Genomic DNA, 57,671 nt, shown 5'->3' with positions numbered 1-57,671 from the left:
GTGGAAAAATCACGTATTTCATAATCTGAAATCTAGTAAGACCTATACTTTTTCCAGCATCTATTTGCGACTTACTTACTGAATCTAAACCTCCTCTAAATGCCTCTGAAAAGTAACCTCCACCTAAAAATCCCAACCCAAATATGGCACACACCTCTGGAGAAACTTTTATACCTAGCTTCGGTAACCCATAATAAATAAAGAATAACTGTATTAACATTGGAGTATTTCTAGATACCTCAGTATAAGCCTTGAACACACCGTTTATTAAAGGAGTTTTGTAGTACTGACTTAGACTAGATAAAAATCCAACTATTAATGCAAGCAAAATTCCCCCCATTCCTAACCTTAGCGTAAGACCTGCCGCCTGAATATAGAGTGGGATATATTCTATAATGATATCTAAGTTTATTTCTCTCACCACCTTTCTATATATTTCTATTATCAAAATGATAATTATAAATACATTATAGAATTATCATTTTGATAATGCAACCTTTTTTTTAAAATATAATAAAATTAACTTATTCATAATTAAATATTTATAGCCAAAAACAAAATAAAGGTGAGCAGAAATCTACTCACCTTTATTTTTATATAAATATATCTTTAATTTTTTAGAATTCAGCATTCTTAGGTGTTCTTGGGAATGGTATTACGTCTCTTATATTAGACATTCCAGTCATGTACATTATTATTCTTTCAAATCCAAGACCAAAACCTGAATGAGTGGCAGTTCCATATTTTCTAAGTTCTAAGTACCACCAATAGTCTTCTTCATTTAGGTTCATTTCTTTTATTCTTTCTAATAATACATCTTCTCTTTCTTCCCTTTGAGATCCACCTACTATTTCTCCTACACCAGGAACTAATAAGTCCATAGCTCTAACAGTTTTTCCATCTTCATTCATTCTCATATAGAATGCCTTTATATCTTTTGGATAATCTGTAACAAATACTGGAGAGTTATATATTTTTTCTGTTATATATCTCTCGTGTTCAGTTTGAAGGTCACATCCCCATTCAACAGGATATTCAAACTCTTGTCCTGATTCAATTAACAATTCTACAGCTTTAGTGTAAGTTATTCTTACAAAATCAGAGTTTACTATTTTGTTTAATCTCTCTAAAAGCCCTTTATCTATAAAATTATTGAAAAATTCCATTTCTTCTGGAGCATTTTCAAGAACGTAGCTTATAACATATTTTATCATATCCTCTGCAAGTTCCATATTATCTTCAAGATCTGCAAACACTATCTCAGGTTCTATCATCCAGAACTCAGAAGCATGTCTTCCTGTATATGAGTTTTCAGCTCTAAATGTTGGCCCAAATGTGTAAACATTTCTAAAAGCAAGAGCCATTATCTCAGCATTTAATTGCCCACTAACTGTTAAATTCGCCTCTTTACCAAAAAAGTCCTGAGAATAATCTATTTTTCCATCTTCTGTTTTTGGAATATTGTTTAAATCCATAGTTGTTAATCTAAACATTTCACCTGCACCTTCACAGTCACTTCCTGTTATTATTGGTGAATGTGCGTATACAAAGTTTCTATCTTGGAAAAATTTATGTATAGCATATGCAGCTATACTTCTTACTCTAAATACAGCTGAAAAAGTATTACTTCTCGGTCTTAAGTGAGCTATAGTTCTTAAATACTCAAGAGTATGTCTTTTCTTTTGAAGTGGATATGAATTATCTGATGTTCCTTCTACTACTATGCTTTTAGCATGTATCTCTACTGGCTGTTTAGCCCCCTCAGTAGATACTAGTTCACCTTCTACTAATATTGACGAACTTATTGGTAATTTACTTATATCCTTAAAATTATCTAATTTTTCATCAAATACTATTTGCATGTTTTTAAAGAAACTTCCATCATTTAACTCTATAAACCCAAAATTTTTAGAACTTCTAGATGTTCTTATCCAACCCGCTACCTTTACTGTCTTTCCTATGTACTCTTCTTTGCTTTTATATAGATCTTTTACTATTATAAATTCTTTTTGCATTTTTTCCTCCTATTATAAATTTATTTTTATATAATAAAAAAAACCCTTCATCCCATATAAAGGGACGAAAGGTTATAACTATCGCGGTACCACCCTAATTGTCAAAAATGACCTCTTAGTAAGCTATGCTTATCAGTCTATAACGGGACCCACCGTCTAAATCTACTAACTAAAAAGCTTTCGGTTAGAAACTCCGAGATGTTCTTCAATATAAATTCCGTATTGAGCTTACACCATCCTCAACTCGCTGCGACTTCTATATATATTTACTCTTCTCTTCATAGTATTTACTATATAAATTATATCCATTATTTAAAAAGATTATACCAACTTATAAAATTTTAGTCAACATTTTATTTAATACATTAAGTCAATTTGGATTGATTATATATACAACTAAACTAATTTTTTTGTTTAAAGTTTTACTTTTTACTCAATAATAATATATAAACACATGTTATATATCCTATATCTACATTATTATAAATAAAATGTACCTAAGGAGGTTTTAAAAGGAGGTTTTAATATGAAATATATACTTATATTTCTCCTTATTCTTTCATTTATAGGCCCTTCTGCTGATAAGGGTGACTCTATTCCCTCTGTTGTGAGAAAGGGGGTATATAATTATATTACATGCTTGGATAGTTCTTTTGACTACCTAGTTGATAATGTACCTGCTATATCAAATCTTGCAGAAGTACCCTACAAAAGAACATACAAAAAAGTTATGAAAGACAGATACTTTACCAAGCATTTAATTTCTCCAAATGAAACTCTGGATGAAATTATTAAAAGTTATAATTCTGATATTGATGACATAGATGACTTTAGAAAAGTTATAGTTAAGGAGAACCCTGGAATAGTATCTGAATCATATGAGATTAAGTCAGGTGAGTATGTCGTAATACCTACCAAATAATCCTATTTATTTTAATTGTTAAATATTTTATTAAATATAAAGGAGCTTTAATCAATATAAAACTATTGACTAAAGCTCCTTTTAAAATATTATTAGAAACCAACATAATGTCAACTTCTGGGCCAAAATAAAGGTATATTTTGTTGTTTTATAACCTAGAATACAGTATTTCCAATGATTACTTACAGTTTGCTTCCATTGTCTACCCACTCTTTAGCATTCTTTACATTTTCTAAAGAAGGAACTGATACATTAGTTATCGGTCTAAGCTTTTCTATATCTGCCCAAGCAGCATTAGTATTTCTGTCTACTGAATCCTTTAAATTTAATCTTCTATTAGACTTACCATTTAAAGCTTTTGATTTTTCCTTATCCAAACTAATCACCTCTCCTTTTTCTTTTGTAATAGTTTTAGCTTTTTTTTTAATTAAATTCATGTTATATAATTTAATATTTTAGCTAATACTATAAATTATCTGCAATTTCTTGAATTGTATTTTTTAAATTTAAAACACTATAACCTTGAAAATTGTTCGGATATATATTGAATTTTTTGTTGCTCCAAGCATTAAATATGTCTTAAGTACTTCGTCAAACAAAGATATCCTAGGTATTTCAGACTCATTAACCAGATACTCCATTATTAGAGCCAAAGCACCTGAAACTATCGAACTACTCACCCCTGTCCCTGTTGCTGTATTGTATGTTGAATTTATATATGTTGAAATTATATTTACTCCAGGGGCTACTATATCCGGTTTTATGCATTTTCTTCATTGCATCCCTTCGACGATCCTATCCATATACTATTTGTCTTGTCGCTATACGCACCTATCTTGAATAATAAGAGGATGTTACGTCTTGCGCTTCAAGTGTAAATGGCTCTTCTATTTCCTCTATTTCAGTATAATTTTTTAACTGTTCTATACTCTCTTTATTAGTAGACACTATTATGGCATAAGCAGGACTCATTATCTCTACTGAGACACTGAGTTCATTTTCTAGTTTCAATATGTCACCTTTGTATTTTACTATTGCCTCTTAACTTATGTTAACACCTCCTGAATTCCATAATTCACCTAATGTATATATGATTAATAAAACTTATGATAACTAATAAAATCTCGTACCCAACTTGTTGAGTACGAGATTTTAGATTAAGACTTTTCTTTAATTTGTTTACTGAGTTTTCCAAGCATATTTTTAGAGAAATTTGATATTTCCTTTGGAACACAGATAGATTCGGCTAGTAAATAATAAATCTCGATTGCCCTTTTATAATCTTTCTTGCCCGTATATGCCCTGAATGCCTCTTCTGATAATTCTTTTGATGCATCATTTATTCTTTTATATCTTCTCTCCAAAATAACCTCTCCTTAAACATATATAAATTTCTAAAATATATGTCTTTAAGGATGATATTATTCTATCTTATATTTATAATATTACTATTTTGTGAGCTACTTCCATTGTATATAGCTACAACATAAACATCTAAGTTTAACTCTCCTTCTGGTATACCTATTGTACATTCATTGCCTTGTATACCCTGTCTATATAAGCTAAAGTTACTTTCTCCTTTTGAGTTGTTTCTCACATAAATATTGTAGGTACAATTATATTTTTCTATATCATCCCATACAATGTTTACGATGTTGTTTTCTAAATCTATATTTGCAGTCAAACCTTCTACCTTCATATCATCTATATAACCTGGATTACTATCACCAATTTTTATATTTACTACATTACTAGGTTTTGTAGTCCCTACTTTAGTCTTTCCTACTACATATATATCTATATTTGCAGACTTATTACCATCCAAATCAATTTCTATAGTAGTCTTGATTTTTCTAGACTTGTCAATATCATCTTTATCAATAGTTACTGATTTAATCTTTGAGAATTTATTTCTATTAATTAAATTGTTTTTCATATATACATCGTAGTCGTATACGCCATTTAAATAATCCCATTTAAGTGTAACTATAAGTTTATTATCCACTATATCGTATGTGTACTCTAAATTTTGGACCTTGTTGTTTGTTATTGAATCTTCTACTACATTTACCTTCACAAGCTTGGATTTATTTCCACAAATTATTTTTATAGTTTCCTTTCCTTCCCTAAGTCCTACCATAGTTCCGTCTTCATTTATACTTAAAGCTCTAGCTACTGGCAATTTTCGCTCTAAAAACTCATATCTAATCTTAGGATGTTTAAGTCCCCTAGGTGAAGTCTTTATCTCTGGATTTAAGTTTTGAGTTTGACCTATTTCTATCTCCAAATTTCTATTTATATCTATATCTGAAACCCATGCATTAATCCTAAACTTGGAGTATATCTTTTTCCCACCTGAATTAGCACTTAGGGTTGCAGTTCCAACTCCTACTGCCTTTATTTTATTTCCCTCTACTCTTAATACATCTTCATCACTACTTTCAAATGATACTTTATATGTGTCCTGGAATTTTTTATAATCAACCTCTACCACACTATCTATTGTAGCTTTATCCCCAACATATTCTAAGTCCCCATCTATATTCATTTCTAGATTTTGAACTTTTGGATCTACAACCTTTATCGCTGCCTTCTTTATAACTCTAGAATTCTTCATTATACCTATAGATGAGAACCCCTCTTTTAGTGCAGTCATTTTGTTTCCCTCTATCTTTAATACACCTGTGTCATCTAGTACATTAAACCATATATTCGCATCTTGTGCATATGATGGGATCTTTAGATAATTTCCTGTAGACAGGGTCACTGTATCATTAAGTTTTACAACATATTTGTCAATATCTTTTACATACTCCCCTCCAACTATTTTAATTTCTGCACCTTTTACCATTGGTCTTAGCACACCAAATTTAAAAAGATAGTATTGGGCAATAAATAGTATTGGAATAGATATTATTACAAAGATTGTCTTGTGCTTATTATTTTTTAAATTAATCATATATCCACTCCCTTCCAATCCATTTAGTGTATAGCTAAAAAACTATCTATATAAAAATTCTATTATTTCTCTCTTAATAATGTTATTAGTTAAATTTATTCTTGAACTTGTTCACAATATTACATGTTTTTTTACTTTATAAACCTAATTTATATTTGAAGAGACCGCCTAAACAGACAGTCCCCATAATTAATTCTTTACTCTAATTATAAACCATTAATTTGAAATTTAAAACTATAATAAGTTTTATTAATATTATAGCTTTTTAATATTTATAGTTTGTCTTGTCAGCTGAAAAGATATATAATAAGTTATGGATAATTTATAATCTTTAAGGAGGATTACAAAATTGAATAAAGCAAATAAGAATACAAACTTCAAATCTTTTATACAGAAAAAAAATATCGAAATATCAGTACAAAGATATTTGATTGATGCCCTAGGATATATGGCTCTTGGACTTTTTGCTTCTTTATTAATAGGGACTATTTTTAATACAATAGGAGATAAATTTGGCATAGTTCTTTTTACTGACGTAATAAGCCCTTTAGCAAAACAAGTCACTGGCCCAGCAATTGCTGTTGCTATTGCGTACGGTCTTCAAGCGCCACCTCTTGTAATATTTTCATGTGCCCTTGTTGGAGCTTGTGGAAATGAATTAGGTGGTCCTGTAGGAGCATTTATTGCAACAATTTTTGCTGTAGAATTCGGAAAGCTTATATCAAAAGAGACAAAGGTAGATATATTGATAACTCCAGCAGTCACAATTTTAGTCGGTGTAATTGTTGCTCAACTAGTAGGACCAGTAGTTGCAAAATTTATGACTTACTTTGGGACTCTAATAATGCAAGCTACTGAAATGCAACCTATAATAATGGGTGCACTTGTATCTACTTTGGTAGGTATTGCACTTACACTTCCTATAAGTAGTGCTGCCATATGTATGATGCTTAGTCTAGGTGGACTTGCTGGTGGAGCAGCAACAGTCGGCTGTTGTTGTCAAATGATTGGATTTGCAGTTATGAGTTTTAGAGAAAATGGAGTCGGAGGACTTTTTGCCCAAGGACTTGGTACATCCATGCTACAAATGCCTAATATAATTAAGAATTATAAAATATGGATTCCACCTACTCTTGCTTCTTTTGTACTAGGTCCAATTTCTACCTCTGTATTTAAAATGGAAAATATACCTATAGGATCCGGTATGGGGTCTAGTGGGTTAGTTGGACAATTTGGAACAATTACTGCTATGCAAGCTGCTGACAAAGGTGGGCCTTCTATGTGGATAGGTATCATACTTCTTCACTTTGTACTCCCTATAGTAGTAACTCTTATTATATCTGAATTTATGAGAAAAAAAGGACTTATAAAGCCCGGTGATCTAAAAATAGATATATAAAAAAAGTAATCCAGGTAAACAACATTTTAAAAGGATAGCTAATAAACTACTAAAAGACTATTAGCTATCCCTTTTTTAATGTTAATCATTTAATACTAATGCTATAAATTCTAAGTTGTCTTGCCCTATATTTTCTATATTATGTTTTTGACCATCCGCAGTATATACTACATCTCCCTCGTTTACTTCGACATACTCCCCATTATCAAATACTTTTGCCTTTCCTTTTAATATGTAATAAACTTCAAAATCATCAGTATGGTCATGCATACCTATTGAGCTGCCTGGTAAAATTGTTATTTTACTAAATAACTTCCCTTTGCCTCTAAGATCTTCTTGTTTTACTATTTTCTCAAATATAACTTTACCCTTACCTAATCTAACATTTTCCTTTTCTTCTACTAATAATTCATTTTTTCTATTTATCATAATAATCCCCTCCAAAACTATTATACTACCTTTAATTACTATAATATTATCCTACTCATTATTATTCAACAATTATATTTTTTAATGTTGCAAAATAAACTTTATAACTAAATAATACAATTTTTTTATTTTATAGACACAAGTAGTATATTTTTCTATATAAATGGTTTAAACTATGTCAGTATCATATTAAAAAGTACTCAAGGCAACTTAATAAATCAGTTAAGTTATTTTAATATTAAATAGGATAAAAATACTATAAATTAATTTCGTATAATTGCACCATTAAATACAAATACTTTAAGTAACCTATTTTTTAACTTAAACTATTTTATTAAATGTACAATTACAACAAATTTTAAATATAATGTATATTTATAGTATGTATTATATTTATTTTTTCTTATTAACATTGCCTTTTTTAGAAAAACAATGCTTTCTTTCAAAATTTTAGTACTTTTTGTCGAATTAATAGGTTATAATTAACTGATATTAAGTAAGGAGGATGTTTTTAATGAAGAAAAAATTACCCAAAGAGGCTTATGGAGGCGTATCTGGTAAAGAGTATGTGCCTTATATAACTGATAAGTCCCAAAAAGGCGGAAACGCAGCTATATTAATTATAGGTATCATTTTAGCTACTATCTTTGCTGCATCTACAGCGTACTCTGGTATGAAGTCAGGGCTTACTGTTGCAGCTGGTATTCCCGGAGCCATAATAGGTTCTATGTTTGTAGGATTGTTCGCACGTGAAAAAGGTATACTTGGAAAAAATATTTTACAAGGTATGTCAAGTGGTGGAGAATCAATTGCAAGTGGTATGATTTTCGTATTACCTGCAGTTATATTAATTGGAAGTCAAATTTCCTTCATTGAAGGCGTAATTGTTGGAGTTGGAGGAGTTTTATTTGGCATAGGTTGTTCATCACTAGTTTACAATTATTTAATAATTGAAGAACATGGAAAGCTTATGTACCCAGAATCAATGGCTATCTCTGAAACACTTGTGGCTTCAGATGGTGGTGGAGATGCTATTAAGTATATGGGAATAGGATTTGGTATAAGTGGTATCATAAATGTATTAACAGGATCATTCTTAAATCTAGTAAATAATACTATGACTTTTCTTGGAAGTAGATTTTACAAATGGAAGTTCTCTACAGAGGTAAACCCTCTTCTTCTAGGAATAGGATTTATAGTAGGGCTTGAAGTTTCACTTACAATGTTTGCAGGTTCTATACTTTCAAATTTTGCAGTAGCCCCTTTGATAGGTTACTTTACTGATATGGCGTCAAGTGGAGCTTCAGTATGGAATGACCCTTCTATAGCAATCAATCAAATGGATGTTAACTCAATATCTGGTAGTTATGTAAAATATATAGGTGCTGGTATGATGCTTTGTGGTGGTATAATAGGCGCTATAAAATTAATACCTACTATAGTATTTTCTATAAAAGAAACACTTAAAGCAAAATCAGGTACTACTGGCAACTCTAATGGATTTTCAAGTGAAATGTTAATCTTACTTGGTGGTATTGTTGTTGGCTTTGTAGCAGCGTTTTTAATATCTGGAAGTATCACAATGGCAATAGTTGGTGGAATTGTTTCACTTATATTATCTTTACTGTTTGTTATAGTGTCAGGACGTTTAACAGGTACAATAGGAACATCAAACCTACCTGTGTCAGGTATGACAATAGCATCTTTAGTTATATTAACATTGGTATTTGTTATAATGGGATGGAAAAGTCAAGCCGACAATAAATCACTACTTTTATTCGCTTCATTTATGGTTGTTGCTATAGCTGTATCTGGTGGTTATACTCAATCTCAAAAAGCGACTTATATTATAGGTGGTAGCAAGCGTGAAATGCAAAACTTCTTCGCTATATCTGGTATAGTTGGTGTAATAGTAGTTACAGGTACTATATTATTACTTTCTAGCCAACTTAGTATAACAGGTAGTGAAGCACCTTTCGCATTACCTCAGGCAAACTTAATGTCTACATTAACTTCTGGTATAATGTCAGGCGACTTGCCTTGGGTTATGATTATTACTGGTATATTTATTGCTATAGTTCTATACTTCTTAGATCTACCAATAATGACTGTAGCTATAGGTTTCTACTTACCAATTTCAACAACTTCTATAATACTAGTTGGAGCTCTAATACGTTTATTTGTTGAAAAAATGAGCAAAAGTGAAGCTGAAAAAGAAACAAGAGTTGCAAATGGTATAAGTTTATCTTCTGGTCTTGTTGCTGGAGGTTCTATAATAGGATTAGTAGGTATAATACTACAAGTAACAGGAATTATAACTCCAGGTACTCCAGCTGGATTTGTTGGTAGTAACATGATGGCTATAGTTTTATTAGTAGTTTTAGTTATAGCTACAACGTTACCTATTATTTCATCTAAGGTTAGTAGCAATGAAGAATAATGAAGATGTTTTAAATATAGTATTTAGAGTTTCAGATAATATAGATTATGAGTTAAATGAAGATGGTACTGTAACCATACTTGAAAAACAAGATCATAAAATACAGAAGTTTTTTAGAAAATTAAAATTTAAAATTCCTAAGTATAAAAAAGTCACATTAGATGAATATAGTAGCACTGTATTCACTCAGATTAATGGCAAAAGAACAGTCAAAGAAATTGGTGAGATTTTAGAAATTAAGTATGGAGAGAAAATTCAACCTCTTTATGAAAGACTATTAGTTTTTTTAAATCACATAAATGTAAACTGTCATTATATTGAAATGATAAATATGTAATATAAAAGCCAGTCACTAAAATTATTAGTGGCTGGCTTTTCTTAATAAATTGTAAATATATATAACTTATATATTATAATTTATATATTATAATTTATATATTATACTTCTCTAGTGTATTCTTTTAACCATTCTCTCTCTTCATCAGTTAAATGAGGAGATACTTTGTCAAATACTAACTTATGATAGAAGTTTAAGTAATCTTTTTCTTCTTTAGTTAATAAGTCTACATTTATTCCGTCTAAGTCTATTGGAGCTAATGTTACAACTTCAAAGTCCATGAATTGTCCGAATTCATTCTTTTCAGCTTTTCTAACTACTATCTCATTTTCTACTCTTATACCATGAGAACCTTCTATGTATATACCTGGTTCGTTAGTTGTAACCATTCCTTCTTCTAAAGTAGCGCTGTCAAATCTTTCTGGAACTACTCTCCATCTAAATCCATTTGGAGCTTCGTGAACATTTAATAAGAATCCTATACCATGTCCTGTACCACATTTGTAGTCTATTCCTAATTTCCACATAACACCTCTACAGATTATATCTAAGTTATAACCTTTGCATCCATGTAAGAATTTAGCCATAGATAAGTTTATCATACCTCTTACTACAGATGTAAAGTGTAATTTTAATTTATCACTTATTGGTCCTAAAACTAATGTTCTAGTTATATCTGTAGTTCCATCAAAGTATTGTCCACCTGAATCTATTAAGAATAAGTGCTCTGGTTCTAATTTATAAGCAGATTCTGGAGTTGCACTGTAGTGCATCATAGCTGCATGTTCTTTGTATCCAGCTATTGTACCAAAACTTGGCTCTATAAATCCTTCTTGCTCTCTTCTAAATCCTTCTAATTTTTCACTTGCAGTTATTTCAGTTATTTCCATTTTACCTATGTTAGTCTTTAACCAGTACATGAACTTAGTGAAAGCTACACCATCTTTTATATGAGAATTTCTTATGCTTTCTAACTCAACTTCATTTTTTCTAGCTTTAAAGAACATTACAGGATTAAATTCATTTACTTTTTCTAATTCTGTAGGTAAGTTATTGTATATAGCATAGTTTACTTTAGCAGCATCTAATAACATTCTTTCTTTTGGGCATATATTCTTAACGAATTCATATACATCATTGTATGGTCTTACTTGAACGTTTTCTTTAGCAAATTCAGCTAAAAGTTCTTCATTTAATTTTTCTTCATCTAAGAATAAATAAACTTCTTTTAAAGTTACTACTGCATAAGAAAGAACAACTGGGTTGAATCTTATGTCTCCACCTCTCATATTGAATAACCAAGCTATATCATCAAGAGTAGTTATTACATGATTAGTAGTATTTAATTCTTCCATTCTTTGTCTTAATCTAGCTAATTTAGAGCTGAAGCTTTCACCGCAATATTTAACATCTAATAAAAACGCTTTCTCAGATGCTAAAGCAGGTCTATCTTCCCATACACTGTCTATTAAATCATATTGGTACTCTATCTTAACGTTTTTTGATGATAATTTTTCAGCTAAAGCCATTCCCTCTTTTGCTGATATAACTTTACCATCAAATCCTAAAGTTCCGCCTTGTGGTAAATTTTCACATAAGTATTCATCAGTAGTAGGAACGCCTTCTTCCCCCATTTTAAATAATTTTATTGTACTTCCTTCTAATTCTTTTTCTGCTTGTATAAAGTATCTTCCATCTGTCCATAAACCAGCTTCATCTTTAGTTACTATAACAGTACCTGCTGATCCTGTAAAACCTGATATAAATTCTCTTGATTTAAAGTGGTCCCCTACATATTCACTTTGATGGTTGTCAGAAGATGGTATAATATAGGCATCTATATTTTTTTCTTCCATAAGTTTTCTTAATTCACTTAATCTGTTTTTTATTGTGCTCACGACAAAACCCCCTTAATTGTTTTAGAGACGGATGTTCACTTTTGTTAAATTTTTTATTCAAAATGAACAATATATCGTCTCTTTTATTATAATGAAATTTCCACTAACATGAAAGGGGAAATTCCCCTTATTTTCAATTTACCTAAACATTTTTGCTATACTTGTCGAATCATTAATATATTAATTCAATAGTTGATATATTAATGATTCTTTTTAGTCTAATCTAGATGTTTATTGCAAATTATTACCTTCTATTTCTTCTTAATAATAGCATCTTTTATTTAAATACTCAATACAGCTTATTAATTCATTGATGTCTTTGTATTGGATTGATTTTTTGCAGTTATAAAATGCATTTCATATTTATATAAATTGTACATAAATTTATTTTTATATATAGCCTGTTTTTTATTCTAAATCTCAGGTTAAATATAGTAATTGACAAGATTTTTCTAGTTTTTGTATTATACTTATATTTTATTTCTTCAACAAGGTTTAGGTTTTCTATTGTATATATTTCATTAATTTAAAATAAATATTAATAATATGAAATATCATTTTAAAACCAGTTCCATTATTTTATTTATTAATTTTAACGTTATACTCCTCTACTAAATTGTCTACTATGTTTCCCTGCTTTTCATATGACAATCTGTATATTAGATCATCCTTGATATCATTAAAATTTTCATATCTCTCCCCGGTCTTTTTAATTATATGGTATCCATAATCGCTTTCTATAAGACTTTTTGACACATCTCCGATTTTAAGCTTAAAAGCCTCATTTTCAAACACTTCAACCATTTGACCCTTTGAAAAATATCCGACATCTCCACCCTTTGATGAACTATTATCCTCAGAGTATTTTTTAGCTAAACTTGAAAAGTCTTCACCGTTCTTAACTTTTTTCAATACTTCATTAGCCTTAAGTTTCTTATCAGATTTTTCTTTTTTGCTCAATGCATTACCTGTATCATCAACTGTTTTAAGCAATATATGGGATGCTCTTACCTGAGCGAACTGTTCTTTATTTCTATCATAGTAATTTTTAGCTTCATCCTCTTTAACTTCAGATGCCTTCGCTAAATATTTAGTAGCAATTGCTTCTTTTTTTACTTCTGATCTTATAAGTTTTTTGGTAAAATTAAACTCTTCTAAAAATTCCTCCTCACTCATTGAGAATTTTTCTTTTATACTATCCATAAGGCTATCGTATTCTTTAGTTACCTCATCTTCTGTGACCTTTATATTTTCCTCCTTACCTTTTAAATAAAGCATCTCTGTTGTTGTCATATAATCTATCATACTAGCCTCATAAGCCTGTACTTCTTCAGTTGTCATCTTCCTTTTGCCATTTAAATAAAATACCGGTTCCATTCTATTTTTTAATTGTTCTCCAGTTATCTTGCTATCTCCAACAGTTGCGACTACTTTTTTATTGCTATAGCTTTTGTGTGTAGCTGGTAAACGCCTACCAACTTCTTTTCCTCCTACAAATCCAATCCCTACACACAAAACCCCTGCTGTCATAATAGCTATATATTTTTTTATTAAGCTTTTACTGTGTTTGTCATGTTTTTTTGTGCTAAGCATACAATTATTTTGATTTTTTTCGTTAATTTCATCTGTGTTTACTTTATCTTTTGTCTCTTTATCCATAAACTATCTCCTCGAACATATTTATTTTGAATAAATTTATTGTACACCATTGTATGTTTAAATGTGTGAATATACATTGAAAGTATTGTGAAATTAATATGAAGTAAACTAAAATTTTATGAATAATATTTTTCAATTTATCATATTACTAAGTTAAACTGCGCGATAAAAAGGCCTTTCGTTAAATTATTAATATATGTATTATTTACTGCTTCTATATATTTTTATATAAAACTTTGATATAATATTAAATATTGTATACAATATTTAAATCGTGTACAGTATTTAATATTATATCATCAAGGTGGTGGAATAATGAACATCAATTTAAATGAAGCTAATAGGTGTCTAATGTGCAAAAATGCTAGATGTCAAAAGAACTGTCCAATAGATACACCTATACCAGAAATAATAAAGTTGTATAAAGAAGGAAATCTATCAGAAGCTGGTAGAATTCTTTTTGAAAATAATCCTCTATCTGCTATTTGTGCTGTTGTATGTCCTCACGAGGATCAATGTAAAGGTAATTGCATAAAAGGGATAAAAGGGGAACCAATAGAGTTTCATAGTATCGAGCATGAAATATCTACAAAGTATCTTCAAAATTTAAGATTAGAAAAACCAAAGAGTAATAATGTTAAAGTTGCTGTTGTTGGATCAGGCCCTGCAGGAATAACTATTGCCCTTAGATTGGCAAGCATAGGTTATGATGTAACTATTTTCGAGAAGAACGAAAAAATAGGTGGTATATTAACATATGGTATTCCTGAATTTAGACTACCAAGAACTAACATCCAACTTTTAGAAAAATGTCTTTTATCACTTGGTGTAAAAATCAAGATAAACTCTCTTATCGGCCCAGTAGTTACTTTAGATAAGTTATTTGAGGATGGATTTAAGGGAATATTTATAGGAACTGGAGTATGGAATCCTAGAAAATTAAACATACCAGGTGAGACATTTGGACATGTTCACTATGCAATAAACTATCTAAGAAGTCCTAAGAGCTACAACCTAGGATATAGAGTTTTGGTAATAGGAGCAGGAAATGTCGCTATGGATGCTGCTAGAAGCGCCAAGTTTAACGGTTCTAAAGAAGTTTTCGTAGCTTATAGACGTGACTTTGAAGATATGACTGCTACTAAAGCTGAAATTAATGACGCCAAAAATGAAGGCATTATATTTAAAACATTTAAAACTCCAAAAGAAATAGTTGATAATGGTATCATCTTAGTAGACACTGAGAAAGTTTACAATGAAGATGGAACAGTTTCAATAGCAAATATAGAAGGAAGCGAAAAATTCTATGAGTTTGACTCCATATTAATAGCAATAAGTCAGGTCCCTAGAAATACTATAGTATTGAGTAATGAAGGACTTGATGTAAAGAGAAATGGACTACTTGTTACAAATGAAATAGGTGAAACAACTAGACAAGGAGTTTTTGCTTGTGGAGATGTAACACATGGTGCCAAGACTGTTATACAAGCAGTAGTTTCTGCCAAAGAAATCTCTATTTCTATGGACAACTATCTAAAACAATTTATTGAGTAAATTATTAATCAATACACTTAATAACCAGTCTTATTTAATAACTAAAAAATCTAGGTTGACCTAATATCAACCTAGATTTTTTTAATTTAGTACTTTTTTATATTATGTAAAAGTATAGGCATTATAACGATTGTTCCTACTAATGCATCAATCATATCAATAACAGTATCCCTAAGCCCACCTGCCTGCGTTCTAGTTCCTATAAATAGGTCCATATTAAACTCTAATATTTCCCATAAGCTCGCTACTCCCATACTGAACATAAAAATAAATAAAAATATAAAAACCTTATTCATATTTTTAATTTGATTTTTATTATTTAAAGAAACTATTATAGAAAATGCCACCGTACAAGATATAAATCCCGACCATACATGTAAAAAATCATCGTAATGATTAATATCATAAAAATTATAGCAAGTTCCTAGTAAAGATGAGAATAGTACAAATAATAGAATTACTATATATAAATTATCACTAAGTAATTTCTTGTATCTTTTATTTACTATTCTAAGTAAGAAAGTTGTTACTATACAAAAAAGAACTACTACTATATTTATTATTTCTTTTCTTCCTATAAACAAAGCCATAGATGCAGCATATACAATATACAAAATCAATGTCAATACCTTTAAAAACCTATTTTCTTTCATATACTACCCCCTCTTTATACTACTTTAAATAAATGCTACAATTTATTTTACCCAATATTGTAAATATAAATTTTTAAAATAAAGTATTAATTTACCAATACTTACTAATATGCGGATTTACTGAATTTATTCTATATATCCTAAAATAAAACCGAGTGAGAACAAATAGTCTCACTCGGTCGCATTTTAATTTAATAAAGCTTGCTCAATTTATCTTCCAACTTGCCTTGTATAAAGACAATCGCTAAATTTATTATCCAATAAACTAATATTACACACGTAAAAGCTTCTAAATACTTATAACTTGCAGCAGCTTCTGATTGTGCAACAGCCATAATTTCAGTAACTCCAATAGTAAATGCTAAGGAAGTCCCCTTTATTATATCAGCAAATGTATTTGTAAATGGAGGGATAGCTACCCTTATAGCCTGAGGTAAAACTATTCTCCTCATCATCTGTGTATATGTCATACCAAAAGCTATACTAGCCTCCACTTGACCTTTATCTACAGATGATATAGCTCCCCTTAAACTCTCTGCAAAATATGCTGAGGAATTTAGCCCAATTACTATAACCGACGCCTGATAAGCCTCCAGTTTTGTAAGACTAGGTATTAACTGTATAAGCCCAAAATATATAAAGAAAAGTTGCGCTGCTAGAGGTGTCCCTCTAAAAAATGATATATATATCTTGCAAAATGTCTTGAGTATTGGAATCTTCAAATCCACAATTAATACTATAACCAAGGAAACTAAAATCCCTACTATAAATGCTAAAAAAGACATCTTAAAAGTTACAGTCAAATACTTTAAAACCAATGGGAATATCTTTATTACAAAACTAGTATCGAATACATGCATCACTAGTCACCATTAATTTTCTTTTGTTGTGTCTAAGCCAAACCATTTATTTGACAGCTCTGTAAATGTACCGTCCTCATGCATTTCTTTTATAGCTTTGTTTACATCTTTTATAATAGCTTCACTTTTTTCTTCTTTTCTAAATGGATATTGATTTATTTCATACACACCTGTATCTATATATGATTTTTGTTTTATATTAGCAACATTTAGATTGGTCTAGAAATTATTTTTTTAATTTTAAAAGTGCTTCTGCAAAAGGATTGTTAAAACTCTCCTGATTTTTATTTTGATCTTTTAAATATTTATTTATATCTTTTTTTGAGGCTTTCTTTTTTTCCTCTTGTTTTCTTTTATTAAATGATGATAACTTTTCTCTATACCCACAGCTACAAGTAAATATTCTACCCTCACCCTCACCGCGAAGTTCTAATTTTTTATGGCAATTAGGGCATCTAGAATTTGTCACTTGAGCTATTGTCTTTCTAGTATTGCACTCTCTGTCCTCACAAACTAGCATTTTACCACGTTTACCATTTACCTCTAACATAAATTTGCCACACTCTGGACATTTATTTTTAGTTAAGTTATCATGTTTAAATTTACTATCACTATTTTTAATTTCTTTAACTATTGCTTTTGAATAATTTTTCATTTCATCTATAAATATATTTTTATTTAGCTTTCCTTTTGATATGTCTAGAAGCTTTTTCTCCCAAGAAGATGTAAGTTCTGGAGTCTTTAAATCAACAGGAACTAAATCCAACAATTGTCTTCCCTTAGAAGTTATATGTATGTCTTTCCCTTTTTTCTCTACTAGGAATAAATTAAATAGTTTTTCTATTATATCTGCCCTTGTAGCAACAGTTCCTAGACCACTTTTCTCCATACCTGTAAGAAGTGTACCTTCATTTAAATATGGAGGAGGATTGGTTTTTCCACTAGTAATATTTACTTTTTCAACCTTTAGTACATCATTTTTATTAATATTAGGAATACTTTCATAAGTTTCTTCATCATCTAAGTCTTTGTAGCTTTCTTTCCATCCCAAGCTTACTACCTTATTTCCCTTTGCTATAAATGTTTCTCCTTCTATTTCAGCTTTTATTGAAGTTTGGACATACTCAAAAGGAGGTAATAACACACTTAAAAATCTCTTTACTACAAGGTCATATATCTTTCTTTCCTTATCGCTTAAATCGCTTAAAAATACCTTCTGCTCTGTGGGTATAATAGCGTGGTGGTCACTTACCTTTGAATTATCTACAAAAGATTTATTTCCTGTGATTTTTGTTTTTAGTAACTTCGTACATACCCTTGAATAATCACTTACATTAACTGCCTTTATTCTATCCTTTAGAGTATCTACTATATCACTTGTAAGGTATCTAGAGTCTGTTCTTGGATAAGTAAGGACTTTGTGATATTCATATAATTTTTGCATTATAGATAGGGTCTCTTTAGCTGAGTACCCAAATATTTTATTTGCATCCCTTTGAAGTTCTGTTAAATCGTAAAGAGCAGGTGAGTATTTTTTCTTGTCTGTTTTAATTACATCTATTATTTTTATATCCTTATCCTTTATTTTAGCTGCTACTTGATTTATTTTTTCTTTACTAAAACTAGATGAACTATTATTTTTATCTACCCAAGATAACTTTATATTACTACTCCCTTTTACTGCAAGTATGTTTATTGAGTAGTAATCCTTTGCCTTAAAGTTTCTTATTTCTTCTTCTCTTTTTAATATCATTGCAAGGGTTGGCGTTTGAACCCTACCACATGAAAGCTGGGCATTGTGCTTTGTTGTTAGTGCTCTTGTTGCATTTATTCCTACCACCCAGTCAGCTTCTGCTCTTGCTATTGCTGAGTAATACAGATTTTCATATTCTTTTCCGTCTTTTAATTTATCAAAGCCCTCTTTTATAGCTTTATCTGTACTAGATGATATCCAAAGACGCTTTAGTGGCTTTTTAGTATGGGACTTGTCTATTATCCACCTTGCAACAAGTTCTCCTTCACGCCCTGCATCTGTTGCTATAACTATCTCTTCTATATCATCTCTGTTTATTTGAGCCTTTACTGTATTAAACTGTTTTGAGGTCTTTTTTATTACAACTGTTTTTAAATGTTTTGGTAATATTGGCAAATCATCTATATTCCAAGATTTATAGTTTTGACCATAAGCTTCAGGATCTGCTAAAGTAACTAAATGACCAAGAGCCCAAGTTACCACATACTTTGGTCCTTCTATGTATCCATTTTTTTCATTTTTGCATCCTAAAACTTTAGCTATATCCCTTCCTACAGATGGTTTCTCTGCTAGTACTAATATTTTCTTCATAAAATTTCCTATCTTTCTTATATTTATTTTGTATCTATTTATTATTTATATTTATTTATTATCGATGTTTAACTTTAGATATTTATATATTTAAGCATTAAAATATAGTTCCAAGAATTTTTTCTCAGATAATCCTTAGAATTTTTATAACTAATATTCATAAAATCCAAAGTCTGCATGTATGGAAAAACTATCTCTACTCATCAAACCTCCGTAAGATATAATCATACTTGCAATTTGATCTGCAAAGTTAGATTCGATTATTATATTGTATCCATCCACTTCAAATAATCTATCTCCTTCTCTTTTTTCATCTAGTATCAAATCAAATTTGGCATCCTCGTGCATTGTTATACATCTTGTTATTATTCTTATATATTTTTTATCGCTATTTTCTAATAACTTATCTATCTCTACTTTTGCAGTATTATTTATTACTATATCCATGATTAAATTTTCCCTTCATTAAATTAATTATTTAAAGTTTATATAACTATAATATCTTATTATACCAAATAACCTACTTGTTACCCAAATAAGTATAAAAAAATTCTATGCACTATAAAAGGGCCTCTCTTTTAGAGAAGCCCTTTTATAGTAATTACATAACTGGTTCAACATATCCGCTTGGGTGGAAGTAATATATGTTTGAAGTATTTTTATCTACAAGGAATCCCATATCGCCTTCCTCATTTGGTAAAAATACATATCCACTAACATTTTTTTCTTTTAAGACTTCGAATGTATTTTCATCACCTTGGTATATGTACTCTACATTAGGATTTCTATCTACTAATATTTGTTTTGCTTGTTCCTTAGTTAATTGAGTTTTAACTTCTTCTTTTTGTACTTCTACATATTTTTCTTGCTCACTATCTTTATTAGTGCTGTCTACTACTTTATTAGCATTAGTATCTAATTTAGTATTAGTGTCTACTGTGTTATTTATGTCTTTATCTAAATCTGATTGTCCTTTATTGTTATTTAATACTACTTGTTCTTTATCTTCACATTTAACTTCTGTGTATTCTTCTTTTGTAGTCTCTATTTCTTTAACGTCAGCTACATTTACTTTATTGTTTGTAACAAAGTCTTCTGCAAATATTGTAGCATTCATTGGGCTTACTAATAATAATGATCCACATAATATTGATAATGCTCTTACTGATTTTTTCATATCAATTCACTTCCTCTTAACCTATAATTTATTATAAAATTTATTATTTCTATAATTAAATAATATCATACAGGCTATCCATATAACAGTTACACCTCTGTTACTTTGGATTACAAAGTCGTAATCTTTTTATGAATTATTTAAACGTTTTTTGCCAGTCATTCATAAAGTTTTCTATACCTTTATCTGTTAAAGGATGTTTAAACATTTGTTTTATAACTTTAAATGGTACTGTCGCTATATCTGCACCTATTTTAGCAGCTTCTGATACATGTATTGGATTTCTTACACTTGCAACTATTATTTCTGTTTCTATAGCATTAACACTAAATATTGTTACAATTTCTTCTATTAATCCTAATCCATCTTGCCCTATATCGTCTAATCTTCCTAAAAAAGGACTTACATAAGTAGCACCCGCTCTAGCCGCAAGTAATGCTTGAACTGCAGAGAATATTAATGTTACGTTTGTTTTTATACCTTTTTCAGATAGCACTTTTACAGCTTTTAATCCTTCTTCTGTCATAGGTACCTTTATAACTATATTTTTATGTATTTTAGCTAATTCCTCAGCCTCTTTAATCATTTCATTATGCTCTAAACTTATAACCTCTGCACTTATTGGCCCATCTACTATTTCACTTATTTCTTTTACTACTTGTTTGAAATCTCTTCCTTCTTTAGCTATTAACGAAGGGTTTGTCGTCACCCCACAAATAACACCTAATTCATTTGCTTCCTTTATGTCTTCTATATTTGCTGTATCTATAAAAAATCTCATTTTTCTACCTCCTAATTTTTTAATATAATATATAAAAATAAAATTTAATACACAACATAAAATGTTTAATCAAAATTATTATTCCCATAATGATTTTGATTAAACTCAAAATATATATCAGGTCTATTTAAATACAACTTTTCCGTCTTGTATAGACTCTACTATAGCTAATGACTCTACCCTGATACCTTCGTCCTCTAAAACCTTTCTTCCCTCTTGGAATCCCTTTTCTATTACTATACCTACACCAACTAAATTTGCACCTGACTGGTTTATTATATTATTTAAACCTAATACTGCTCTTCCATTTGCTAAAAAATCATCTACTACAAGTATATTTTCACCTTTATTTAGATATTTTTTGGAAACTCTAACTGTATATTCTTTGCCTTTTGTAAATGAATACACCTTTGTTTCATATACCTCCTTATCTAAATTCTTAGATTCTACTTTTTTTGCAAAAACAACTGGTACATTTTCGAAATATTGAGATGCAATGGACGCTATTCCAATTCCTGAGGCCTCTATGGTAAGAATTTTATCTACTTTATCTTCTTTAAATCTTTCTTTAAACTCTTTTCCTATTTCATTTAAAAATCTTATATCAATTTGATGATTTAAAAAACTATCTACTTTTAATATATCACTTCCTGATACACTTCCTTCTTTTAATATCTTCTCTTGTAATGATTTCATCTATTTCCTCCTAAACTATATACTGCGACAAGCTCTAATTTGTATGTTTAGTGTTAAGTACAATATTATTATACTATAATATTTAATTTATAATAACATATATTATAAATTAAATATTAAGTCGAGTTTGTCAAAATTTATATGTATATTTTTATTATATTTCTTAATTATCATTTTTATATATCACATTATTATTTTCCAAAATCATTAATTTATAATCTTTAGGTGATTTAAACTGTGTAATAATGTACCTATTTAAGTCGTCATAATTTTTAAATCTAGAAATCTGATACGGAAAACACGGATTCTTTTTCTCAATAAAATATATCATGTCTCCATCCTTTATTGACAAACCAGTATGAGCTATAGTAGCCTTAATATCACTTGCGTTTGGTTCAATAAGTACCACTTGAATTAACTTAGATTTTTTCCCATCTTTAAATTTTAAATTTCCTTTGTTCCAATAGTCTTTTAAGGCGCTTAAAGTTTCATCATAGACATCAATGTCTTTTGAGTTACCTATCTTTAATTTAATAGGAGTAAATAAATATATGTATGTCCTAGCATCTTTATTTGTTATTTTCTCATTAGAAATAGATTTTAATTTATTTATTTCTTGTTCTATATCAGAATCACGTTCCTCTATAACGCACTCACCAGAAACCATATCCTTTATCAGTATAAATGAACTTTGTCTACAGTTTAAATCAAAAGAATCCTTTTCTTCATACCATTTATCTAAAATACTATTAAAATTTATCCTATTGTACTTATTTAAGTAGATTGTTTTCCATCCATTAGATGTGTCTTTTATGAAGGCTTTGTTTTCTGTATTGTATCTTTTTACATATTTCATCCAAAGGTCAACATTTCTTTCAGGGATATCGTTGTTTAATAACAATGTATTAGAGTTATTAACTACTTTATCATTATTCAAATAATTAAAATCGAATAATACTTGGCGTTCTGGCGATGTTAATATTTTATTTAAAATGTATATCAAAAAAAATATAACAACCCCAAACAAAAAAATATACTTTTTTGTCATTTTCATTGTAATAAGCCCTCTTTTCTAATAAATATTTTTACACGTTTCTTGAAATTATCACTACATTTTTCTATCGTATAAATCTATACTCTTATTTTCCAATATAGTTATTTTGTATTTTTAATGTATATTTCTTATATTCATATATAATATATATTGTATTATTTTTCAAATACTGTTTGACTCTGAATAAATTTTTTCAGAGTTTCGGGCTAGATTTGTCGATGCAATATATTTATTAGCATAGTTTAATCCCTACCATTAATTCTATGTATAATATTATATATTGTATGAAAATCAGCCCTTTTTTATTTTTTTAATTATAATATATTTTAAGACTAAAAAAAGAATATCCCTTAAAATGTCATCAGACATTTTGGGATATTCTCTTTTTAAATTTTTACTGTGACTATTAGAATTATAAACATATATTTTTTCGTACTCTTGTTTGATCGTGATAAGCTTTTAATATATTACTTAGCAGTATATCCGGCTTTTATTAAAGTTTCTACTGCTAAATCTCCTTTATCCTCATTTACTAAAACAATAGGTCCTGTACATCCCATTCCACTTTCAGCATATATGCCGTTTTTCCATAGTTCTTTAACAGCATCCTCTAGATCCATTATATCAACTCCAGAGATTTGTCTTGTAACTATTTGCTTTTCTGGCATAGCTACCTCTTCAGTCTGTACCTTTACCTCTTTTTTAGTGACAGAAGCTATTATATCATCAAATTTAGCTTTCTTTGCATCCACAAATTCTTTTTTTGCTATATCGCTTACATTTCCTTTTACGACATCGTATGCATATCTTAAAGCATTTGCTACAACTGGAGATCCTGATGCTCTTGATAATATAAGTACTTTTCTATCATAATTTTCTCCAACACCTGGTCCATAACCAAATCCGTTGGCCTCGTAGTCTCCTCCTGTTGTATAAGAAGAGAATACCTTCATAAATATATTTCCACTTAAAGTATCAGTTACCATAACATCTGGTGCACCAACTAATAGGTCATTTCCTCTCATTACGCTTCCACCATCTGCTCTTACTGATTCTGCAAATTCTAGATCATATCCGTTATCTTTTAGTTCTTTTAAACATTTTTCAACTTGTCTTGCACCATCTACATTAAGAATTCCTACCTTTGGAGACTTTATTCCTATAGATTTTGCAGTAGCTATACCATATATAGCATTTCTTACCATAGCCTCTATTCTATTTGTAGCACTAGTTCCAGTTGTTGTAGCTAATATCATTTCTTTTCCCTTACCAGGAGTTACCACTCTACCTACTGTTGATACCCCTATTGGGAAGTTGTAATGCATAGTAACGCATGCATCAATATATCCAGAGTCTAATAGTTCCTCCATCTTGCAGTGCATTTCCTTTTCTTCATTAACTTCAACAACTTCAAGGTCAGTTTCAACCTTTGGTCCTATTAATACTATATCAAATAAAGAAGAATTTGCTAAATGTGCTCCATTTACAAGGTTTTCTACTCCGTGTTCACTTCCAAGAGTAGTCAGTCCTATTCTTACCTTTTTGCCAAATTCTCCACTCTCTATTGCATTAGCTACTTCTAAGAATACATCTGCAATAACTTTTTTTGACATATCCTCACCCCTATTCTTCCATCATATCTAGTGCTATCTTTTTCATAGACTCAGCTATGATTTTCTTTATTTCTTCTCTTGACACTCCATTATTTTCTTCTTGTACACCGTTATTTCTTTCAGATATAAATGATACCCCATCAAATAGGTTAGTCATTCTTCCTAAGAATAAACTACCCTTTCCAACTATCATGGCTCTATTTCTGTCACCAGTAGTTAAATCATCTATCAAGAATCCTACATAAGGTACTCCTGATGGTATATGCCCTTGAGTTGGAGCCCATCCTGGTAATCCTTTTTCTGATACAAAACTCTTTAAGTCTTTCTTTTCCATGTCCCCACGCTTAACTGCAAGAGCACCTATCATCTTGTAGTTAGCCTCTGGTACGTCTCCAGCTCCTGCTGGCTTTGTTACATCTGGGTTTTGCATTTCAACTGAATATACATCAACATCAGTTATTTTTAAATCTGCTCTATCAAGACCTGTAGTTATAAGAGAAGTCATAACTGCTTGAGGTGAAGAACCAGTTCCTACAGTATGCTTTCCTACTAAATCAGTTCTTATTATTGGATTTATACCGTCATTTTCAGATACAAGTACGGCAAATCCTCCAACCACATCTTCTAAAACTGGAAGTTCTTTTTTGATATGATCCTTTGCGTTCATTCCAAGCTTTGCACTTGCCCCTCCAGCAACAACCATAACATTTTTGAATACTCCAGACTTAACTAATGCAGAAGCTTGAATAAGTGCATGAGTTGGAGCTGCACAGAAACCTCTTACGTCAGATCCTGTTGCATTTGTAAGGCCAGCTATTTCAGCGATTGATTTTGCAAAGTTTCCTCCACCTCTTTGGTTTATATCTCCACAAGCCTCTTCTGAACACTCTATTACATAATCTATTTCATTAGGGTCTATATTACCTTTTCTAACTAAGTGCATAGCAGATAAAACTCCAGATGCTTTAACTACTAGGTTTTCAAACATTGTGTGGGCGCTTAAGTTTACATCCACATCATGTGCTCTTTTTACATATCCTACAAATTCTCCATTATGGTAAAGACCTTCTGCTATATGATTGGCAACAAGTTCTTTTCCTTCTTCTATATTATCTCCTTTTAATTTAGATATAAAATTTTCTAATTCAGGGTAGTTATTTTCTATTTTAGGTTTTACTGTGTTTACAAATTCTTCACTTAACTTTACTAAGTCAAAAGCATCACTTATTTGCATTAATGCTATGAACTCATCTTGAGGCATTATTTCCCCAAACTTACCATCTCTAGTACCTTTTGTTTCTTGTTTACACCAAGGCATAGCTAAATCTCTTAGCTCCTCTGGTCTATTGTTTCCTATGTAAACTTGGTTTGGCATATAGTTTACTACATCTTCATAACTTCTTATATGATTTTTTATTTCCTTTAAAAATTCTGAATCTGGATTTGTTTGTCTTTCTACTGCACATGTACTTCCATTTTGAACAATCATATCTGGTGTGTGAGCAAGTATATAGCTTGCCCCTTTTAATACTGGATATGTCATTGTCGCACCCCCAATAGTTTTTTATATTCATTAAACGAGGCTATTTTAAGTTCATCCTTCAAAACAGCCCCCCTTTTGTTTATTTTATTTACTTTTTTAGTTGGACTTATACCTATACATATAAGTATAAGTCCAACTATTTGTATTATTTTTATTTGTATTATTTTTATTTGTATTATTTTTATATTTTTTATTTGTATTATCCTTCAAATACTGTTTGACCTTCAACTTCTGTAGTTAAAGCTTCTAAAGCTTTTTCTACAATTCCTCTTCTTACTTGCTTTTCTTCAGCAGCATCTAATGATGGGTTTCCAAGAGGATAAGGTATTGCTATTGCTGGAACTATTCTATTTGCTCCAACTGTTAAAGATATAGGAACTACTGTACATATATGAACTACTGGTAATCCTGCTCTTTCTATTTCTTTTACCATCGTTGCACCGCAACGCGTACAAGTACCTCACGTAGAAGTAAGAATTACAGCGTCTACACCATCAGCTATAAGCTTTTGAGCAAATTCTGAAGCATATGCTTTTGAGTTTGCAACAGATGTACCATTACCAACTGTAGTATAGAATAACTCGTGTAGCTTTCCTATTACACCTTCTTTTTCTAAGTCTCTAAGTACGTCAACTGGAAGTACTCTATCAGAATCAAGATTAGCGTATACTGGGTCGTATCCACCATGAGCAGTTTCATGAGTTTCCTCAGTTAAATCATTAAAACCTTCTATTGAATACTCTCCATACTTAGAAGCAGAAGATGATTCTATTCTGTCTGGGTTTCCTTTTGGTACTATACCACCAGATGTAACTAATGCTATTTTAGCAGTAGATAGATCCTTTATAGCCTTATTTGGTTCAACTCTATCAAAGCTAGGCATTGGGTATTCAGTAACAAATTCTTCACCTTTTATTTTCTTTAAAAGCATATCTACAGCTCTTTTGGCTCCTCTTTCTTCATGGAAGAAGTTTACTCTTATTCCTCTTTCCATGTATCCTTCTTCTTTAGGTGAGCCTATTTCTTCTTTGTTAACTAATTTCTTTGCTAATTTACCCATCTTAGGAAGCGCTTTTCTCATTCCTGCAGCTGAGTCAGATGTCTCTATTACATAAACATCTTTTTTGTACATATCCGCTCCTGGATTTTCTATATACATCCCAGTCAGACAAGGTATGCCTAAACTTTCCTGTACAGCCTTAGTTATCTCACCAGCGGCAACCCCATATCTTCCAGCATTAAAAGCAGGGCCTGCTATGAAAAGTTCTGGCTTTAATCCTTTTATCATTTCCAAAACTTCTGCTCTTGCAGTTTCTAAATTTTCGTTGAAATAAGTATCTCCACACACTACTGTTCCAACAACTTCTATTTCTTCACCTAAAACTTTACCTAATTGTAAACTTATTGGTGGTAAAGCTTCTGCAATATGAGGTACAGTATCAGCTTTTTCCTCTCCTCCGATTCCTGCGAAGAATTGGTTAACATAATGAACCGCTCTTACTTTTCCCATATATATCACCCCTCTACTTTAGATTCTAAGCAAACTTACAAAATTCTCCTCTTATACTTTCCATTTCTTCTACTATTTCATCAACTTCTAGTACCATTTCCATCATACTTATTTGATCTTCGTAAACACTTTCGTCAAATGATTCTTTCATTTCGTTTTCTACAACATGATATACTCTAAGTCCTAACTCAACTCCAGCTAGTGGTCCAGCGAATGTTGGATCTCCTGCTGTTACTGTTTCAGCTGCAAGACCTGCAGCTTCGGCTTCTGCTGCACCTAGTAAAACCACAAGATTTTCTGCTCCATGTTTATCAGCAGCTTCTTTAACTCTCTTTTGGTTTTCTAAGTCCATAGCCCCAGCAGCAGTTCAGACAAAACATTCTGTTGAAGAAAATATTACCTCTGCTCCATCTACTGTTCTTACACACTCTTCTATTGCTGGTCCAGGTATACCGTCACGGTCACCTATTATGATTACTTTTTTATTCTCAAGTACGCTCATAACAATCTCCTTTCAATTTTTCATATATTTTTAATTTATAGTGTATAGTTTATTTTAAAATCAAATCTTAGTTTTAGTATCGTATCATATCTTAGTTCTAGTATCAATTTTAGTTTTAGTATCAATCTTAGTTTTAGTATCAATCTTAGTTTTATTTTTTAGTATCATATCTTAGTCTTAGTATCCTTTAGCTGTTAAATATCCAAATCCTGCCTCGTTAGTTGCCCCAGTTATAACTTGTATCTCAGCTTCAATGCTTCCATCTTCTCTTAAACTTCCAGCAAATCCACCAGCTATAACATCAGCTACTTCAACGTGACCTATAACTCTATCTAACTTAGGTAATAATACAACCTGGTTAGCATTTCCTCCAGTAACAACTGCATTAGCACTTACATCTGCGTCTGCAAGTGATTGAGAAGCTCCATCACGGCCTGCATACTCATCAGTTACTATAACAGTTTTTATTCCTTCTTTTTCTATCTTCTTACAGTTCATTATTAAGTCTGTATCTGGGTTGCCAAATCCTTCTTGAGATACTATAACAGCATCTAATCCTAAGAATTTACATAATTTAGCAGTCCAGTTAGAAGATCTTTCTTTATCTGTTAGGTATACGTTTTCATTAGTGATTATAACACCCATGAAGTTTATTTCTTTTCCATGTTTCTCATATAACTCTTCTATTATTCCATTATTTAAATGTGCGTAAGAAGGGTTCTTATCACATGCAGAAACACAGTTTCCACTTACAACAGCACCATCCATTACCTCAGTTGGGTATAGTATAGTTGGAACTATTTGTTTAGCATCTACTCCATATACATATGTATCATGAAGTAATCCTTGAGTTTGAAGCATATACACATACCCTACTTTTGGAAGTTCTGGGTTTTCATTTATAGCTTCTAATACAGGCTTAGTTTCATATACTTTTACTTCATCAGGAGTGATGTTTCTAGCTGCCTCTCCTAAGTAAGCTGCTGATTTAAATCCTATCATTCTAACAGCTTTTTCATGATCATGCTGCTTTAATCCATCTACTGGTTCAGCTACCACTACAACATTGTGTAGTGTAGAGAATGGGCTATACTTAGCTCCTGGGCCAGTCATATCTATTATACCTTCTTGGAATCCTACTATTTTACCAGTAGTCACAACTCCTACACCTTTTAATGCATGAGTTCTACCTTCTCCAACAGTATCAACCTTAGATATTATACCTGGGAATATTCCCCCTCTACCTTCAACCTTAACTCTTGGCTCTATAACGTCTTTTACAGGCATTATTCTTACACTATCTCCAGGATGAACTAACTCTAAATCTATAGACTTTATGTGTTCATCTCCGCCTATCTCACTTAACATCTCTTCTTTATTAATATATAGTACTCCGTCTTTAACTTCTGTAACATCTCCAAATTGGACATCCTTTATAAAGATTTTTCCTAATTCAAGACGCATACTTTCACCCCCCAATAAATTTTTATATATATAGATTTGGCTCTGCCAAATTTATAACAACTTAACTTGAATTTGTTGCACTAATTTTGCTGATATTAGATGTATTTCTTTATCATTTCTTCTATATTAGATACAGTTGCATCATCCTTAGTAAGTTCATCTATTTTAGTTCCATCCTTGTATACAGCTATTGTTGGAAGTCCTAATACCTTTTCCTTTATAGCTAATCTTCTTGCTTTAGTAGTATCTAGCTTACAGAACTTAAGGCTTTCACCATATTCATTAGACATTCTCTCTATATCTGGTAATAATGCCTTACAAGGTTCACACCCTTCACTCCAGAAGTCTACTAAAACTAGCCCTTCTTGATTTTTCACTTCTTCTTCAAAAGTATTTTTGTCTAAAGCGATCATTTTATATCCCCCTTTATTTTATAGTTGTAGATTATATAACCTATTAACCTACGATTTAATTATTTATTGTTCTTCTTTAAAGAATTCTGTTATATATTTCTCAGCTATCACAGCAGCTATAGCTCCATCATTAGTAGCTGTAACCACTTGTCTTAGTGACTTAACTCTACAGTCACCAGCTGCAAATACCCCATCTATATTAGTTTTCATGTCTGCATCAGTTATTATATATCCAGCAGAATCCATATCTATCTTTCCTTTGAATAATTCTGTTTGTGGTACTAAACCAACAAATACAAATGCTCCTAAAATTCCATCATCTTCATCTGCAACGTACTCACTTATTTCTCCAGTTTTTTTGTTTTTAAATACTATAGACTCTAGTACTCCATCGCCTTTTAGCTCTTCTATAACTGTATCAAGTAAGAATTCTATCTTAGGGTTTTGTCTTGCTTTTTCCTCTACTGATTTAGCACAGCGGAATGCATCTCTTCTGTGAACTATTGTAACCTTTCTAGCAAACTTAGTTAAGAACATTGCCTCTTCAACAGCACTGTCTCCTCCACCTATTACAAATACTTCTAAATCTGTAAAGAAGTCACCATCACAAGTAGCACAGTAAGATACACCTTTTCCTGTAAATTCTTTTTCACCAGGTACATCTAACTTTCTTGGATTAGCTCCTGTTGCAACTATAACTGTCTTGCCTCTATACTCGCCTTTTTCTCCTTTTACTACTTTTATATTTGAATCTAAATCTGTACTTACTACGTTATCTCTTACCATTTCAGCACCAAACTCTTTGCACTGTTCTACCATTCTAGCTACTAACTTTGGTCCTGAAGCATCTTGTATAGATCCTGGGTAGTTAGCAACCTCATGAGTGATTACTATTTGCCCACCAGTCTTGCCTTTTTCTATTATCAATGTTTTTAATTTGGCTCTAGCACCATAAAGCGCTGCAGATAGTCCAGCTGGTCCTGACCCAATTATAATTAGATCGTATAAATTTTCCATTTAACTTTATCCCCCTTGCGTAAAATACATTTTTTTGATTCTATCAATAAACTTCTTACAAATTTATTTGTAAAAATTTATTTCCTTAGTAACTTAAAAGTAAATCAAGCCTCGTTAATTAAAAATCTAACAATAAAATATCTTTTTCGTCAATATGTACCTTCAGTTTTAAATATTTGGTAAGTGATTTAAGTTTAATATTGTATTCTTTGTATTGTATTATTAAATATATCATAGTCAATCACTTGAAAATCTTCTAATACTCTTTTTGTCCAATTTGGTGTCATTTTGTCATTTTGAAATTTAGTCGATGTGTTTATTGCTTCTTCTATTAAAATTATTGAATTATTGTCTGCTGCAGCACTATCTTTTAATATTATAGTTCTATAAGGTGTTTCATTTGGTTTAACACTAGAATAAAGCGGATGAGATAATAACTCATATCCTTTATGGATAAGATCTCTACATTCTTTTAGAATGTCACTATAAGTTCCCTCTATGAATAATATTTCCTTGCCACAGGAATCGTTTTCCTTAACCATAGGATTATTAGTCACTATTAACATATTGCATCTCCTCCTTCATAAGCGAATTTTTACTGTCTGTTTTCGTTGGTTTTTTAACATAGTATAAAATAAAAACAGAGAAAACAAATCCCTCTAATTTGCTTTCTCTGTTTCAACTTCTTCCAGAGTTCCGTCCGGCTGTAATCCTTTTACCTGAGAATTTCATTTAATCTTTGGGGAAGATTAAACTTGTCCCTTCGGCCGTTTCATTTAAGAAACCGTCTCCTACATCCTTCACTCGGATATATTTATATTTTTTATTTATTTCTTTTATTTATCTTATGATTTAAGTATAAACTATTTTTGTTTAATTTTAAACACTTTTTTTATTTTTTTGTACATTTTTTGAACACCGTTTAAATTATAGCTTTTTTATCATTTTTATTTCTTAAATAAACTACTTTTTGATTATTACAATACTTTAATATAGTTTCATAGTAGTTATACATACTTTAATTGGATGCTCTTCTATTTTTTACTTATCTTATACTTTAAGTATAATGCTTTTTTGTCTAAATTCAAACACTTTTTTTGATTTTTTTGTGTACATTTTTTGAACACTATTTTAATTACATATTTTTATCATCTATACTCATTAACCAACCATCGATATTATCTATAACACTACTTACACATCCCTCTTCAAAAGGAGACTTCAGGTTTCCTATTTTAACTATTTCTAGGAAGGACTTTCTTCCACCAACCTTGCAAATATTTATATAGTCATCCCATCCACCTTTCTTGTCCTCTCTAATCTTTTTCCAGAATTGAAGAGCACAAATCTGTGCTAATGTATAATCAACATAATAAAATGGATTTTTGAATATATGCCCCTGTTTGAACCACCATCCTCCATTTTCTAGGAATTCACAGCCGCTGTAATCCTTATGAGGAAGATATTTTTTTTCTAAATTTCTCCAGACATTTCTTCTTTCTTCCTTGCTTAAATCTGGCTGTTTGTATACATAATGTTGGAATTCATCAACTACTATACCATATGGTATAAATTTAATAGCTGATGACATATGAATAAATCTATATTTTTCAGAATCCTCTTTGAAAAACAACTCCATCCAAGGCCAAGTTATAAACTCCATACTCATAGAGTGTATTTCACAACTTTCATAGGTAGGAAAGTTTATCTCAGGCATATCTATGTCTCTTGACATATATAGTTGGAATGCATGCCCTGCTTCATGAGTCAAAACATCTATATCATCAGCTGTTTGATTGAAGTTTGAAAATATAAAAGGCGATTTATAATTTGGGATGTACGTACAGTAACCTCCTGCACCTTTTCCTTCCTTTGTAACTAAATCCATCAATTCATTTTCAAGCATAAAGTTAAAAAATTCACTTGTTTCTGATGATAATTCTTTATACATTTTCTTTCCATTTTCTATAATTTCCCTTGAACTACATTTAGGTGTTGCATTACCACTTAAGAATTCAAAGTTCTCATCTATATAAGTAAGTTTTTCTAAATTTAGTCTTTCTGCCTGTCTTTTATAAATTTTATTTGCTAATGGAACAATATATTCTAATACTTGTTCCCTAAATTTCTCTACCATTTTCTCGTTGTAGTCAGTTCTCATCATTCTGATATAACCTAATTCTACAAAATCTTCAAATCCAAGCTTATTAGCTATATTCGTTCTTATTTTTACTAACTTATCAAACAACTCTTCAAATTTTTCTTGATTATCTTTAAAATATCCGTAGTAAGCCTCAGATGACGTTCTTCTTTCTTCTCTGTCTTTGCCTAACATGTACTTTCCTAATTTAGATAGGTTGTATACCTCACCTTTATAATTTATCTTAGCTCCAGCCATCAATTTTGTATATTGAGAACACAATCTATTCTCTTCTTGTAGGTCCTTTATTATCTTAGGTGAGAAGCTCTTTAGTGAATAGCTTGCTATATTAAAAAACTGTTCTCCAAAATCTTTTATTATATCTTCTTTAAAATTTGAACTTACGATTACCTTATAAAAATTAGAATTTAATTCGTCATATAACGGAGAGTATTCATCCCAGTATTCTCTTTCTTTTTCATAAAACTCATCTCTTGTATTTATAGTGTATCTTATAGATGCTATAGTCGACATAGTTTCCACAGTGTTTCTAAGTACATTTAATTTGTCTATTTTTTCTTTTTGCTCTTTATATGTACTCGAATTCTCTATTTCTCCTACAATATATAAAAACTCAACTTTTACATCTTCATATACCGGTCTTTTATATTCAAAATCTGAGAATTTCATATTCTTTATCCCTCCCTTTATACCTAGCTTAGTAGATATAAAATTCTATTATTTTTATTATATTATACCATTTAATAACAATTACTATTAAATTACCTTGAAATTTTTCTAGCCAATGTGGCCGTCCAAACTCCTACCATTGTCACACCTAAAAACATTTCAATCCCCGATAAAATCACACTATACCCTATTGGTGTTATATCTCCATAACCAACAGTAGTAAATGTAACTATACTAAAATATAAGGATTTCATAAAATCAAGAATTAGATTTTTGTCAGCTAAATCTTTTATGATAAACAGCCTGTAGTTTATTATATCTCCATTTATATTTAAACCTGCAAACATATATATTATTGTAAAAATCAGAATTATTTCTAGCGATGTCACTAAAGCATATGTAGGCTTTTCCCCATATCCACATAGCATCCAAAAAATATATGACTTTATCTTTGTTATTCCCTTTAGTACCTTCCTCTCAATACTCTTAGACAAATAGTAATAACTTCCAGATATATCTAATAACCCGTTTTCCGCAAATTTAGATGATATAATTTTATAAAACTTAAAGTACCTTTCATAAAACTCATCTTTCAAATGTTCTTTTTTAGTTTGATTTAAATCTATAGGGGATATAAAAGTATCTTCATCAAACTTCGTTACAAAACTATCTCTAAACTCAAATCCTTTTATATTGTGATCTATAATTTTTAAGGATCTAAAATCACAATCAATAATAGATATCTGATTTAAACAAACCTTTGCAAATATACTATTTCTTAAATTGCTTAATACAAACTTAGTATTTGCTAAAATTGAATCTCTAATTAAGCTATTTTCCATATTACAGTTATTAAAACTACAGTTTTGAAAGTTACAGTTTGAAATAAACAATATACCTGATGATCCAAAAAACAGACAGTTTGAAAATTCCACATTTTTAAAATCACAACTTGAAAACATAGTCCCATAAAAAGTGCAACTTTCAAATTTTATATCTTTAAAACTACAGTTTATAAATTTATCATAATTAAGACTTATATTACTTTTAGCTAAACCACCTATAAATTTATTTTCTATTGTAGTAAATATAGTTTCTGTATCGCTTTTTAGGTCGTAGAGGTTTTTTAGTTTATTACCTATCCCTCCTTTTACATAGGACTCTTCTACCAAAAACTCCTCTTTAAATAAATTTAGCTGAAAATAGTAATTCTCTTTATTTTCAGCTAGTCTATTATCTATTTCATTATTTATTTTTTTCATCTCTCTTTTTATATTATTCATGTACATCACCTTATAAATTTTATTGTTAATAATTACAATACTTCATAACTTACAAAACACCTTCAATATTTTGTGTATTGTAGTATTTTTTTATATAAAAAGTTTCCTATGCATTATAAAAAGGGGAGCAATTAAGCCCCCCTGTGATTGCAAAGATAAATAATACAGTTTTATATATTTCTTAAGTTTTTCATACTTATGTCTAAGGCTTTGACCGAATGAGTTAAAGCACCAACAGAAACATAGTCTACTCCTAGTTTTGATATAGATTCTATAGTTTCTAAGTTCACATTTCCTGAGAATTCAACTAGTGCCTGTTTATTTATTATTTTAAGAGCCTCCTTAGCTGTATCTAAGTCCATATTATCTAGCATTATTATATCTGCCTTAGACTCTACAGCCTCTCTCACCATATCTAGGCTTTCAACTTCCACCTCTATTTTTCTAACAAAAGATGCATTTTTTCTAGCTAGCTCGATAGCACTTTTCACTCCACCTGCCGCATCAATATGGTTATCCTTTAGCAATATTCCATCTGATAAATTAAATCTATGGTTATGCCCTCCTCCAACTTTAACAGAATACTTATCCAGTATTCTAAGGTTTGGAATCGTTTTTCTGCTATCTAATAGCTTGATGTTAGTACCATTTAGTTTTTCTACATACTTGCTAGTAAGTGTAGCTATCCCGCTCATTCTTTGTAAGTAATTTAGAGCAACCCTTTCACCTACAAGTAGTTTTCTAGTATTTCCTGTTAAAACAGCCAATTTTTCAAACTGCTTTACCTTATCTCCATCTTTTTTGTAAAGTATGACCTCGATTTCACCAAGTATTTCAAATACCCTTTTAAACACATCAAGACCAGATATAACTCCGTCTTCTTTGCAAATAAGATCTACTTTAGATTTTGAATCTTTACTTACTACAGAGTTTGTAGTTATATCCTCATTTGGTACATCCTCTATTAGAGCCTCTTTAATCATCTTATCTATAAGCAAATAATTCATCACTAAAATCCTCACTTGTCTTTTTTATTTCATTTATGACAATATTTATATTATCAAAAATAGCCTGATCTACAGTTGTATCTATATAGTCTAGGTTCTTAACTTTTATGTCTATATTCCCTACAATTCTATTTATATCTTTTGCAGCTCTTTTTGAAAAAACAAGTCCTTCAAGTAAAGAGTTGCTAGCCAATCTATTGGCCCCGTGCACTCCAGTACAACTAACTTCTCCAACTGCATATAAATTTTCCATAGATGTTTTTGATTTTAAATCTACATCTATTCCCCCCATAAAATAATGCTGTGCAGGAGATACCTTTATAAGTTCCTTCGTTATATCAGTACCCCTAGCTAGGCACTCATTGTATATAAATGAAAATCTATTTTTTAAGTATTCTTCTCCTAAATGAGTGGCATCTAAATATACATATTGAGACCCGTCTTTTTTCATTTGTTCAAATATCGCCCTTGATACTACATCTCTAGGTAATAATTCGTCTACAAATCTTTCTTTGTTTTTATTTAAAAGTTTTCCTCCCTCACCTCTTAGAGATTCAGATATCAGCATTCTTCTTCCCTTATTGTTTTCCTCATAAAATGCTGTCGGGTGAATTTGTATGTATTTTAAATTTTTTATCTTTATTTTATTTTTTAAAGCTATAGCAATTCCATCCCCAGTTAAATGCCTTTGGTTTGTAGATTTTTTAAACAGTCCTCCTATTCCACCTGTTGCCAAAACTAATACCTTTGAAAAAATATGTAACTCTTGATCCCCTTTTAAAAATCTTGCACCAATACACTTTTCCTTTTCTGTAAAAATATCAACTAAACATGCATCTTCTATTAAACTTATATTTCCTCTTTTACTTACTTCTTTAATCAGTGTTTTATACACAATTTCACCTGTGTTATCCTTGCTGTGCACTATCCTATTTATACTATGAGCGCCTTCCCTTGTATAATCTATTTCCCCGTTTTCTTTATCTAGAGGCATTCCGTATCTTACTATTTGTTCTATGTTCTCTATTGATTCTTTAGCCAAGATTTCAACTGCCTCTATCTTATTCTCATATTGACCAGCTTTTAATGTATCTTCTATAAATGACTCTATGTCATCTTTATCTCTTGCCGTAGAGATTCCCCCCTGTGCTAAATATGTGTTGTTATTATCCAAACTCGACTTTGATACTACCGCCACATTTAGATTTTCATCTAAATTTAAAGCACAATACAACCCTGAAACACCACTTCCAACTATCAAAACATCATATTTAAAAGCCATCACTACGCCTCCGCTAATTTATGCATATTAAGTAGAGAGTTAAGCGCCTTTTCCCTTATAGACTCCTCTACATCTACTTCATTTTCCATATTTAAAAGGGTAGAATATAAATTTTCTAGTGTAGTTTTCTTCATATCTGGACATAAAACATTTTTGCCTGGTATGAAAAAGTTTTTATCTGGATTGTTTTTGTTTAGTTCGTGCAATATCCCCTCTTCAGTAGCTACTATGAAGTTTTTATTATTGCTATCATTTGCATAACTTATTATTCCAGATGTACTTCCAACATAATCCCCTAATTCCCTTATCTCTTTTTTACACTCCGGATGTACTAAAACCTCTGCATCACTATACTTTTTCTTTAATTCTAATATTTCGTATACACTTATATCGTTATGGTATTTGCAACACCCATCCCAAAATATAAATTCTTTTTCTGGGAATTGCTCTGCTATATACTCACCTAGATTCTTATCTGGTAAAAATACTATTTTTTTGGTAGAAATATTGTTAAGTATTTTTATCGCGCTAGCCGATGTAACCGATACGTCACAGTAAGCTTTTACATTTGCTGTAGAGTTTATATAACAAACCACTAAAGCATCTGGATGTTCTTGTTTTAACTTTTTTACACCCTCTTCGTTTATTGTATCCGCCATAAAACATCCAGCATCAAGACTAGGCATAAGTATTTTTTTGTCAGGTGATAATATCTTAGCACTCTCCCCCATAAACTTAACCCCACAAAATACAATTACATCTTCAGGACAGTCCCTAGCTATCTCACTTAAATAATATGAGTCCCCCACCGAGTCTGCCAAATCCTGTATTTCAGGTGGCTGATAGTAATGTGCAAGTATCCTCGCATTTTTTTCTTTCTTTAATTCCTTAATCTTATATGTCAAGTCCTTATCCATAACTGCACCACTTTCCTATATTTTTTAGTGTATATACACGTGTAAACCCATTATAGCACTTGATAATTTTTTCTTCAATAAAATCTAATTTTTAACACAATTAAAGATTATTAAATTTGTACTTAGTTGAATTTACTCATTTACAGCATAACTATAAAATTTTTATATTGGTCTATAGAATAATTTAATTAGTTGTCTAATATATATTATTAAAATCTTTTTAATCTCTAGGGGGTTGTTTATGAATAGTAAACTAAAGAAACTTGAAGAAAACTTACCAAAAAATTGTTGTTCTTTTTGCACTAATTTATCTTTAAAAGGACCTGATGAAGAATATAAATACGATATAAAATGTGTAATTTTCGATAAAATACCAAGATCTAATTATTGTTGCGAACTCTTTGAGCCCGAGCATACAAATTTATCTATAGAAGATTTGGACAATCATTATATGAATTTTTTAGAAACATGCCTAAGAGTGCCTTATGATGAATATTTAAAATCAGCACATTGGCAAGTATTCAAAGAAAAAACATTATATGAAAATAATTATAGCTGTTCTATATGTGGATCAAAAGAAAATGTAAATGTGTACCATATCAGAAAAAATTTAGGAAGAGAAACTCAGAGTGATGTCATTGTAATGTGTTCTAAATGTACTCTCTAACAGTGTATAAATTTTAAATACCTCCACATAATAAAATAGAATTTTAAATTTTAGGAGGTAAATCTTATGGAAAAATGTAATTTAAGCTGTTCTGCAAATAGTTGTGTGTACAATACTTCTGGTTCATGCTATGCAGGTGCAATAAAAGTTGATGGAAAACAAGCTACAACAACTTCTAATACTTTCTGTTCTTCTTATGTAGACAGAGCTGCATCTGGAATAAACAATGTAGCTAATGGTTCTAATGAAGTATGTACTAATAATATCCGTTGTGAAGCTTATAACTGTAAATACAACGAAGAAAAACTATGTAAAGCTGATGAAGTTCATATAAACAAAAAAAATGCAAGTTGTGAAACTTTCGTATGCGAGTAGACAACTATATAGTTTAATATTAATCATGATTAATATTAATTGAAAAAGGATGTTTCGGTATGATTATATAATCATTCCGAGACATCCTTTTTTGTTTTATAACCTCTATAGCTATTTTTATTTTATTAAGAATACTTTTATTTTATTAAAAATATTTTAGTTTTTTTCTTTATAAATTCTAGCTTCCTCTTCACCTCGTAACACTCTAAGAGTTCCATAAGCAAGAGATTCTAATTCATTTTCCCCTGGAAGAATCTCTACTGGAGCTATAAATTCTACCCTTTTTTTAATCATTGAAGTCATCTTCTGCGAATATGCAATTCCCCCTGTTATAACTATATTATCTACATTCCCATCTACTACAGTCGCTAGTTCCCCTATACTTTTAGCTATTTGAAGCGCCATAGCTTCAAATATAAGCTTAGCCTTTTCATTTCCATCATTCATCATTTTTTCTACATCTCTAAGGTCTACAGTATCTAAATAAGAAACTATTCCCCCTTTTCCTCTTACCATTTTTAGCATTTCCTTATGAGTGTACTTCCCTGAAAAACAAGCATTTATAAGTTTTTTGCAAGGAACTCTTCCCGATCTTTCTGGAGAGAATGAGCCTTCATCATCTGATACAATATCGACCATCTTTCCTTTTTCATGAACACTTACACTTATACCCCCACCTAAGTGTGCAACTATTAAGTTTGATAAGTTATAATCCATACCCTTATTGTCACAACACTTTATCGCCATAGCTCTAGAGTTTAGTGCATGGCTTAAACACTCTCTGTCCATACCACAAATTCCAGAAGGTCTAGCTATATCCATCATCTCATCTACCGATACTGAATCGTATATATATGAGTTTATTTCTAGTGGTTTTGATATTTCCAAGGCTATCATAGCCCCTAGATTAGAAGCATGGTCTAATATTGGTCTATGCTTTAGTCTATCTATCATTTCATCATTTACTAAGTATGCACCTGATTTTACAGGTGGAAGCAGCCCCCCTCTTCCAACTACTGCACTCAGGCTCTCAAGTTCTATATCGTTTTCAGATAAAATATTTAAGATTGACTCTTTTCTCATCTTAAATTGTTCCTGTATATTGTGATACTTAGCTATTTCCTCTGCTGAATGGTTTATTGTCTTTGATAGTATCTGCTCTTCATTATCATATACTGCAATTTTAGTTGAAGTAGATCCTGGGTTTATCGCCAATATTCTGTAAGTCATAAATTTCCCCTTTTCTATATAATATTTCTTTTAATTATACAAATAAATATAACCTTATTATACAATAATATATTAGTTTTCTTGAAGGCTTTCTTTACTTATTAATTTCATACCTTCATTAAATGCCTTTATATTTATATCTATAAACTTCGGTTTTACATTTTCTCTTATTATATTTTCCCAATCTATATGTTCTAATTGCATAGATTTAACCAAGCTACCCAATAATATAATATTCATTACTTTTGCATTTCCAAGTTCTACTGCCTTGTTAGCTGCATCTATTACATCAGCGTTTAATTTTTCAAATTCCTCATCTATTTCTTTTTCAAGGTACTCTGCCCCTCCTATTAAAACAGGCATTGGGTCTACCTTGAATTTATTTACAACTATTTTCCCGTCTTCTTTAAGGTATTTAGTGTATCTTAGTGCTTCCATTTTTTCAAACGCTACTAATATATCAGCCGTTCCCATTTCTATAACAGGAGAATGTACACACTTGCCATATCTAACTTGCGATGATACTGAACCACCTCTTTGACTCATGCCATGTATCTCACTCATCTTTACGTCAAATCCCGCTTCCATCAAGCCTGTAGTCAATAACTTACTTGCAAGTATAGTTCCTTGTCCTCCTACACCTACCAAAATAATATTTTTAGTCATGTTATATTTCCTCCTTTGATATGGCTTGTTTTGGACATACTTGTGAGCATACTTCACATCCCACACATTGATTTTTATCTATATTTGCCACTTTATTTTCCTTATCAAATGATAGGGATGGACATCCTGTTTTTATACAAAGTCTACAACCTATACATTTTTCATGATCTACCTCAAACTTAGATTTAAATGGTTTATTAAATTCTTCTACCTCTTTTTCAGATATTTTCTTTAATACACAAGGCCATCTAGTTATTATTACTGATGGTTCATCAAGTGCAATTGCCCAGTCCAATGCTTCATTTACCTCACCTAAATCATTTGGATTTATAACTCTTACTTTATCCACTCCACAAGCTCTAACCAACATTTCAATATCTACTTCTTTAGTTTCTTTTCCCTGAAGAGTATATCCTGTTCCTGGATTTTGCTGGTGCCCTGTCATACCAGTTATTCTATTGTCTAGTATTACTGATATAGAATTACCTCTATTATAAACAACATCTAAAAGTGAGTTTACTCCTGTATGGAAGAATGTTGAATCACCTAATACTCCCACAACTCTTATATTGTTATTTTCTTTCATGTTAAATACTTTCTGTGCACCATGCCCCGCACTTAAACTTGCACCCATACAAACCGTAAAGTCCATAGCATTATAAGGTGGTGCGAACCCTAAAGTATAACAACCTATATCTCCTGCTATCATCAAATTTTTTCTTTTTCCTATTTCATAGAAAAATCCTCTGTGGGGACATCCTGCACATAAACTCGGTGGTCTAGGTACAACTAAATCTTCATTGAATTTTCTAGTTTGATTTTCATCCCCAAGTATAGCCTTTCTTATTACATCTGGAGTCATCTCCCCATATGTCGGAAGTACATCTTTTCCAAAACACTCTATACCACTAGCTTTCATTTGTTCTTCTATAAAGGGATCGTTTTCCTCTACAACATATATTTTATCAACCTTTTGTGCAAATTCTTTTATTTTTTCTATTGGCATAGGATTAGTAAATCCTAGATTCATGTATGATGCATCTTCTTTAAAAACTTCTTTAGCAAAGTTTATACACATTCCTGATGCAACTATACCTATCTTTGTATCATTTATTTCATAGTAGTTAAGTTCTGTACTGTTTGAGAAACTTTCAAGTTCTTTCATTCTTTCTTCTACTTTAACTCTTCTTAATTTTGCATTTGCAGGAACAGTAACTCTTTTTTTGGCATCCTTAACATAGTCTTTGATTGCAACCTCTTCTCTATCAAAACACTCAACTATACCTTTTGAGTGACATAACCTAGTTGTAACTCTAAATAATACAGGAGTATCATACTTTTCACTCAAATCAAAAGCTACTTTTATCATATCCTTAGCTTCTTGACTAGTAGATGGCTCAAACAGAGGTATCTTTGCAAACTTAGCATAATTTCTGTTGTCCTGCTCATTTTGCGATGAATACATACCTGGTTCATCTGCTGTAACCAAAACCATTCCACCATTTACACCTGTATATGAGTATGTAAACAACGGATCTGCTGCAACATTTACCCCTACATGTTTCATAGACGCAATACTTCTAGCACCTGCAATTGATGCACCTATAACTGCCTCTAGTGCTACCTTTTCATTTGTCGCCCACTCTGCAACTACATCACCCTTATAAGTTGCTATATTCTCTAATATCTCAGTGCTTGGAGTCCCAGGATATGCAGATGCATATCTCACCCCAGCTTCATAAGCCCCACGAGCTATAGCTTCATTTCCTGTCATCAATTTTTTCACTTTTCATTCCTCCATAAATAAATTATTATCCCCTATACTTCTGATGTTGCCACCTTTTTGCTTTCTAAGTATTCCATTGCATTTTTTATTATCTTTGGTGCAATTTTACATTTGCTCTCAGATACAGCACAAACAGCAAATCTCAATCCCATTTTTAGTGGAATTGTGTACACATTGTCTTTTGTCAATTCCTCGCATAATTCTTTCGGATTATCACAAGGTATACTAATAAAAAATCCAGCTTTATAAGGAAGAATTTCCAGCCCTATTTTTTCTGATTCATCTACAAATGCCTTTGCCCTTACACTTAACATTTCTTTGTATATTTTTTTCTCTTCTTCATATAAATTAAACTTTTCTTGGTCCTTTACTATATTAGAAAGAATAGCCATAGCACCTCTATTGCAATTTGACCAATTCGCCCTACATGAATGAACACATGAATAGTGGAATTCCTCCGCTATATTCTCATCTGATGTTATTCCAATTACAGCTCCCATCCTCATTCCATAAGCAGTAAATCCCTTTGACATACTAAACCCTACCATCACCAATATATTTTCTGGTAGATTTGAAAACTTTCTAAAAAACTTTCTAATAACCTTGTCATCCCCTGCAAAGTCTATATATGCTGCATCCACAAATATCATTATTTTTTTGCTTTCATCCTTAGCAACTTCTTTTGATAAATCTAAAATTTCATCCCACTCATCATCAGATACACTATATCCAGTAGGATTGTGCCCCGGTGTATTTATAATTGTAAAAATTCTTTCTTGTTTATCAGCTATTCTCAAGAAATTTTCCTTAAAAGAAGTTAAATTAAAACTATTTCCTTCATTAAATAGTTTATAAGTAACTACCTTTCTATCTATTTCCTCAGCTATACTTACATATGGACTCCAAAACCAATCTGATGTTAATATCTCATCACCAATATTTGTATAGTTCCATAAAGCCAACTTTATAGCTCCACTTCCTCCTGGAGAAGCTACTACCCTTATATGAGCATCAGGCATATACTCTCTGAAAAATATTTTTTTTACTGATTCTATATAATCAGGTTGACCTGCTAAAGAGGCATAAGCACCTATCTCCCCATTAGGTAATTCTTTATACTCTTTGTAAACTGATTCCATAGTTATTAACTTTCCATCATCATCCATAAGTGCGCCTATAGTTGCATTTATTACGTTATCTTTTCCTGTTACTTTCTCTGCCCTTTGAGCCCTTTCTGATAAATTAAATATAATGTCATTTTCCCTTGGCCATATAGCATGTTTAGCAGCCATACTTTTTACCACAACATCACCCCTAAATATAATATTTACTTTTATTATAGCAATGCTCGTGCCAATTTCTTAATTTTCTGTAAATTCAATATTTTATTTTTTTATATAACGTATTTCATTAAAAAACCAAGTAAATAACTTGGTCTTCTTATTTTAATATGTAGTTGTCCTAATTAACTTCAAAATATTTATACCTGCCACTTAGTTTTATTGTTCATAAAAGTTAACATATGTTAATTTTTATGAACAATAAATTCTAAATTTAGTATTTTCTATAATTTCTGTATATACACTTCAAAAAATTATCCTTTAAAAGTTTTAGGTAAGACTTTTTTATTTTGTGCAAATAAACTTAAGTATTTTTATTGTACTTTTTCCATAAAGATGTCCTACTTATCCCCAAAATCTGGGCTACCTCACCCTTACTTAGACCTTGTTTAAGTAAGATATCTATTACTTTTTCTTCTACGTATCTATTTATTTGTTTTATATCGATACTCATTTTATTAAGTTCAATACATTCTCTATCACTTATTTGTCTTATGTTATTGTCCAAATCAGCACCAATACCCTCTGTGTATTCACATTCATTTAACCTTACTTTTCCTGTAATAACATACTTTTGAGCCACATTTTTGACTTCCCTCACATTTCCCGGCCAATTATATTCTTTTAGCTTATGTACCTCACAATCTGTTAAGTTATAAATCTTATCTAAAGTATCTAAATATTCTTTTTCCTCACTTTTTAGTATTTCATTTACAAAGTTATTAAAAAGCAAAATTATATCTTCTTTTCTCTCTCTAAGTGGAGGTATATCCACCTCCAAACTACTAAGTCTGTAGAATAAATCTGCCCTAAAAGTTCCTTCTTTAATTTTCTTGTGCAAAGACTCATTTGTCGCAGCTATAATCCTAATATCTAAAGGTACTATATAATCAGACCCAATTCTCATTATCTGTCTTTCTTCTATAACCCTAAGGAGTTTGGCCTGAAAATTTAAAGACAAGCTATTTATCTCATCTAAAAACAGAGTTCCACCATGTGCTAACTCGAAAAGTCCCGGTTTTCCGCCTTTCCTAGCCCCGGTAAATGCTCCTTCCTCATATCCAAATAGTTCACTTTCAAGCAAACTTTCAGATATAGTAGCACAATTTACTGCCACAAAAGGTTTTTCTTTTCTTCTACTTATATTATGTATACTATGAGCTAATATCTCTTTTCCTGAACCACTCTCACCATAAAGCAGCACTGTATAATCTGTTTTGCCTATTTTCTTAGCCTCTTTGATAAACTCTTTTGTGATTTCATCTTTAAATATAAAATCATCAAAAGTATACCTTGCATACATACCTTTTTTATTTAAATCAAATCTTATTTTTCTTTCAAGTTTTTGCAGTTTTGTGATATCTTGAATTATTCCTAAGACTCCGCAAGTATCATCGTCTACTTTTATCAGTGTTGCAGATGTATTTACCGTAAAATTATTTATAGTTCTTATTTTACCATCGCTGTTTTTATTTGTCCTTAGACACTCCAAAATCCAACCCATGCTCGGCAAAACCTCTAAAATATTTCTATTTAGAACTTCTGTTTTATCTATATTTAATATTTTGCTTATACTTTCATTGTAAAGTAGTACACTTCCATTGCTATCTATAGCTATTATTCCATCCTTTATACCATCTAATATATTTCTCAGCACCTCATTATGAAACTTCTCATTCTCCAAAGAGTCCAAAAGGTTTTTGCAATAATCAATAGCCTCTTTTATAGAGTTATCACTTGCATTTATAAAAACACTATCCATACCATATTGTCTTGCAAAAGAGCAGGCTATTCCCCCTCCGACTATCACCACATCATCTTTTTGATTTAAGTACTTCAAAACCTTTTCCCTTATTTCAAACTTTGACTTAAACCACTCCTCAGTCAAGTCAACATCTATTACTGGTCTCCACTCATCATAATCAAAATATACCTCATCATACCCCAACACCAAAACTATTTTTTTAGAGTAAGTGCTAGCAACCTTGATATATTTTAAAAGATCTATTACCTTCATATTTAGTGGGATTACAGGAACATTTACTGTATCTAGTATTAGGTTATATCCTCCACCTCTACCGATAATAGCCTGTGCCCCTTTTTCCACTAGTATCTTTCCTTGTTCTTCTAGCAAATCTAAATTTAAAATATCAATTATTATATTTCCATTCTCTATATCACTAGAATACAACCTCTCTATTCTCTGCTTTAGTTCAATATCTGAAGCTATAATACCTATTACCCTCTTCAATATACAACATCCTCCTGTTTTGGTTTCAATTCTATTATCTCATAAACTCTATAAGCGTTGAATATAATTTAAGGATAATAGAATATTTTTGATGAGGTGATTTTAATATGCAATATAGAAATATGCAGTACAGAAACGCACAAATTCCAAATTCGTCTAATGACAGTAGTGGTATTTTTACTATAAGTGGAACAAGTACTATAGAGGTCAAAGCTGACGTGGTATTAATAAGTGCAAAAATATCTACAAGAGATAGTAGCTTGGAAATCGCACAAGATAAAAATAACGAGATTTCAAGCACTATAATAAAAAGTTTAATAGATTCTGGGATTGCCCAAGACAATATATACGACAAGGATATATCAGTATCTAAACACTATGATTCTGGAGATGACGACTTATCTTATTATGAGTTTAACCATGTCATAGCTATTACGACTAAAGATTTTTCCAAACTACATGATATCTACTCACTGTTAATAGAAAATGGTGCAAATGATAATATAAACTTGACCTTTATGCTATCAAATCCTTCAAACTACTATAGTAGCGCCCTAAGAAGAGCATCTCAAGATGCTCTAAATAAAATAGCATACTTAGCTAGTAGCTTCAATTTAAAATATAGCCCTTCTCCTGTTAAAGTAAGAGAAATTAGCTCTCCACTTTATTCTATTACATATTATTCTCCTACTAGCTACGGATATATTCCAGATATAGCACCAGGTCAGGCAAGGATTACAGCCGAGATTGAGGCTAGCTTTAAGACTTATCCATATTAAAAAATAAGAGGGTGAACTTTTTGTGTTCTCCCTCTTATTTCTATACACAATATTTATACTATACAATTTTCTATCTGTACTGTATAATCCTGACAGCTTTCACAAACTATTATACTCACTATATAGCTATCATCGACCTTGTTTTGTCTAGATAGTTTGTTAAAAGATAACCCCTGATAATCACTAGATATATCACTTATTACATACTCTCCATTTTTGGTGAAAATATAGAAATGATATTCTAAAAATCCAAAGAATTTTTGTTTTTCTTTTACACCAGCTAGACACTCAGGACATGCCTCCTGATAGTATTCTATATCAAAATCCACCTTATCTGATGAATTTAATAAGTCTATGACATCTGATATTTCAATTCCTTTAACAGGCTTTTCATCGTCATTTACTAATCCACTGCAACTTTCTTGACTAAGTATATACTCTTTTCCATTATAATTAAATTTGTACACGCTCATTTTATCCCTCTTTCTTTTATCCTATTTCTGATTTAAATGGAACTGGATCATATAATGCATCACTATACTCTTTATCTGTAATATATTTTAACTCATGCATTTTGTATAAAACAGTTTCTTGTCGTTTCTTTGCCTCATCATGATTCATATATCTAACCGGATTATTAGTTATGCCAGCTAACATTGCACACTGCGCTAAGTTTAACTCACTAACATCTTTACCAAAATAAATTTTTGATCCTTTTCCAACCCCATAAGTTGATTTTCCTAGGTATATATTATTTAAGTAAGTTGTCAATATTTCATCTTTGTTCATTACTTTATTCATATTTCTTGCATTATATATATCCTTTACTTTTCTCTTTATAGTCTTTTCATTATCTGTTAATAAGTTCTTAGAAACCTGCATATCAATAGTACTTCCTCCTTGGGTAGTATCACTAAAGATATTATTTATAACGGATCTTGTCAAAGATATTACGTCTACTCCCTTATGCTTATAAAACCTCTCATCTTCTATAGCTACAACAGCATTTTTTAGGTTTTGCGGTATTTGTTCTGTACTCACAGGCATACTACTCACGTATTTAGATTCTATCAACTCTTTGGTTACCTTTGGGGAATCTTTTACAGAAATCATTGTAAATACTAGCCCCACAGTAGATAAAAATATTAATCCTACTAACATTAATAATAAAAATCCTTTAGCTAGTTTAAATATTATATGCCTTTTTGCCTTGCTTTTGCTTTTCTTTTTTCTTTTTAATTCAGAACTATTATTAGAACGATTTATTTTATTAATCCTATTATTATCTTTTCTATTTACTTTGTAATTTTCATTATCAAACGCAGGATTAGAAATTGAATTGCTACTAACTTTTCTACGTCTTATCCTATTATTTTCATTTTTATCGATATTACTCATAGTCTCCTCCTTATTATATAGGATTAATTATACATTGTTGATTAAAATAAATCAAAGAACAAAATTGTAAGGTTTTAAACAGAAAAAAGGTGCCTATTAATTATAAATTTTAATAGGCACCTCTAAAGTAATACTTTAAAATATATATTCTTTTTGATCTTTATCTTAACCTTATACTTTCTATTACTGTTTCTTCTTCCCTATCCTCTATATTGGAAAGTTGCATTTTTATAGGTTGACTTATATTATTAAGTGCTACCCCTACCTTTATTTTTTTACTTTCTCCACTTCTTAAATTTCCAATAAAGCCAGTTACATCATCATCAGAAGTCTTTACAAAGTACTTTGTTGGTTCTTTACCCTGATATGGGTATATATCAATGTTGGACAGTTCCATATCGTATATCCCTTTATTAGTAATTTTCATAGTTAGTATTGCCGATCCCAAATAATCTTTGTCTATATATACAGGTTCCTTTAATAAGTCCACATCCAGTACTTCTATTTTTATGTCATTGCAGTTTGTGTTATTAACCCAGATATCTTTACAGTATTTTTTTGTCTTTGCCTCTGATATACCTGATGTTATGCATATACAAGCTATAATTAAAATAGTAACTAAAATATTCTTTTTCATAACAACCTCCTAGTCTTGTATATATTTTACCCATAGGAAATTTCTTCATACATTATTTTAGCTACTTTTTACATTTCTTGAAATTAATAATAAATTATTAAAAATCTAGTATAGTTTAATAATTCATAATAAACAAAATTTACCTCAGATTTTACTGTATTATTTTTATAATTTTCGTTGCAGTTTTTGTCGAAATTTGTTATTATATTTCTAAGGTTATTCCCCTAATAACCGATTATTTACTCCCCAAAATAAAATATATTCCCTAAGAACCCCTTTTTATAATATATTTTACCCTTAAATAGCCTTACTCGATCGGAATGGAGTAAGGCTATTTTTTTTCGTATTTGTTTATAATACCTCTTACAACTCTATACCCATATGCCTTGCTCTCAATATTTTCAATAGTTTTTTTCCTATTATTTGTATATACATCTATACTCCAAGAGCTATCTTCGTTGTACAAAATAATTTTTATATTTCTAGTACTATCCTCTAAACTCCATTTGTATCTATCTCTATTTATTTTCTCATATACCCAATCCAAGTTTTCATTTACTAGTGATATATCATTTATTATATCCATTACATTTTTATATCTCTCATTTGGATTTACCTTTAGGCAATTTTCAATAATGAGTATCATCTTTCTTGGAACATGAGGTAAGTATTTTTTCCTTATTGGAAAGCTGCCCCTAGCACAGGCAATTTTCAAATTATTTAAACCTTTGTATTTCTTGGCCTGTCTATTGTACTCCTCATTTCCATTACACATTCGATAAAGAGTAGTCCCTATCTGATATATATCTAATCTCTTATCTATCACTAAGTTATTACATTGTTCTGGTGCTATATGTTTATAATATACATTTCTGAGTTTCGCAGAACCATTGTTATTTAGGTATACTGCAGAACCAAAGTCTGTCAAAATAGCCTTATTATCATCGCTTATCAAAATATTATTTGGTTTTATATCACAATGTAAAATTCCCTTTTCATGAATATAGTATATAGCTGATAAAAAATCTACTGAATATTTTATTACTTCTCTCATAGTCAGGTTTCTATTTTTTATAATGTTATACAATGATCCGTTTTTTAGGTATGGCATAGTTATATAGACATATTTATCATCATGAGATGCATACTTTATTGGTATTATATTTGGATGTTCTAGATTACTTGTTTTTTTGGATTCTTCAAAATATCTATCCGTATTTTTAAATTTTTCCTTGTCCATTTGCTTAATTATAAAAATAGACCCAAGCTGAGTGTCCTCCGCAAGGTATAGCGCTGAGTTTACTCCCTCAGAATGTATTTTTTTTATTATTCTTAAATTAAATTTTGGATTTATTTGCATAGCTCTACCCCACAACTAGAAAATAATTCTTCCATTACCCCAATTATTTTTATAATATCAATACTTAAATCTTCTGTATATAAATTATCATTTGTATGTAAGTATGCCATTTCTATTTTATGTTGACGCAATAAAATAGATATAAATTTTCTTAAATAGCTTAATCTATTACCGACATCAAAAGATATTGGTATTATGATTTTATCTTTTAGAATATATTTCTTGTACTGATTTTCTATACTGAATATACTAAACTCCAATTTATCTATAAACACATCAATGTCAATAATCATAGCTTCAACTCCTAGAAAATATTATTCTGTCTTTATATAATATGAATCTAGTTCAAGTTTGAACACTAAAAGTTACAATTTGTATAGTATTATAAATAAAATGCTGTAGGTAAGTTTGTTCTTAAACAAGCATACCTACAGCATCTTCATCACAATCAATACTTATTCTCTTATCTTTAAAAATAACTTAGCAGTAGCTAGAGTATCACTATCTGCCCTATGGGCATTTACATTTTCTATGTTGTAATACTGACAAGCCGTCTCAAGTTTTTTGTTTCTTCCCTTATAGTTTTTATTCTTTTTTAGGAGTTCTAGTGTGCAAATATGCTTAGTTATTTGTTCTAAGCCTAGCTCCTTTAAATAATAATTTAAGAATTTTAAATCAAATTTGGCATTATGCGCGATTATAGTCTTATTTCCTATATAATCCCTAAATTTAGGTAAAACTTCCTCCAAACTTTTTTCATTAGCAACCATCTCATTGCTTATATTTGTAAGTTCTTCTATAAATGGAGGTATACCTCTTTTAGGTTTTATCAATCTAGAGTAATTTCTTACTATTTTATCGTTAATTATTTCAGTTATTCCTATTTCTATTATTTCACAGCCCTTATATGGATCAAGCCCTGTAGTTTCCAAGTCCACGACTACATATTCTCTCATTTTTAATTCTCCTTAAACTAAACGTAACTATAAATATATTCTATATTTAGATTATACATTAATCAATGAGAATTTTCTAATTCCTACCCTTTTTCTTTATTTGTTCTTCTTTTAAAGACACTAGACCATTTCCTTGAACTGTTCTTGGCGATGATAATGTTTTTGTATGTTTAATTAGTTGTGCATATATCTCCTCTTCAGTTAAATCCCTTTGAAACACACTTTTAGACCAATTTTTTAGCAGTGCCAAACTTCCTGTAACGTGTGGTGTTGCCATACTAGTTCCGCTTAAGCTTGCAAATTGATTGTTTGGATAAGTAGATACTATATCAACACCAGGAGCTACAACATCTATCGCTAAGTTTGAGTTTGTAAAACTGGCCGGTGCTGCTTTTTTGTCTACTGCACCTACAGAAATCACCTCTTCATATGCAGCTGGATATGAATACTTATAATCCTCTGTGTCCAAACTCCCCTCATTCCCTGCTGCACATACAAACAGTATGTTTTTATTTACAGCTGATTTTACTGCCCTGTGTAGTTTTTCATTGCTCTCAGGCATACCTAAAGACATAGATATTATATCTACCTTTTTTTCTATAGCATAGTATATTGCATTTGTCACCCAACTTAGTTTTCCTGATCCTGTTTTGTCGATTGCTTTTATTACATAAATATTAGCAAGGGGTGCTACCCCACTTATTATATCATTTCCATTTGCTACTATAGTTCCAACAACATGTGTTCCATGGCCTACATTGTCAGTTACTACTTTTGGCGACTTTCCATCTTCACTAGTAAAGTTTTTGACATCGACTATATTGTTTTTTAGACTTATATGGTTTACATCACAACCTGAGTCTATTACTGCAATATTTACACCTCTTCCCTTCTCAGATACATCCCAGATATTTTTTGCCTGTATCATATTTAGACCATATTGCAGCTTAGAGTAATTTCCTCTAACTTCTTCATTTATTATAAATGGTAAAAGATGTACATTTAAATCTTCTTGTTTATTTTTCATTAATACCACTCCAAAATTTGTTTATATTTATCTATATATGTTTGAAATGGTTTCGATGTTTCTTGTTAAACTTTTCTATTAAAATATCTTCCTTTTCTCCCCTTATATCTATATCCTTTAATATCTTTTCTTTTTCTTCTTCAAACTTATAGATGCCCTCTTCTATCTTTTCATCTATTATTCTAACCTCTAATACCCCTCCAGACTCCATGTAATAAGTCCCTATTTTCCCCTTTTTGTCATCCTTCCACTCCCCAATATATTTGTATTTTTCACAAATATAAGTTCCTATACCATCTCTTTTCCCTTTTTTAAATTCACCTTCATAAATCCCCTTATTGTGGTATTTGTACCTTCCTTTACCATCAAATAAATCATCTTTGAAATCTCCTTCATATATATCTCCATCTATTTTTTTTAATGTACCATTACCGTTTTTGTATCCATACTGAAACTCACCATCATATATATTTCCATTTTTATCTGTGTACACTCCTCTTTCATGGAATACATTATTTTTAAAAATTCCAGTATAGACAGACCCATCTTTAAACTCATATCTACCATTTCCATTGAACTTTGAGCCTTCAAACTCTCCCTCATATATATCTCCATTAAACTTTATAAACTTTCCTGTTCCACACTGCTCATCATTTACCCAAGTTCCTATGTATCTACTTCCATTGTTGTAATGCATTACGCCTTTTCCATTTTTTTTATTTTCCTTAAAGTATCCTTTGTATACATCTTTATTTTTGTACTCATATCTGCCAAGACCATCCATATATCCATTTTTAAAATCTCCACTATAAGTTGACCCATCACTGTATGTATATTTTCCTATGCTATGCATTTTATCGTCCTTCCACAGCCCCTCATATCTTTCTTTATTTAGAAAAACACATACTCCAAAGCCATTCTTTTTTCCATTTAAAAACTCTCCCTTGTAAATATCTCCATTATCATATTTACATAATTTTTCTCCATCTATTTTTTGGATACTGCTCCTATTATTTTTGTACACTTTATCTTCTTTGATTTCAAATACATCTTGTCTATAGCCAAAACCTCTTTTTCTTTTTTTTCTCAGCGACTTTTCATTTAAATCTCCTATAAACCTAATTGCCTGCAACAAAATAAATACAGAAGACAAACATATAAATACATTAAATATTGTGATTATATAACTTTTAATATGAGGCATAATAGCCCTCCTCTTGTATTAGCTTTTTATTAACTTATATTTTATACAAGAGTAATTTATACTTAATATCATTAGACAAAAATTTCCCCTAAGAATCTACTCTTTTAGTTTTTTATAATCAAAAAAACCTACAGATACATTTTATTTAGTCAGTAGGTTTTTTGAGTTTATTATATAATTTTTACTTTATTCATAATTTTCCATAAAAGAGTGCTTTTCTCCATCTTTTTGCCACCCTAAAACAGAGTCTATATTTACATTTTCAGCTGCTCTAAATATAGATTTTTCTACATCCTTGAAATTCGGCTCCAAACTCTTTATAAGATCCTTAATTTCATATCGTTTATTTCCTGTCTTTTTGGCAGCTACCATACAAGCACAGTTTAAAGGCCAAATTCCACTGTTTTTTATAAATCTTATTATATGTTCTTCCCTTATATAATAAAGAGGTCTGATTATTTGTATCCCATCGAAGTTTGTAGAGTTTAACTTAGGCAACATTGTCTTAAAGTTTCCTGCACAAAGCAAATTAAGCATTGTTGTTTCTATAACATCGTCATAGTGATGACCTAGAGCAAGCTTATTGCATCCCAACTCTTCTGCCTTAGAATATAAGGCACCCCTTCTCATTCTAGCACACATATAACAAGGATAATCCTTTGCTATCTCATCTGCTATCTCAAATATTCTAGACTCAAATAAGTGTATTGGTATATTCAGATATTCACAGTTATCTATTAGTAATTTTCTTATATCTTCATGGTATCCTGGGTCCATAGCTATAAATTCAACCTCAAAATTAACCTGCCCATGTCTTTTTAATTCTTGAAACATTTTTGCCATAAGAATACTGTCTTTCCCACCAGATATAGCAACGGCTATTTTGTCTCCCTCTTCTACCAATTTATAATCTCTTATTGCCTTTATAAACTTAGACCACAGGTTTTTTCTATATTTCTTTATTATACTTCTTTCGATATCTCTAACTGGCTGTCTCTCGTCAAAAGGTACTATAATTTCACAGCCTTTTCCTGCCAAATCACTCATTACATCACCTCATTTTTACTAAGCATAAAATTTATTTTATCATAAGTCTTAGCAATAATTCAAGCTACACACAATTTATGTTACCTCGATATTTATATTTTAACCGCTATTTAAGTTTTATCCAACCATTTCAATAATATTGTAACAACCTAGTCCCAAATGAATATTATATTATTAGATAATTTTATCTTATCTAATTTGACAAGGAGGTTTAATCATTGGAAAATAATAGAGGAATTTCACAAAATTATGGATGTAAATTAGCTAGACCTTATATAAATGATCAAGTTTTGACTAAAATGTACAATTTATCTACTGGTCTAAAAAAAGGAACTATATTCCCTGAACTATTTCTGATAGATTCTGAAATGTATAACAAGGAACTTTATTCAACACCTAAAATTAGACGTGGAGGTAGAAAATAATGAGACCATCAACTAGATCAGAATTATTAAGAAAAGTTCAGGAATTGGGATTTGCATGTGTAGATATGAACTTGTATTTAGACAATAACCCAGAAGATAAAAATGCTCTTAATGCTTATAATTCATTGTGTAGTCAATTTGCACAAGCAAGATGTGCTTACGAAAATAAATATGGACCATTAACAAACTTTGGCTACGCACCAAGCAAATATCCTTGGGAATGGGTATCCCAACCTTGGCCTTGGGATAAAGAGTTTAACCAATAACATTAAATATTAGGAGGATTCGATTTTTATGTGGATATATCAAAAAACACTACAATACCCTGTTAATATAAAAAACGGGGACTTAAATATGGCAAAATATATAATGAGTCAACTTGGAGGACCAAATGGCGAATTAGCTGCTGCCTTAAGATATATAAATCAAAGATACACAATGCCTACAGGCAAGTCTCGTGCCCTTTTAACAGATATCGGTACAGAAGAACTAGCCCATGTTGAGATAATATCAACTATGCTTTATCAGCTTACTTCAGAAACTACACCAGAACAATTAAAAGAAGCTGGACTTGGAGCAAACTACGCTGTACATGGATTTGGAACTTATCCTACTGATGCTAATGGCGTTCCTTTTAGTGTTAAGCCACTAGAAGTTATGTCAAATCCCGTAACTAACTTACATGAGGATATGGCTGCAGAACAGAAAGCTCTTGCAACTTACTATCACCTTATAAATTTAACTGATGACGTAGACATAATAGACGTTCTTAGATTCTTAGGTGAAAGAGAAATAGTCCATTACCAAAGATTCGGTGAAGCACTAATGGACGTTTATGATTTTGAAGAATCTCAACAAATATTTTAATATGCTGACATACTAGATAATTAAAAAGAAGCTAGCCCTGCATTAGAATTTATAATTCTTTTGCAGAGTATAGCTTTTTATATTTATTCAGTATAAATTTTTATTACAAGCACTTTTCCCCTCTAACAACAATTTGACCACCTCTTAATTTTGAAATTACTACATTTTCATCCTTAGGAATATACTCAGAATCTGAAAACACTCTATATTCCTTGCCTTCAAAAGTAGCCTTTCCTTTAAATTTTATTTCCTTAGTAACTATACCTTTTTTCCCTACAAAAGCTTTCTCCTTTTTTCTAATAAGACTAAATACAATTTTTAGTTCAACAATTACCAAAGTTAATAAAATAATCCCTATGATAATACCGTATTTAATGTTATTAGATACCAACACCCATCCTATTAATACTACTATAAACCCATTAATCGAACCATTGATTTGGTCTATTGAATAAAACCAAGGAAGCCCCCAATATCTTTCAAGTGCTATAAAAACAATCCCATATACAATGAAGAAAATTCCTACTATCTTAAATATATTTATAGAACCTATCAAAACTTCATCATACAATCCAAACATAAATTTATTCTCCCCCTTATATATTTTCATATATAGTAACAAGTGAAAATAAAAAATGTGACAAATGAATTTTCATAAAAAAATGACCTATAAATAGGTCACCTTGACTGACACCTAACGGTTGTCAGTTTTTTTGTATTCAAATTTACTACCACAGTTTGGACAAATTAATTCTGGCATCGGTTCATATTCTAGCGAAGCTACCGCTTCAAAACCAAAGATTAAATCTTGTCTAAACTCTTCAATAAGAAACTCTGGTACTCCTTTTTTAAATCCACATGAATTACATTCATAGTCATATAGTTTTTGTCCAATACTCATTTCCTCTAATTCTTTTAACATTTATGATTCTCCTAAAAATACTTTATTTAAATTATTATACACTATTTTTATATTTGTACATAGCAAAGCTAGGCTATTGGTAAACTCTGACTAACCTTCTTAAAATAATATTATTTGTTCACTTTCTTTATTTTCTATTTCAACCTTACCTATATCATCATCAATAATACTTCTAT

General features: G+C 30.5%; 59 protein-coding genes, 1 riboswitch and 1 other annotated feature (1 of these 61 running past the window's edge). Of the genes, 11 read left to right on the top strand and 48 right to left on the bottom strand.

Features of this window, described 5'->3' with window-relative positions; genetic code table 11:
• Window positions 1-421, bottom strand: partial view of an amino acid ABC transporter permease gene (locus tag BUB34_RS05325; protein ID WP_330392742.1) — the 5' portion only. It extends 248 nt beyond the left edge of the window; the window shows 421 of its 669 coding nt (coding positions 1-421); its start codon is at window positions 419-421; its stop codon lies beyond the left edge, outside the window.
• Between the two features lie 196 nt (window positions 422-617).
• A complete protein-coding gene (asnS, locus tag BUB34_RS05320; protein WP_073125021.1) occupies window positions 618-2,015 on the bottom strand; it encodes an asparagine--tRNA ligase in 1,398 nt (465 codons plus the stop codon).
• Window positions 2,016-2,072: 57 nt separating this feature from the next.
• Window positions 2,073-2,306, bottom strand: a binding site (T-box leader).
• A gap of 235 nt (window positions 2,307-2,541) precedes the next feature.
• Here asnS and BUB34_RS05315 point away from each other — a divergent pair.
• Entirely contained in the window at window positions 2,542-2,937 is a 396-nt protein-coding gene (locus BUB34_RS05315; protein ID WP_073125018.1) for a hypothetical protein, read from the top strand.
• Between the two features lie 182 nt (window positions 2,938-3,119).
• Here BUB34_RS05315 and BUB34_RS05310 read toward each other — a convergent pair whose 3' ends face one another.
• From BUB34_RS05310 to BUB34_RS05290, 5 genes are all read right to left on the bottom strand, one after another.
• Window positions 3,120-3,323, bottom strand: a complete 204-nt coding sequence (locus tag BUB34_RS05310; protein ID WP_334292668.1) for a DUF3787 domain-containing protein — start codon at window positions 3,321-3,323, stop codon at window positions 3,120-3,122.
• A 120-nt stretch (window positions 3,324-3,443) separates the two neighbouring features.
• On the bottom strand, window positions 3,444-3,653 hold the full coding sequence (locus BUB34_RS13520; RefSeq protein WP_242948831.1) for a hypothetical protein: 210 nt from the start codon (window positions 3,651-3,653) through the stop codon (window positions 3,444-3,446).
• A gap of 115 nt (window positions 3,654-3,768) precedes the next feature.
• The gene (locus tag BUB34_RS05300) at window positions 3,769-3,972 is read right to left on the bottom strand and encodes a hypothetical protein (RefSeq protein ID WP_278276705.1); all 204 of its coding nucleotides are present in this window, start codon (window positions 3,970-3,972) and stop codon (window positions 3,769-3,771) included.
• Between the two features lie 122 nt (window positions 3,973-4,094).
• Window positions 4,095-4,301: a hypothetical protein gene (locus BUB34_RS05295; protein ID WP_073125012.1), complete on the bottom strand. Its 207-nt coding sequence runs from the start codon at window positions 4,299-4,301 to the stop codon at window positions 4,095-4,097.
• Between the two features lie 62 nt (window positions 4,302-4,363).
• A complete protein-coding gene (locus BUB34_RS05290; RefSeq protein ID WP_073125010.1) occupies window positions 4,364-5,896 on the bottom strand; it encodes a hypothetical protein in 1,533 nt (510 codons plus the stop codon).
• A 349-nt stretch (window positions 5,897-6,245) separates the two neighbouring features.
• On the opposite strand from BUB34_RS05290, the gene BUB34_RS05285 reads away from it, so the two are divergent.
• Entirely contained in the window at window positions 6,246-7,295 is a 1,050-nt protein-coding gene (locus tag BUB34_RS05285) for a PTS transporter subunit IIC (protein ID WP_073125008.1), read from the top strand.
• An 81-nt stretch (window positions 7,296-7,376) separates the two neighbouring features.
• Here BUB34_RS05285 and BUB34_RS05280 read toward each other — a convergent pair whose 3' ends face one another.
• Window positions 7,377-7,724 carry a cupin domain-containing protein gene (locus BUB34_RS05280; protein ID WP_073125005.1) on the bottom strand — a complete coding sequence of 116 codons (348 nt, stop codon included), beginning with the start codon at window positions 7,722-7,724 and terminating at the stop codon, window positions 7,377-7,379.
• A 514-nt stretch (window positions 7,725-8,238) separates the two neighbouring features.
• Between BUB34_RS05280 and BUB34_RS05275 the strand changes: the two genes are divergently transcribed.
• Both BUB34_RS05275 and BUB34_RS05270 read left to right on the top strand, forming a co-directional pair.
• Entirely contained in the window at window positions 8,239-10,164 is a 1,926-nt protein-coding gene (locus BUB34_RS05275; protein ID WP_073125003.1) for an OPT family oligopeptide transporter, read from the top strand.
• Window positions 10,154-10,501 carry a PqqD family peptide modification chaperone gene (locus BUB34_RS05270; protein ID WP_073125001.1) on the top strand — a complete coding sequence of 116 codons (348 nt, stop codon included), beginning with the start codon at window positions 10,154-10,156 and terminating at the stop codon, window positions 10,499-10,501. The genes BUB34_RS05275 and BUB34_RS05270 overlap by 11 nt, the downstream gene beginning before the upstream one ends.
• A gap of 101 nt (window positions 10,502-10,602) precedes the next feature.
• On the opposite strand, the gene BUB34_RS05265 is transcribed toward BUB34_RS05270, so the two are convergent.
• Together BUB34_RS05265 and BUB34_RS05260 are read right to left on the bottom strand one after the other, a co-directional pair.
• Window positions 10,603-12,399: an aminopeptidase P family protein gene (locus BUB34_RS05265; RefSeq protein WP_073124999.1), complete on the bottom strand. Its 1,797-nt coding sequence runs from the start codon at window positions 12,397-12,399 to the stop codon at window positions 10,603-10,605.
• A gap of 579 nt (window positions 12,400-12,978) precedes the next feature.
• Entirely contained in the window at window positions 12,979-14,058 is a 1,080-nt protein-coding gene (locus BUB34_RS05260; RefSeq protein WP_073124997.1) for a peptidylprolyl isomerase, read from the bottom strand.
• Between the two features lie 315 nt (window positions 14,059-14,373).
• Here BUB34_RS05260 and BUB34_RS05255 point away from each other — a divergent pair, with 315 nt between their 5' ends.
• A complete protein-coding gene (locus BUB34_RS05255) occupies window positions 14,374-15,612 on the top strand; it encodes an NAD(P)-dependent oxidoreductase (protein WP_073124995.1) in 1,239 nt (412 codons plus the stop codon).
• A gap of 86 nt (window positions 15,613-15,698) precedes the next feature.
• On the opposite strand, the gene BUB34_RS05250 is transcribed toward BUB34_RS05255, so the two are convergent.
• The 22 genes from BUB34_RS05250 to nadA form a co-directional block, all read right to left on the bottom strand.
• A complete protein-coding gene (locus tag BUB34_RS05250; protein ID WP_073124993.1) occupies window positions 15,699-16,265 on the bottom strand; it encodes a hypothetical protein in 567 nt (188 codons plus the stop codon).
• A gap of 191 nt (window positions 16,266-16,456) precedes the next feature.
• Window positions 16,457-17,125 carry an amino acid ABC transporter permease gene (locus tag BUB34_RS05245; RefSeq protein ID WP_073124991.1) on the bottom strand — a complete coding sequence of 223 codons (669 nt, stop codon included), beginning with the start codon at window positions 17,123-17,125 and terminating at the stop codon, window positions 16,457-16,459.
• A gap of 12 nt (window positions 17,126-17,137) precedes the next feature.
• Entirely contained in the window at window positions 17,138-17,293 is a 156-nt protein-coding gene (locus BUB34_RS05240; protein WP_242948829.1) for a transporter substrate-binding domain-containing protein, read from the bottom strand.
• A gap of 58 nt (window positions 17,294-17,351) precedes the next feature.
• On the bottom strand, window positions 17,352-19,469 hold the full coding sequence (locus tag BUB34_RS05235; RefSeq protein ID WP_073124989.1) for a DNA topoisomerase III: 2,118 nt from the start codon (window positions 19,467-19,469) through the stop codon (window positions 17,352-17,354).
• A gap of 150 nt (window positions 19,470-19,619) precedes the next feature.
• Window positions 19,620-19,916, bottom strand: a complete 297-nt coding sequence (locus BUB34_RS05230) for a hypothetical protein (protein ID WP_073124987.1) — start codon at window positions 19,914-19,916, stop codon at window positions 19,620-19,622.
• A 154-nt stretch (window positions 19,917-20,070) separates the two neighbouring features.
• Entirely contained in the window at window positions 20,071-20,646 is a 576-nt protein-coding gene (locus BUB34_RS13515; RefSeq protein WP_242948828.1) for a hypothetical protein, read from the bottom strand.
• Window positions 20,647-20,782: 136 nt separating this feature from the next.
• The gene (gene fsa, locus BUB34_RS05220) at window positions 20,783-21,427 is read right to left on the bottom strand and encodes a fructose-6-phosphate aldolase (RefSeq protein ID WP_073124985.1); all 645 of its coding nucleotides are present in this window, start codon (window positions 21,425-21,427) and stop codon (window positions 20,783-20,785) included.
• Window positions 21,428-21,550: 123 nt separating this feature from the next.
• Window positions 21,551-22,123: a xanthine phosphoribosyltransferase gene (locus BUB34_RS05215; protein ID WP_073124983.1), complete on the bottom strand. Its 573-nt coding sequence runs from the start codon at window positions 22,121-22,123 to the stop codon at window positions 21,551-21,553.
• Window positions 22,124-22,286: 163 nt separating this feature from the next.
• Window positions 22,287-23,177 (bottom strand): DUF4300 family protein, encoded by an 891-nt coding sequence (locus BUB34_RS05210; protein WP_073124981.1) that lies wholly within the window; start codon window positions 23,175-23,177, stop codon window positions 22,287-22,289.
• 467 nt (window positions 23,178-23,644) lie between these two features.
• A complete protein-coding gene (gene grdD, locus BUB34_RS05205) occupies window positions 23,645-24,790 on the bottom strand; it encodes a glycine/sarcosine/betaine reductase complex component C subunit alpha (protein ID WP_073124979.1) in 1,146 nt (381 codons plus the stop codon).
• Between the two features lie 10 nt (window positions 24,791-24,800).
• A complete protein-coding gene (grdC, locus tag BUB34_RS05200) occupies window positions 24,801-26,333 on the bottom strand; it encodes a glycine/sarcosine/betaine reductase complex component C subunit beta (RefSeq protein ID WP_073124977.1) in 1,533 nt (510 codons plus the stop codon).
• A 199-nt stretch (window positions 26,334-26,532) separates the two neighbouring features.
• Window positions 26,533-27,843 (bottom strand): glycine reductase complex selenoprotein B, encoded by a 1,311-nt coding sequence (gene grdB, locus BUB34_RS05190; protein ID WP_084120209.1) that lies wholly within the window; start codon window positions 27,841-27,843, stop codon window positions 26,533-26,535.
• A 25-nt stretch (window positions 27,844-27,868) separates the two neighbouring features.
• On the bottom strand, window positions 27,869-28,345 hold the full coding sequence (gene grdA, locus BUB34_RS05185; RefSeq protein WP_084120207.1) for a glycine/sarcosine/betaine reductase complex selenoprotein A: 477 nt from the start codon (window positions 28,343-28,345) through the stop codon (window positions 27,869-27,871).
• Window positions 28,346-28,522: 177 nt separating this feature from the next.
• Complete coding sequence (locus tag BUB34_RS05175; RefSeq protein ID WP_073124967.1) at window positions 28,523-29,809, bottom strand: glycine/sarcosine/betaine reductase component B subunit; 1,287 nt, start codon at window positions 29,807-29,809, stop codon at window positions 28,523-28,525.
• Between the two features lie 95 nt (window positions 29,810-29,904).
• On the bottom strand, window positions 29,905-30,222 hold the full coding sequence (gene trxA / locus BUB34_RS05170) for a thioredoxin TrxA (protein ID WP_073124964.1): 318 nt from the start codon (window positions 30,220-30,222) through the stop codon (window positions 29,905-29,907).
• A gap of 63 nt (window positions 30,223-30,285) precedes the next feature.
• Complete coding sequence (gene trxB, locus BUB34_RS05165; RefSeq protein ID WP_073124963.1) at window positions 30,286-31,239, bottom strand: thioredoxin-disulfide reductase; 954 nt, start codon at window positions 31,237-31,239, stop codon at window positions 30,286-30,288.
• A 194-nt stretch (window positions 31,240-31,433) separates the two neighbouring features.
• On the bottom strand, window positions 31,434-31,805 hold the full coding sequence (locus BUB34_RS05160) for a GrdX family protein (protein ID WP_073124962.1): 372 nt from the start codon (window positions 31,803-31,805) through the stop codon (window positions 31,434-31,436).
• Window positions 31,806-31,936: 131 nt separating this feature from the next.
• Window positions 31,937-32,043: riboswitch (glycine riboswitch) on the bottom strand.
• A 331-nt stretch (window positions 32,044-32,374) separates the two neighbouring features.
• Window positions 32,375-34,069, bottom strand: coding sequence for a M3 family oligoendopeptidase (locus tag BUB34_RS05155; protein WP_073124961.1), 1,695 nt, complete (start codon window positions 34,067-34,069; stop codon window positions 32,375-32,377).
• A gap of 92 nt (window positions 34,070-34,161) precedes the next feature.
• Window positions 34,162-35,352, bottom strand: a complete 1,191-nt coding sequence (locus BUB34_RS05150; protein ID WP_073124960.1) for an ion channel — start codon at window positions 35,350-35,352, stop codon at window positions 34,162-34,164.
• A gap of 170 nt (window positions 35,353-35,522) precedes the next feature.
• A complete protein-coding gene (gene nadC, locus BUB34_RS05145; RefSeq protein ID WP_073124958.1) occupies window positions 35,523-36,359 on the bottom strand; it encodes a carboxylating nicotinate-nucleotide diphosphorylase in 837 nt (278 codons plus the stop codon).
• Window positions 36,337-37,641 carry an L-aspartate oxidase gene (locus BUB34_RS05140; RefSeq protein WP_073124956.1) on the bottom strand — a complete coding sequence of 435 codons (1,305 nt, stop codon included), beginning with the start codon at window positions 37,639-37,641 and terminating at the stop codon, window positions 36,337-36,339. The genes nadC and BUB34_RS05140 overlap by 23 nt, the downstream gene beginning before the upstream one ends.
• 2 nt (window positions 37,642-37,643) lie before the next feature.
• On the bottom strand, window positions 37,644-38,558 hold the full coding sequence (nadA, locus tag BUB34_RS05135; RefSeq protein WP_073124954.1) for a quinolinate synthase NadA: 915 nt from the start codon (window positions 38,556-38,558) through the stop codon (window positions 37,644-37,646).
• A 241-nt stretch (window positions 38,559-38,799) separates the two neighbouring features.
• Between nadA and BUB34_RS05130 the strand changes: the two genes are divergently transcribed.
• On the top strand, window positions 38,800-39,225 hold the full coding sequence (locus BUB34_RS05130) for a hypothetical protein (RefSeq protein ID WP_073124952.1): 426 nt from the start codon (window positions 38,800-38,802) through the stop codon (window positions 39,223-39,225).
• Between the two features lie 66 nt (window positions 39,226-39,291).
• The gene (locus BUB34_RS05125) at window positions 39,292-39,600 is read left to right on the top strand and encodes a DUF1540 domain-containing protein (RefSeq protein ID WP_073124950.1); all 309 of its coding nucleotides are present in this window, start codon (window positions 39,292-39,294) and stop codon (window positions 39,598-39,600) included.
• Between the two features lie 156 nt (window positions 39,601-39,756).
• Here BUB34_RS05125 and buk read toward each other — a convergent pair whose 3' ends face one another.
• From buk to BUB34_RS05100, 5 genes are all read right to left on the bottom strand, one after another.
• Window positions 39,757-40,830, bottom strand: coding sequence for a butyrate kinase (gene buk, locus BUB34_RS05120; protein ID WP_073124948.1), 1,074 nt, complete (start codon window positions 40,828-40,830; stop codon window positions 39,757-39,759).
• Window positions 40,831-40,902: 72 nt separating this feature from the next.
• Window positions 40,903-41,496: an indolepyruvate oxidoreductase subunit beta gene (locus tag BUB34_RS05115; RefSeq protein ID WP_073124946.1), complete on the bottom strand. Its 594-nt coding sequence runs from the start codon at window positions 41,494-41,496 to the stop codon at window positions 40,903-40,905.
• Window position 41,497: 1 nt separating this feature from the next.
• Window positions 41,498-43,282, bottom strand: coding sequence for an indolepyruvate ferredoxin oxidoreductase subunit alpha (gene iorA, locus BUB34_RS05110; protein WP_073124944.1), 1,785 nt, complete (start codon window positions 43,280-43,282; stop codon window positions 41,498-41,500).
• A gap of 32 nt (window positions 43,283-43,314) precedes the next feature.
• Window positions 43,315-44,586 carry a pyridoxal phosphate-dependent aminotransferase gene (locus BUB34_RS05105; RefSeq protein ID WP_084120203.1) on the bottom strand — a complete coding sequence of 424 codons (1,272 nt, stop codon included), beginning with the start codon at window positions 44,584-44,586 and terminating at the stop codon, window positions 43,315-43,317.
• 340 nt (window positions 44,587-44,926) lie between these two features.
• Window positions 44,927-46,873: a sigma 54-interacting transcriptional regulator gene (locus tag BUB34_RS05100; protein ID WP_073124942.1), complete on the bottom strand. Its 1,947-nt coding sequence runs from the start codon at window positions 46,871-46,873 to the stop codon at window positions 44,927-44,929.
• 107 nt (window positions 46,874-46,980) lie between these two features.
• On the opposite strand from BUB34_RS05100, the gene BUB34_RS05095 reads away from it, so the two are divergent.
• Complete coding sequence (locus BUB34_RS05095) at window positions 46,981-47,652, top strand: SIMPL domain-containing protein (protein ID WP_073124941.1); 672 nt, start codon at window positions 46,981-46,983, stop codon at window positions 47,650-47,652.
• A gap of 53 nt (window positions 47,653-47,705) precedes the next feature.
• Here BUB34_RS05095 and BUB34_RS05090 read toward each other — a convergent pair whose 3' ends face one another.
• From BUB34_RS05090 to BUB34_RS05050, 9 genes are all read right to left on the bottom strand, one after another.
• Complete coding sequence (locus BUB34_RS05090; protein ID WP_073124940.1) at window positions 47,706-48,125, bottom strand: DUF3785 domain-containing protein; 420 nt, start codon at window positions 48,123-48,125, stop codon at window positions 47,706-47,708.
• A gap of 16 nt (window positions 48,126-48,141) precedes the next feature.
• A complete protein-coding gene (locus tag BUB34_RS05085) occupies window positions 48,142-49,050 on the bottom strand; it encodes a transglycosylase domain-containing protein (RefSeq protein WP_073124938.1) in 909 nt (302 codons plus the stop codon).
• Window positions 49,051-49,210: 160 nt separating this feature from the next.
• Window positions 49,211-49,687, bottom strand: a complete 477-nt coding sequence (locus BUB34_RS05080; protein WP_073124937.1) for a hypothetical protein — start codon at window positions 49,685-49,687, stop codon at window positions 49,211-49,213.
• 331 nt (window positions 49,688-50,018) lie between these two features.
• Window positions 50,019-51,047: a serine/threonine-protein kinase gene (locus tag BUB34_RS05075; RefSeq protein WP_073124935.1), complete on the bottom strand. Its 1,029-nt coding sequence runs from the start codon at window positions 51,045-51,047 to the stop codon at window positions 50,019-50,021.
• A complete protein-coding gene (locus BUB34_RS05070; protein WP_073124934.1) occupies window positions 51,038-51,340 on the bottom strand; it encodes a hypothetical protein in 303 nt (100 codons plus the stop codon). The genes BUB34_RS05075 and BUB34_RS05070 overlap by 10 nt, the downstream gene beginning before the upstream one ends.
• 162 nt (window positions 51,341-51,502) lie before the next feature.
• Complete coding sequence (locus BUB34_RS05065) at window positions 51,503-52,003, bottom strand: 3'-5' exonuclease (protein WP_073124932.1); 501 nt, start codon at window positions 52,001-52,003, stop codon at window positions 51,503-51,505.
• A 76-nt stretch (window positions 52,004-52,079) separates the two neighbouring features.
• Entirely contained in the window at window positions 52,080-53,030 is a 951-nt protein-coding gene (locus BUB34_RS05060; protein ID WP_073124930.1) for a S8 family peptidase, read from the bottom strand.
• Between the two features lie 31 nt (window positions 53,031-53,061).
• The gene (locus tag BUB34_RS05055) at window positions 53,062-54,234 is read right to left on the bottom strand and encodes an MORN repeat-containing protein (protein ID WP_073124929.1); all 1,173 of its coding nucleotides are present in this window, start codon (window positions 54,232-54,234) and stop codon (window positions 53,062-53,064) included.
• A gap of 186 nt (window positions 54,235-54,420) precedes the next feature.
• On the bottom strand, window positions 54,421-55,281 hold the full coding sequence (locus BUB34_RS05050) for a tRNA 2-thiocytidine biosynthesis TtcA family protein (protein ID WP_073124927.1): 861 nt from the start codon (window positions 55,279-55,281) through the stop codon (window positions 54,421-54,423).
• A 218-nt stretch (window positions 55,282-55,499) separates the two neighbouring features.
• On the opposite strand from BUB34_RS05050, the gene BUB34_RS05045 reads away from it, so the two are divergent.
• Genes BUB34_RS05045 through BUB34_RS05035 form a run of 3 tightly spaced genes read left to right on the top strand, consistent with a single transcriptional unit; the run spans window position 55,500 to window position 56,573 of the window.
• Window positions 55,500-55,706 carry a spore coat associated protein CotJA gene (locus BUB34_RS05045; RefSeq protein WP_073124926.1) on the top strand — a complete coding sequence of 69 codons (207 nt, stop codon included), beginning with the start codon at window positions 55,500-55,502 and terminating at the stop codon, window positions 55,704-55,706.
• The gene (locus BUB34_RS05040) at window positions 55,706-55,972 is read left to right on the top strand and encodes a spore coat protein CotJB (protein WP_073124924.1); all 267 of its coding nucleotides are present in this window, start codon (window positions 55,706-55,708) and stop codon (window positions 55,970-55,972) included. The genes BUB34_RS05045 and BUB34_RS05040 overlap by 1 nt, the downstream gene beginning before the upstream one ends.
• Before the next feature lie 28 nt (window positions 55,973-56,000).
• Window positions 56,001-56,573, top strand: a complete 573-nt coding sequence (locus BUB34_RS05035; protein ID WP_073124923.1) for a manganese catalase family protein — start codon at window positions 56,001-56,003, stop codon at window positions 56,571-56,573.
• 103 nt (window positions 56,574-56,676) lie between these two features.
• On the opposite strand, the gene BUB34_RS05030 is transcribed toward BUB34_RS05035, so the two are convergent.
• Both BUB34_RS05030 and BUB34_RS05025 read right to left on the bottom strand, forming a co-directional pair.
• A complete protein-coding gene (locus BUB34_RS05030) occupies window positions 56,677-57,153 on the bottom strand; it encodes an NfeD family protein (RefSeq protein ID WP_073124921.1) in 477 nt (158 codons plus the stop codon).
• A gap of 114 nt (window positions 57,154-57,267) precedes the next feature.
• Window positions 57,268-57,495, bottom strand: a complete 228-nt coding sequence (locus BUB34_RS05025; RefSeq protein WP_073124920.1) for a hypothetical protein — start codon at window positions 57,493-57,495, stop codon at window positions 57,268-57,270.
• Window positions 57,496-57,671 lie beyond the last annotated feature (176 nt).

The organism is Asaccharospora irregularis DSM 2635, from assembly GCF_900129815.1.
Taxonomy (GTDB): domain Bacteria; phylum Bacillota; class Clostridia; order Peptostreptococcales; family Peptostreptococcaceae; genus Asaccharospora; species Asaccharospora irregularis.
The sequence above is the reverse complement of the archived record's forward strand: the minus strand, read 5'-3'. Positions and strand labels throughout refer to the sequence as shown.

What these genes read in the sequence shown, in the direction of transcription:
- BUB34_RS05245 (WP_073124991.1), bottom strand. Translation starts at nt 17,125, where the DNA reads ATGCATGTATTCGATACTAGTTTTGTAATAAAGATATTCCCATTGGTT.
- BUB34_RS05125 (WP_073124950.1), top strand. Translation starts at nt 39,292, where the DNA reads ATGGAAAAATGTAATTTAAGCTGTTCTGCAAATAGTTGTGTGTACAAT.
- BUB34_RS05090 (WP_073124940.1), bottom strand. Translation starts at nt 48,125, where the DNA reads ATGAGCGTGTACAAATTTAATTATAATGGAAAAGAGTATATACTTAGT.
- BUB34_RS05085 (WP_073124938.1), bottom strand. Translation starts at nt 49,050, where the DNA reads ATGAGTAATATCGATAAAAATGAAAATAATAGGATAAGACGTAGAAAA.
- BUB34_RS05140 (WP_073124956.1), bottom strand. Translation starts at nt 37,641, where the DNA reads ATGGCTTTTAAATATGATGTTTTGATAGTTGGAAGTGGTGTTTCAGGG.
- BUB34_RS05050 (WP_073124927.1), bottom strand. Translation starts at nt 55,281, where the DNA reads ATGAGTGATTTGGCAGGAAAAGGCTGTGAAATTATAGTACCTTTTGAC.
- BUB34_RS05095 (WP_073124941.1), top strand. Translation starts at nt 46,981, where the DNA reads ATGCAATATAGAAATATGCAGTACAGAAACGCACAAATTCCAAATTCG.
- BUB34_RS05130 (WP_073124952.1), top strand. Translation starts at nt 38,800, where the DNA reads ATGAATAGTAAACTAAAGAAACTTGAAGAAAACTTACCAAAAAATTGT.
- nadC (WP_073124958.1), bottom strand. Translation starts at nt 36,359, where the DNA reads ATGAATTATTTGCTTATAGATAAGATGATTAAAGAGGCTCTAATAGAG.
- BUB34_RS05275 (WP_073125003.1), top strand. Translation starts at nt 8,239, where the DNA reads ATGAAGAAAAAATTACCCAAAGAGGCTTATGGAGGCGTATCTGGTAAA.
- BUB34_RS05035 (WP_073124923.1), top strand. Translation starts at nt 56,001, where the DNA reads ATGTGGATATATCAAAAAACACTACAATACCCTGTTAATATAAAAAAC.
- BUB34_RS05030 (WP_073124921.1), bottom strand. Translation starts at nt 57,153, where the DNA reads ATGTTTGGATTGTATGATGAAGTTTTGATAGGTTCTATAAATATATTT.
- BUB34_RS05060 (WP_073124930.1), bottom strand. Translation starts at nt 53,030, where the DNA reads ATGAAAAATAAACAAGAAGATTTAAATGTACATCTTTTACCATTTATA.
- BUB34_RS05210 (WP_073124981.1), bottom strand. Translation starts at nt 23,177, where the DNA reads ATGAAAATGACAAAAAAGTATATTTTTTTGTTTGGGGTTGTTATATTT.
- buk (WP_073124948.1), bottom strand. Translation starts at nt 40,830, where the DNA reads ATGACTTACAGAATATTGGCGATAAACCCAGGATCTACTTCAACTAAA.
- BUB34_RS05290 (WP_073125010.1), bottom strand. Translation starts at nt 5,896, where the DNA reads ATGATTAATTTAAAAAATAATAAGCACAAGACAATCTTTGTAATAATA.
- BUB34_RS05160 (WP_073124962.1), bottom strand. Translation starts at nt 31,805, where the DNA reads ATGTTAATAGTGACTAATAATCCTATGGTTAAGGAAAACGATTCCTGT.
- BUB34_RS05025 (WP_073124920.1), bottom strand. Translation starts at nt 57,495, where the DNA reads ATGTTAAAAGAATTAGAGGAAATGAGTATTGGACAAAAACTATATGAC.
- grdC (WP_073124977.1), bottom strand. Translation starts at nt 26,333, where the DNA reads ATGACATATCCAGTATTAAAAGGGGCAAGCTATATACTTGCTCACACA.
- BUB34_RS05115 (WP_073124946.1), bottom strand. Translation starts at nt 41,496, where the DNA reads ATGACTAAAAATATTATTTTGGTAGGTGTAGGAGGACAAGGAACTATA.
- BUB34_RS13515 (WP_242948828.1), bottom strand. Translation starts at nt 20,646, where the DNA reads ATGAAAAAATCAGTAAGAGCATTATCAATATTATGTGGATCATTATTA.
- BUB34_RS05175 (WP_073124967.1), bottom strand. Translation starts at nt 29,809, where the DNA reads ATGCGTCTTGAATTAGGAAAAATCTTTATAAAGGATGTCCAATTTGGA.
- BUB34_RS05065 (WP_073124932.1), bottom strand. Translation starts at nt 52,003, where the DNA reads ATGAGAGAATATGTAGTCGTGGACTTGGAAACTACAGGGCTTGATCCA.
- grdD (WP_073124979.1), bottom strand. Translation starts at nt 24,790, where the DNA reads ATGTCAAAAAAAGTTATTGCAGATGTATTCTTAGAAGTAGCTAATGCA.
- trxB (WP_073124963.1), bottom strand. Translation starts at nt 31,239, where the DNA reads ATGGAAAATTTATACGATCTAATTATAATTGGGTCAGGACCAGCTGGA.
- BUB34_RS05055 (WP_073124929.1), bottom strand. Translation starts at nt 54,234, where the DNA reads ATGCCTCATATTAAAAGTTATATAATCACAATATTTAATGTATTTATA.
- BUB34_RS05215 (WP_073124983.1), bottom strand. Translation starts at nt 22,123, where the DNA reads ATGAAATCATTACAAGAGAAGATATTAAAAGAAGGAAGTGTATCAGGA.
- BUB34_RS05235 (WP_073124989.1), bottom strand. Translation starts at nt 19,469, where the DNA reads ATGAAGAAAATATTAGTACTAGCAGAGAAACCATCTGTAGGAAGGGAT.
- BUB34_RS05315 (WP_073125018.1), top strand. Translation starts at nt 2,542, where the DNA reads ATGAAATATATACTTATATTTCTCCTTATTCTTTCATTTATAGGCCCT.
- asnS (WP_073125021.1), bottom strand. Translation starts at nt 2,015, where the DNA reads ATGCAAAAAGAATTTATAATAGTAAAAGATCTATATAAAAGCAAAGAA.
- BUB34_RS05270 (WP_073125001.1), top strand. Translation starts at nt 10,154, where the DNA reads ATGAAGAATAATGAAGATGTTTTAAATATAGTATTTAGAGTTTCAGAT.
- BUB34_RS05260 (WP_073124997.1), bottom strand. Translation starts at nt 14,058, where the DNA reads ATGGATAAAGAGACAAAAGATAAAGTAAACACAGATGAAATTAACGAA.
- BUB34_RS05070 (WP_073124934.1), bottom strand. Translation starts at nt 51,340, where the DNA reads ATGATTATTGACATTGATGTGTTTATAGATAAATTGGAGTTTAGTATA.
- BUB34_RS05075 (WP_073124935.1), bottom strand. Translation starts at nt 51,047, where the DNA reads ATGCAAATAAATCCAAAATTTAATTTAAGAATAATAAAAAAAATACAT.
- BUB34_RS05280 (WP_073125005.1), bottom strand. Translation starts at nt 7,724, where the DNA reads ATGATAAATAGAAAAAATGAATTATTAGTAGAAGAAAAGGAAAATGTT.
- BUB34_RS05250 (WP_073124993.1), bottom strand. Translation starts at nt 16,265, where the DNA reads ATGAAAGAAAATAGGTTTTTAAAGGTATTGACATTGATTTTGTATATT.
- BUB34_RS05080 (WP_073124937.1), bottom strand. Translation starts at nt 49,687, where the DNA reads ATGAAAAAGAATATTTTAGTTACTATTTTAATTATAGCTTGTATATGC.
- BUB34_RS05155 (WP_073124961.1), bottom strand. Translation starts at nt 34,069, where the DNA reads ATGAAATTCTCAGATTTTGAATATAAAAGACCGGTATATGAAGATGTA.
- BUB34_RS05255 (WP_073124995.1), top strand. Translation starts at nt 14,374, where the DNA reads ATGAACATCAATTTAAATGAAGCTAATAGGTGTCTAATGTGCAAAAAT.
- BUB34_RS05230 (WP_073124987.1), bottom strand. Translation starts at nt 19,916, where the DNA reads ATGGATATAGTAATAAATAATACTGCAAAAGTAGAGATAGATAAGTTA.
- trxA (WP_073124964.1), bottom strand. Translation starts at nt 30,222, where the DNA reads ATGATCGCTTTAGACAAAAATACTTTTGAAGAAGAAGTGAAAAATCAA.
- BUB34_RS05150 (WP_073124960.1), bottom strand. Translation starts at nt 35,352, where the DNA reads ATGAATAATATAAAAAGAGAGATGAAAAAAATAAATAATGAAATAGAT.
- fsa (WP_073124985.1), bottom strand. Translation starts at nt 21,427, where the DNA reads ATGAGATTTTTTATAGATACAGCAAATATAGAAGACATAAAGGAAGCA.
- BUB34_RS05040 (WP_073124924.1), top strand. Translation starts at nt 55,706, where the DNA reads ATGAGACCATCAACTAGATCAGAATTATTAAGAAAAGTTCAGGAATTG.
- nadA (WP_073124954.1), bottom strand. Translation starts at nt 38,558, where the DNA reads ATGGATAAGGACTTGACATATAAGATTAAGGAATTAAAGAAAGAAAAA.